This window comes from Selenomonas sp. oral taxon 149 str. 67H29BP (genome assembly GCF_000146365.1).
Taxonomy (GTDB): Bacteria; Bacillota; Negativicutes; order Selenomonadales; family Selenomonadaceae; genus Centipeda; species Centipeda felix.
The window spans coordinates 2,128,624-2,186,294 of record NZ_GL397087.1; the positions used below are offsets into that span (position 1 = coordinate 2,128,624).

The 57,671-nt window shown below is 59.8% G+C and carries 52 protein-coding genes, 2 tRNA genes and 1 other RNA gene (1 of these 55 running past the window's edge); 52 read left to right on the forward strand and 3 right to left on the reverse strand.

Annotation, left to right across the window (positions count from 1 at the left end; genetic code table 11):
• Window positions 1-191: 191 nt before the first annotated feature.
• The 10 genes from HMPREF9166_RS10020 (at window position 192) to HMPREF9166_RS10065 (ending at window position 10,948) form a co-directional block, all read left to right on the forward strand.
• On the forward strand, window positions 192-2,135 hold the full coding sequence (locus HMPREF9166_RS10020; RefSeq protein ID WP_039981359.1) for an outer membrane protein assembly factor: 1,944 nt from the start codon (window positions 192-194) through the stop codon (window positions 2,133-2,135).
• Window positions 2,135-3,454, forward strand: coding sequence for a hypothetical protein (locus tag HMPREF9166_RS10025; protein WP_009753900.1), 1,320 nt, complete (start codon window positions 2,135-2,137; stop codon window positions 3,452-3,454). Before HMPREF9166_RS10020 ends, HMPREF9166_RS10025 begins: the two co-directional genes overlap by 1 nt.
• A gap of 30 nt (window positions 3,455-3,484) precedes the next feature.
• The gene (locus HMPREF9166_RS10030; RefSeq protein ID WP_039981732.1) at window positions 3,485-4,438 is read left to right on the forward strand and encodes a glycosyltransferase family 2 protein; all 954 of its coding nucleotides are present in this window, start codon (window positions 3,485-3,487) and stop codon (window positions 4,436-4,438) included.
• A complete protein-coding gene (locus tag HMPREF9166_RS10035; RefSeq protein WP_009753902.1) occupies window positions 4,431-5,882 on the forward strand; it encodes a glycosyltransferase family 39 protein in 1,452 nt (483 codons plus the stop codon). The genes HMPREF9166_RS10030 and HMPREF9166_RS10035 overlap by 8 nt, the downstream gene beginning before the upstream one ends.
• A 183-nt stretch (window positions 5,883-6,065) precedes the next feature.
• Complete coding sequence (locus tag HMPREF9166_RS10040; RefSeq protein WP_009753903.1) at window positions 6,066-6,767, forward strand: hypothetical protein; 702 nt, start codon at window positions 6,066-6,068, stop codon at window positions 6,765-6,767.
• Between the two features lie 113 nt (window positions 6,768-6,880).
• Window positions 6,881-7,351: an OmpH family outer membrane protein gene (locus HMPREF9166_RS10045; RefSeq protein WP_009753904.1), complete on the forward strand. Its 471-nt coding sequence runs from the start codon at window positions 6,881-6,883 to the stop codon at window positions 7,349-7,351.
• A 184-nt stretch (window positions 7,352-7,535) separates the two neighbouring features.
• Entirely contained in the window at window positions 7,536-8,597 is a 1,062-nt protein-coding gene (locus tag HMPREF9166_RS10050; RefSeq protein WP_009753905.1) for a hypothetical protein, read from the forward strand.
• A 14-nt stretch (window positions 8,598-8,611) separates the two neighbouring features.
• Window positions 8,612-9,043, forward strand: a complete 432-nt coding sequence (locus tag HMPREF9166_RS10055; protein ID WP_039981361.1) for an OmpH family outer membrane protein — start codon at window positions 8,612-8,614, stop codon at window positions 9,041-9,043.
• Window positions 9,044-9,054: 11 nt separating this feature from the next.
• Window positions 9,055-10,077, forward strand: a complete 1,023-nt coding sequence (gene lpxD, locus HMPREF9166_RS10060) for a UDP-3-O-(3-hydroxymyristoyl)glucosamine N-acyltransferase (RefSeq protein WP_009753907.1) — start codon at window positions 9,055-9,057, stop codon at window positions 10,075-10,077.
• Window position 10,078: 1 nt separating this feature from the next.
• Entirely contained in the window at window positions 10,079-10,948 is an 870-nt protein-coding gene (locus HMPREF9166_RS10065; protein WP_009753908.1) for a lysophospholipid acyltransferase family protein, read from the forward strand.
• A 211-nt stretch (window positions 10,949-11,159) separates the two neighbouring features.
• Here the strand turns inward: HMPREF9166_RS10065 and HMPREF9166_RS10070 are convergent, their stop codons facing one another.
• Both HMPREF9166_RS10070 and ssrS read right to left on the reverse strand, forming a co-directional pair.
• Window positions 11,160-13,742, reverse strand: a complete 2,583-nt coding sequence (locus HMPREF9166_RS10070; protein WP_039981363.1) for a cell division FtsA domain-containing protein — start codon at window positions 13,740-13,742, stop codon at window positions 11,160-11,162.
• 149 nt (window positions 13,743-13,891) lie between these two features.
• A non-coding RNA gene (ssrS, locus tag HMPREF9166_RS12220) (6S RNA) lies at window positions 13,892-14,066 on the reverse strand.
• A 300-nt stretch (window positions 14,067-14,366) separates the two neighbouring features.
• Between ssrS and dhaL the strand changes: the two genes are divergently transcribed.
• From dhaL to HMPREF9166_RS10125, 11 genes are all read left to right on the forward strand, one after another.
• Window positions 14,367-14,990, forward strand: coding sequence for a dihydroxyacetone kinase subunit DhaL (gene dhaL, locus HMPREF9166_RS10075; protein WP_039981364.1), 624 nt, complete (start codon window positions 14,367-14,369; stop codon window positions 14,988-14,990).
• A 65-nt stretch (window positions 14,991-15,055) separates the two neighbouring features.
• Entirely contained in the window at window positions 15,056-16,534 is a 1,479-nt protein-coding gene (gene gltX, locus HMPREF9166_RS10080; protein WP_009753911.1) for a glutamate--tRNA ligase, read from the forward strand.
• A gap of 100 nt (window positions 16,535-16,634) precedes the next feature.
• Window positions 16,635-16,709, forward strand: a tRNA-Gly gene (locus HMPREF9166_RS10085).
• A 6-nt stretch (window positions 16,710-16,715) separates the two neighbouring features.
• Window positions 16,716-16,789 (forward strand) — tRNA-Cys (locus HMPREF9166_RS10090).
• Window positions 16,790-16,864: 75 nt separating this feature from the next.
• Complete coding sequence (gene miaB, locus HMPREF9166_RS10095) at window positions 16,865-18,178, forward strand: tRNA (N6-isopentenyl adenosine(37)-C2)-methylthiotransferase MiaB (protein ID WP_009753912.1); 1,314 nt, start codon at window positions 16,865-16,867, stop codon at window positions 18,176-18,178.
• A gap of 293 nt (window positions 18,179-18,471) precedes the next feature.
• Window positions 18,472-21,054 carry a DNA mismatch repair protein MutS gene (gene mutS / locus HMPREF9166_RS10100; protein WP_009753913.1) on the forward strand — a complete coding sequence of 861 codons (2,583 nt, stop codon included), beginning with the start codon at window positions 18,472-18,474 and terminating at the stop codon, window positions 21,052-21,054.
• A complete protein-coding gene (mutL, locus tag HMPREF9166_RS10105; protein WP_009753914.1) occupies window positions 21,051-22,919 on the forward strand; it encodes a DNA mismatch repair endonuclease MutL in 1,869 nt (622 codons plus the stop codon). The genes mutS and mutL overlap by 4 nt, the downstream gene beginning before the upstream one ends.
• The gene (locus tag HMPREF9166_RS10110; protein ID WP_009753915.1) at window positions 22,916-23,719 is read left to right on the forward strand and encodes a class I SAM-dependent methyltransferase; all 804 of its coding nucleotides are present in this window, start codon (window positions 22,916-22,918) and stop codon (window positions 23,717-23,719) included. Before mutL ends, HMPREF9166_RS10110 begins: the two co-directional genes overlap by 4 nt.
• A gap of 110 nt (window positions 23,720-23,829) precedes the next feature.
• Entirely contained in the window at window positions 23,830-24,207 is a 378-nt protein-coding gene (locus HMPREF9166_RS10115; RefSeq protein ID WP_039981366.1) for a TIGR02530 family flagellar biosynthesis protein, read from the forward strand.
• A gap of 160 nt (window positions 24,208-24,367) precedes the next feature.
• On the forward strand, window positions 24,368-26,404 hold the full coding sequence (locus tag HMPREF9166_RS10120) for a flagellar hook-basal body complex protein (protein ID WP_009753917.1): 2,037 nt from the start codon (window positions 24,368-24,370) through the stop codon (window positions 26,402-26,404).
• 275 nt (window positions 26,405-26,679) lie between these two features.
• Entirely contained in the window at window positions 26,680-28,023 is a 1,344-nt protein-coding gene (locus HMPREF9166_RS10125; protein WP_039981368.1) for an anaerobic C4-dicarboxylate transporter, read from the forward strand.
• Between the two features lie 161 nt (window positions 28,024-28,184).
• On the opposite strand, the gene HMPREF9166_RS10130 is transcribed toward HMPREF9166_RS10125, so the two are convergent.
• Window positions 28,185-29,084 (reverse strand): LysR family transcriptional regulator, encoded by a 900-nt coding sequence (locus HMPREF9166_RS10130; protein WP_009753919.1) that lies wholly within the window; start codon window positions 29,082-29,084, stop codon window positions 28,185-28,187.
• A gap of 227 nt (window positions 29,085-29,311) precedes the next feature.
• Here HMPREF9166_RS10130 and motA point away from each other — a divergent pair, with 227 nt between their 5' ends.
• From motA to HMPREF9166_RS10285, 31 genes are all read left to right on the forward strand, one after another.
• Entirely contained in the window at window positions 29,312-30,103 is a 792-nt protein-coding gene (gene motA / locus HMPREF9166_RS10135) for a flagellar motor stator protein MotA (RefSeq protein ID WP_009753920.1), read from the forward strand.
• 1 nt (window position 30,104) lies between these two features.
• Window positions 30,105-31,025, forward strand: a complete 921-nt coding sequence (locus HMPREF9166_RS10140; protein WP_009753921.1) for a flagellar motor protein MotB — start codon at window positions 30,105-30,107, stop codon at window positions 31,023-31,025.
• 87 nt (window positions 31,026-31,112) lie between these two features.
• Entirely contained in the window at window positions 31,113-31,487 is a 375-nt protein-coding gene (gene acpS / locus HMPREF9166_RS10145) for a holo-ACP synthase (RefSeq protein WP_009753922.1), read from the forward strand.
• A complete protein-coding gene (locus HMPREF9166_RS10150; protein WP_009753923.1) occupies window positions 31,487-33,043 on the forward strand; it encodes a bifunctional ADP-dependent NAD(P)H-hydrate dehydratase/NAD(P)H-hydrate epimerase in 1,557 nt (518 codons plus the stop codon). Before acpS ends, HMPREF9166_RS10150 begins: the two co-directional genes overlap by 1 nt.
• 69 nt (window positions 33,044-33,112) lie before the next feature.
• Window positions 33,113-34,138 carry a branched-chain amino acid aminotransferase gene (locus HMPREF9166_RS10155; protein WP_009753924.1) on the forward strand — a complete coding sequence of 342 codons (1,026 nt, stop codon included), beginning with the start codon at window positions 33,113-33,115 and terminating at the stop codon, window positions 34,136-34,138.
• 234 nt (window positions 34,139-34,372) lie between these two features.
• Window positions 34,373-35,215 (forward strand): diadenylate cyclase CdaA, encoded by an 843-nt coding sequence (gene cdaA, locus HMPREF9166_RS10160; protein WP_039981369.1) that lies wholly within the window; start codon window positions 34,373-34,375, stop codon window positions 35,213-35,215.
• The gene (locus HMPREF9166_RS10165) at window positions 35,212-36,141 is read left to right on the forward strand and encodes a YbbR-like domain-containing protein (protein WP_009753926.1); all 930 of its coding nucleotides are present in this window, start codon (window positions 35,212-35,214) and stop codon (window positions 36,139-36,141) included. Before cdaA ends, HMPREF9166_RS10165 begins: the two co-directional genes overlap by 4 nt.
• Window positions 36,138-37,739: an NAD(P)/FAD-dependent oxidoreductase gene (locus tag HMPREF9166_RS10170; RefSeq protein WP_009753927.1), complete on the forward strand. Its 1,602-nt coding sequence runs from the start codon at window positions 36,138-36,140 to the stop codon at window positions 37,737-37,739. Before HMPREF9166_RS10165 ends, HMPREF9166_RS10170 begins: the two co-directional genes overlap by 4 nt.
• Before the next feature lie 91 nt (window positions 37,740-37,830).
• Entirely contained in the window at window positions 37,831-39,186 is a 1,356-nt protein-coding gene (glmM, locus tag HMPREF9166_RS10175; protein WP_039981733.1) for a phosphoglucosamine mutase, read from the forward strand.
• A gap of 5 nt (window positions 39,187-39,191) precedes the next feature.
• Window positions 39,192-40,097 (forward strand): DMT family transporter, encoded by a 906-nt coding sequence (locus HMPREF9166_RS10180; protein ID WP_009753929.1) that lies wholly within the window; start codon window positions 39,192-39,194, stop codon window positions 40,095-40,097.
• A complete protein-coding gene (locus tag HMPREF9166_RS10185) occupies window positions 40,094-40,723 on the forward strand; it encodes a hypothetical protein (protein WP_009753930.1) in 630 nt (209 codons plus the stop codon). The genes HMPREF9166_RS10180 and HMPREF9166_RS10185 overlap by 4 nt, the downstream gene beginning before the upstream one ends.
• A gap of 12 nt (window positions 40,724-40,735) precedes the next feature.
• A complete protein-coding gene (locus HMPREF9166_RS10190; protein ID WP_009753931.1) occupies window positions 40,736-41,743 on the forward strand; it encodes a PhoH family protein in 1,008 nt (335 codons plus the stop codon).
• Window positions 41,706-42,167, forward strand: a complete 462-nt coding sequence (gene ybeY, locus HMPREF9166_RS10195; RefSeq protein WP_009753932.1) for an rRNA maturation RNase YbeY — start codon at window positions 41,706-41,708, stop codon at window positions 42,165-42,167. Before HMPREF9166_RS10190 ends, ybeY begins: the two co-directional genes overlap by 38 nt.
• Window positions 42,164-43,060 carry a GTPase Era gene (era, locus tag HMPREF9166_RS10200; protein ID WP_009753933.1) on the forward strand — a complete coding sequence of 299 codons (897 nt, stop codon included), beginning with the start codon at window positions 42,164-42,166 and terminating at the stop codon, window positions 43,058-43,060. Before ybeY ends, era begins: the two co-directional genes overlap by 4 nt.
• A 37-nt stretch (window positions 43,061-43,097) precedes the next feature.
• Entirely contained in the window at window positions 43,098-43,775 is a 678-nt protein-coding gene (locus HMPREF9166_RS10205; protein WP_009753934.1) for a DUF502 domain-containing protein, read from the forward strand.
• Window positions 43,776-44,507: a DNA repair protein RecO gene (gene recO / locus HMPREF9166_RS10210; protein WP_009753935.1), complete on the forward strand. Its 732-nt coding sequence runs from the start codon at window positions 43,776-43,778 to the stop codon at window positions 44,505-44,507.
• Between the two features lie 166 nt (window positions 44,508-44,673).
• Window positions 44,674-44,874, forward strand: coding sequence for a flagellar FlbD family protein (locus tag HMPREF9166_RS10215; RefSeq protein ID WP_039981373.1), 201 nt, complete (start codon window positions 44,674-44,676; stop codon window positions 44,872-44,874).
• A gap of 119 nt (window positions 44,875-44,993) precedes the next feature.
• The gene (gene fliL / locus HMPREF9166_RS10220; RefSeq protein ID WP_009753937.1) at window positions 44,994-45,515 is read left to right on the forward strand and encodes a flagellar basal body-associated protein FliL; all 522 of its coding nucleotides are present in this window, start codon (window positions 44,994-44,996) and stop codon (window positions 45,513-45,515) included.
• 39 nt (window positions 45,516-45,554) lie between these two features.
• Window positions 45,555-46,556 (forward strand): flagellar motor switch protein FliM, encoded by a 1,002-nt coding sequence (gene fliM / locus HMPREF9166_RS10225; RefSeq protein ID WP_009753938.1) that lies wholly within the window; start codon window positions 45,555-45,557, stop codon window positions 46,554-46,556.
• Complete coding sequence (fliY, locus tag HMPREF9166_RS10230; RefSeq protein ID WP_009753939.1) at window positions 46,549-47,742, forward strand: flagellar motor switch phosphatase FliY; 1,194 nt, start codon at window positions 46,549-46,551, stop codon at window positions 47,740-47,742. The genes fliM and fliY overlap by 8 nt, the downstream gene beginning before the upstream one ends.
• Window positions 47,743-47,963: 221 nt before the next feature.
• Entirely contained in the window at window positions 47,964-48,326 is a 363-nt protein-coding gene (locus HMPREF9166_RS10235; protein WP_009753940.1) for a response regulator, read from the forward strand.
• Window positions 48,326-48,838 carry a flagellar biosynthetic protein FliO gene (locus tag HMPREF9166_RS10240; RefSeq protein WP_009753941.1) on the forward strand — a complete coding sequence of 171 codons (513 nt, stop codon included), beginning with the start codon at window positions 48,326-48,328 and terminating at the stop codon, window positions 48,836-48,838. The genes HMPREF9166_RS10235 and HMPREF9166_RS10240 overlap by 1 nt, the downstream gene beginning before the upstream one ends.
• Window positions 48,839-48,866: 28 nt before the next feature.
• Entirely contained in the window at window positions 48,867-49,616 is a 750-nt protein-coding gene (gene fliP, locus HMPREF9166_RS10245; protein WP_009753942.1) for a flagellar type III secretion system pore protein FliP, read from the forward strand.
• 15 nt (window positions 49,617-49,631) lie between these two features.
• Window positions 49,632-49,901 carry a flagellar biosynthesis protein FliQ gene (gene fliQ, locus HMPREF9166_RS10250; protein ID WP_006307428.1) on the forward strand — a complete coding sequence of 90 codons (270 nt, stop codon included), beginning with the start codon at window positions 49,632-49,634 and terminating at the stop codon, window positions 49,899-49,901.
• A gap of 12 nt (window positions 49,902-49,913) precedes the next feature.
• Window positions 49,914-50,696 (forward strand): flagellar biosynthetic protein FliR, encoded by a 783-nt coding sequence (gene fliR / locus HMPREF9166_RS10255; protein WP_009753943.1) that lies wholly within the window; start codon window positions 49,914-49,916, stop codon window positions 50,694-50,696.
• Complete coding sequence (gene flhB, locus HMPREF9166_RS10260) at window positions 50,659-51,783, forward strand: flagellar biosynthesis protein FlhB (RefSeq protein WP_009753944.1); 1,125 nt, start codon at window positions 50,659-50,661, stop codon at window positions 51,781-51,783. Before fliR ends, flhB begins: the two co-directional genes overlap by 38 nt.
• Window positions 51,784-51,963: 180 nt before the next feature.
• Entirely contained in the window at window positions 51,964-54,048 is a 2,085-nt protein-coding gene (flhA, locus tag HMPREF9166_RS10265; protein ID WP_009753945.1) for a flagellar biosynthesis protein FlhA, read from the forward strand.
• Window positions 54,049-55,449: a flagellar biosynthesis protein FlhF gene (flhF, locus tag HMPREF9166_RS10270; RefSeq protein WP_009753946.1), complete on the forward strand. Its 1,401-nt coding sequence runs from the start codon at window positions 54,049-54,051 to the stop codon at window positions 55,447-55,449.
• Between the two features lies 1 nt (window position 55,450).
• Window positions 55,451-56,395 (forward strand): MinD/ParA family protein, encoded by a 945-nt coding sequence (locus HMPREF9166_RS10275; RefSeq protein ID WP_009753947.1) that lies wholly within the window; start codon window positions 55,451-55,453, stop codon window positions 56,393-56,395.
• Between the two features lie 18 nt (window positions 56,396-56,413).
• Window positions 56,414-57,106 (forward strand): flagellar brake protein, encoded by a 693-nt coding sequence (locus tag HMPREF9166_RS10280; RefSeq protein WP_009753948.1) that lies wholly within the window; start codon window positions 56,414-56,416, stop codon window positions 57,104-57,106.
• On the forward strand, window positions 57,099-57,671 hold the 5' portion of the coding sequence (locus HMPREF9166_RS10285) for a CheB methylesterase domain-containing protein (protein WP_009753949.1). 45 nt of this gene lie beyond the right edge of the window; the window shows 573 of its 618 coding nt (coding positions 1-573); the start codon lies at window positions 57,099-57,101; its stop codon lies off the right edge, out of view. The genes HMPREF9166_RS10280 and HMPREF9166_RS10285 overlap by 8 nt, the downstream gene beginning before the upstream one ends.

The window sequence follows — 57,671 nt, forward strand, 5'->3', positions numbered from 1 at the left end:
AAGCACTGATAAATTCAGCCGCGCCATCTTGACGCATCTTTTTTGCCCGCACTTCGGCGGAAAATCCTCCACAGAGCACCACTCTGCGTCCGGTTTTCCACCTCGTTCGGACGAAAAATCTACGCCAATCTGACGGACTTCATTTTATCAGCGATTCCTATCGCTTGCGTATGGTCTAGGAGGTTTCGCCTTTGAACAGCAAAAAGTACCGCAGACTTGCCCTTGCCGTCACACTTGGTATCGGTGTATCCGCATCCGCTCTGCCGCAGGGTCATGCCGCAGATGCGATGGATCATGAGAGTGCGGCGACCGCTGCGGAGATGGCGGGGACGAAGGCCCCCGTCCTGAGCAATACGCCGAAGGCCGCGCTGGAAGAAGCTCCGGTGCAGCAGGGTCCTGCCCTGACGGACAAGACGCCGCCGGCATCGACAGAGGCACGTGCGTCTGCGTGGGCAAGCACGCGTCCCAGTGAGGATGCTGTGGCACAGGGACTTGCGGCAGAGGTGGGCAAGACAGTCGTCGAGATCAACTTTGTGGGAGACTCTGAGGCGACGGAGAAGGCAGCGCATGAGGCGATTGCCATGCACGTCGGAGATGCTCTGGCGGAGGATGTGCTCGTCAAGGATCGCGACGCGATCTACGCGACGGGGTATTTTTACGATCTCTACCCTGTCTTTGAAGAGGTGCCCGAGGGCGTTGTACTGACCTATCACGTGCTGGAAAATCCGGTGCTGAAGGAAGTGCACATCGAGGGCAACACGGTCGAAAAGACGAAGGATCTCATGGATCTCGTGACCGTGCAGAAGGGGCAGCTGCTCAACGGGCGTACCCTGCAGGAGAATGTGCAGGCGATTCAGGAGAAGTACCGCGCGGACGGCTACATCCTCGCCAAGATCACAGATCTCAACATCGCGCAGGACGGGACGCTCACGATCCGCATCAGCGAGGGGACGCTGGAGGGCTATAAGGTCAAGGGCAACAAGAAGACCAAGGAGCGCGTCATCCTCCGCGAAATGCGCCAGAAGCCCGGCGAACCGTTCAACGCCAATCAGGCACGCCGCAGTATGCAGCGTGTCTACAACCTCGGTTTCTTCGAGGATGTCAACGTCAAGATGAATCCGGGCGTGGAGCCGAATGCGGTCGTCATGGAGATCGATGTCAAGGAGAAGCGCACGGGCTCGTTCGGCATCGGTGCGGGCTACTCGAGCTCCGACGGCATGGTCGGCATGGTGAGCATCAGCGACACGAATTTCCGCGGGATGGGCGACACCATCAGTCTCAGCTATGAGATGAGCGGTGACGATACGGATGCGCGCGGCTATACGTTTATGTATCGCCGCCCGTGGCTCGATAAGAAGGAAACGTCGGGGACGGTGCGTCTCTACAACCGCACCTACGAATACGACGACTACAACTCCAATGGCGACCATGTGGAGTCGTTCATGCGCAAATACTCGGGCGGCGAGCTCACCCTGAGCCGTCCGATGAGCGAGTACTCGACGAATTTCATCACGCTGAAGAACCGCAAGGATAAGTATGTCCGTCACACGGAGAACGGACTGGCAGGCGACCGCAGCCTCAACGCACCGTGGATCGGCAAGAATTTCGGCACGACGCGCAGCATTACGCTCGAGCACGTGACGGATACGCGCGACAATGTGTACGAGCCGACGACGGGTGCGCGCGCGTCGCTCTCGGCGGAGTTTGCAGGCTTTGGCGGAGACTTCAATTTCCAGAAATACACGATCAGCGATGCCCAGTACTTCAAGGTCGGACACGCACAGGTGCTCGTGGCGCGCGGGCAGTACGGGGTCGGCAACGGGTCGATCTCCGAGTACAATCAGTTCCGTCTCGGCGGACAGGATACGATCCGCGGCTACCGCGAGGATCAGTTCCGTGGCAACCGCATGGCGCTGCTCTCGCTTGAGTACCGCTTCCCAATCGTCTCCAAGGTGACGGGCGCGCTCTTCACGGACTACGGCGGGGCGTGGGATAGTGGCTTTGCGCCGGAGAATCTGCACGGCAGCGTCGGCGTCGGGCTCGGTCTCAACACGCCGATTGGTCCGCTGCGTCTGGACTACGGCCGTGGGTCGCAGGGCGGACGCGTCCACTTCCGCGTCGGCGGCACATTCTGATGCGGCAGGGCATCTCCCTGCTGTGCACTGTGCGTCTGTCGCTCGTGCTGCTTGGCATTCTTGCTGCATGCGCAATCGTTTCTCCTGTTTATGCCGCAGAGACCTCCCGCGTGGAGGAAACTGCGGCTATTGTCGTAGGAGATCAGCCGATCCCGCCCATTGTGCGTGCGCGCATGGAGCGCACGGTCGCTGCGATTGCGGCAGAGCGCATGGAGGGCCGGCGCACGGCGGACATCGCGGCCGGGGAGGAAGCGGAAATCATCGGGGCGGTGTTTGACCGTCTGCTCGTCGGCTACGCGGTGACACGCGTGACGGTGACGCCGGCGGTGCGGACGACGGTGGAGATTCACCTTGCTCCGTGGGCGGATACGATTCGGAGCGTTGCCGTTGTGTCCGAGGTGGAGGGCATGCCGCCCGCGATTGAGGCACTCGTGCGCACGGATCTCGCGGGGGCGGAGCGGGTGTTTTCCGATGCACTCGTCGGCCTGCCCGTCGCGGCAACGGACTGGGCATCGGGGGCACTGAAGCGTCAGCTTGCCGCCTATATGGAGGAGCATCTGCCCGAGTTCCGCGCGGACTACGATGTCGATGTGGCGCCGACGGCAACGGTGCGGCTGACGGTCTATCCGCGCCTGCCGGTCGTGCGGACGGTCGATCTCTCGATGCGCTCGGATACCGTTCCCAATGCCGCACTGCTTTCCCAGCGTACGGCAATGGAGACGGAGGTGAACCGCCTCGTCGGCGTGCCCGTCCCGTTCGTCGCGCGTCACCGTGCGGCGCTTGAGGAACGTCTCGGCACGCAGCTTGACGCCATGCCTGCCCTACGCAGTCTGCATCTCACGTCGCATGTGACGATCACGCCGGGCGAGCGGATGGCGGTCATGAGCCGCAGCGATACGACGCGCTACCGCCTGCGACTCACGGGCTGGCTCGATGTCGGGCGCAGTGCCAAGGACACCCATGGGGAGCGCCGCGATCTCCGTGCGCGGCTGCACGCAGGGCGGATGCTCAGTCCGCGCGATGAACTCTATGCGGAGATGGATGCCGCTCCAGAGGATGTGCGCTTTTCGTGGCGTGTCGGCTATGCCCGCACGCTGCTGTCGCGCCTCACGGGGGAACTGCGCTGGGATGTGACGGACGGCCGGTTCTCGGTGGCGGGCAGCTACGCTTTTCACCCGCGCTGGCTGCTCCGCTATGAGCATTGGACCGATGAGGGTACGGGCGAGTGGGAGCTGCGCTACAAGCTGCACGACTTCCTCAGCATCGCAGGGCTCATCGATCGGGACGATCGGTGGCTGCGTTTGATCGGGAATTTTTAGAAATTATCATAAGGGGACGTGGGAGACATCGTGAAACGCATTTCAATCGTCGTTCCGGTCTACAACGAGGAGGAGAACATCGCGCATTTTGCGGCGGCGGTGGAGGAGGTGATGGGGCGTCTGCCCTATGACTATGAGCTGCTCTTCATCGACGACGGTTCCTCCGACCGCAGCCGTGAGATCCTGCGCTCGTTGGGCGAGCAGGATGCCCGCATCGGCTCGATTTTTCTCGCACGCAACTATGGGCATCAGCTTGCTCTGACCTGCGGTATCGATCATGCGGACGGCGATGCGGTCATCACGATGGACGGGGATATGCAGCATCCGCCCGAGCTCCTGCCGCAGCTCCTCGAAAAGTGGGAGGAGGGCTTTGACATCGTGCAGACCGTGCGCCTGACGACGGAGGGGGTCTCCGTCTTTAAGCGCATGACCTCTACCTACTACTACCGTCTCCTGAACCTGCTGACGGATGTGGAGATTCAGGAGGGTGGATCGGATTTCCGCCTGATGGACCGCAAGGCGGTGCTCGCACTGCGCCGCTACCGCGAGCACGCGCGCTTTATCCGCGGCATCGTCTGCTCGCTCGGCTTTCGGCGGACGACGGTGGACTTCGTCGCGCAGGCGCGCTATGCGGGCAGCTCGAAGTTCTCGCTGCGGCGCATGATTTCGTTCGCCCTCGACGGCATCCTCGCCTACTCGGTGCAGCCGCTGCGCGCGGGGCTCTATGTGGGGCTGATGTCCGCGCTGCTGGCCGTGGTGCTCTTCCTCCACGTCCTCTTTGAGACGCTGCGCGGGGAGACTGTGCCGGGCTGGTCGACCATCGTCGTATGCAGCCTGTTCTTCGGCGGGATGCAGATGATGATGCTCGGCGTGTGCGGGGAGTATATCGCACGGATTTTGCAGGAGGTCAAGGATCGCCCGCTCTACTTGATTGCGTGTGACAACAGGCCACAGGCGGCGGAAAAGGAGGCGCACGATGGATGATCGGATGCGGCTGGGGGCGGTGCTGCTCTTTTTCACCGCCCTTTTTTTCTGGGGAAATGCAGCTCTTCCCGTGACGGCACCCGTCGAGGTGAACTACGCGCAGACGGCAAAGGAGATGCTCGCGGCGGGGAATTATCTCTCGCCGCAGATCTACGGAAATTACTGGTACGATAAACCCATCTTCTTCTACTGGGAACTGATCGCTGCGTTCTCCGTCTTCGGTGTGACGGACTTTGCCGCACGATTTTTCCCTGCGCTCTTTGCGTCGGCGGGACTGCTCCTCACCTACGCGCTCGCGCGGCGGCTCTATGATGCGCGGACGGCGTTCTGGTCGGTGGTCATTCTCGGCTCGTGCGTGCTCTATGGATTCCTTGCCAAACTCATCTTGACCGATCTGACGCTCTTCGTGTTCTTCGGCGGGACGCTCGGCGCGTTCTGCCTCGGCTATCGGGACGGGCGGCGCGGCTATTTCTATCTCGCCTATGCGTGTGCGGGGCTCGGCGTGCTGACGAAGGGGCCTGTCGGCTTTCTCCTGCCGGGGCTCGTGATCCTCGTCTATCTCGCTGTGCGTCGCGATCTGCGCGCGCTCGGACGGATCGCCCTGCCGACGGGGCTGCTCGTGCTCGCAGCAGTCTGTGCGCCGTGGTACATCTATATGTATTTGGCGCATGGGGCAGACTTTGTGAACACCTTCCTCGGGATTCACAATGTCCTGCGTGCAACGGTCTCAGAGCACGCGCAGTGGAATGTGTGGTACTTCTATCTCGGTATCTACTTCCTCGGGATGTTCCCGTGGAGTTTTGCCCTGCCGCTCGCGCTTCTGCGGGCGTGGCGCACACGTCCCGTTCTCGATGCGGGGACGCAGTTTCTCCTCGTCTGGGCGATCGTCGTGTCCGTGTTTTTTCAGCTCATGGCGACGAAGTACCCAACCTACAGTTTTCCCGCCTTCCTGCCGACGGCGATCCTGACGGCACATCTCCTTCGCGAGAATACGCGCGTGCTGCGTGCGGGGGCGCTCCTCGGCGGCGTGCTCTATCTCGCCGTCGTGTTCGGCGCTGTGCACTATGCGCCGCGCGACGGGCATTTCAGCGGCAAGGCGGCGGCGGAACTCCTCATGCAGACGATGCAGGAGGAGGATCTCCTCGTCTCCTGCGGCGACTATACGGCGACGGTTCCCTACTACACGGGACATCCGATGTACGCGCTCGCGACGCGTGAGGAGATCGCCGCGCGTGCGCCGAAGGCGATGAGCTGGAACAGCAAGAATGTCATGCCGTTCCTCCCCCTCGACGAACTGCCGCAGGACCGGACGGTGTACCTCGTCGTGGAGCGGCACGCCTTCGCCACGTTCGATGAGACGATGGCAGACGGACGATGGGAGCTGCTCGGCACGATGCCGACGGAGGGCCGTGAGAAACTGCGCGTCTATCGGCGCGTACCGTAATCCTCTCTTCCCCGTGCGGCACTGGAACGAAAGCCGCGGCATGGTGGTGGCACATGCGCGAGCACAGCTTTTGACAGAGAGCCTTCGTCGGGGACGCCTTGAATGTTGGCGTCGATTGGTGTATGATAGGATATAGTGATTTTGCCGCCGGGGGCGGCTTGGTGGAGAAAGAGGGAGAGTACTATGCTGAATAGGAAGAAAATCGGACTTGCCGTGGCGGCCGTCGCCGCATCGGCGGTTCTCGCCGCGGGCTGCGGCAGCCAGCAGACCGCAAACCGTGCATCGATTAACGGCGCACTGCAGGGGGAGCGCGACCATCAGGAGGTCATCACGGCGGATAACTTCGATTCGATCGCGCCGGGCTCCAGCGTCGCCGATGTCGCTGCACTCTACGGCAAGGAGGGCAAGCTCATCCATCAGAGCATCGTCAACGGTATCTATACCTATACCTATCGCTGGCAGAACGGTACGTACAAGGTGGTGGACTGCACCTTTACGGGAAACAACTGCCTGAACGATCCGCTCAGCGGACTCCGCCTGACGCGCAAGGAGCTGCGTGCCTCTGACGCCATTGCTGAGGGCTCGGTCAGCAGCCCTGTGACGAAGGATGCGTGCCGCGATCTCAGCTACGGCATGAGCCTTGCGGAGGCGCAGGCAGTGCTCGGTGGGGTCGGTGAGCAGATCGGCTGGGATGTTATGCCGGGACAGGAGACGGTGACCTACGGATGGCCGATTCGTGACGGCTATGTCGCACGTCTGCGCTTCCAGAACGATGTCCTGGTTGATGTCAACCTCGGTACCGGCATCACGCTCGTGGCGATGGATCCCGCTCTCTCGAACGTGCGTCTCGACCCCACGCTGGTTGGCTATCGCGTTGTCAAGTAACAGGATGCGTATTTTATCAGCAAATCTTCATTGAACTATTGTACGCTCTTTGCTATAATGGGGGCGTTCGGTCGAAGGATTGAACATCTTTAGGAGAAAAGGAGAATTCATTCATGATCAAACTCGAACAGAAGCAGGTTAAGATTATCAGCATCCTCATCGCGGTTGTCTTTGTCGGCTCGGTTGTCGCGCTTGCACTGACGCAGAGTGGCTCGGGCATCGCCTCGGCGGCGTCGTCCTCCGTTGGCGTTGTGGACTACCGTCAGGTCGGCAGCCAGCATCCGCAGCTCGCTGCAGCGAACGCCGAGATGCAGAAGGCGTCGCAGGAGGCACAGGCGGATTTTGAGACGAAGTCTGCATCGATGAACGATCAGGAGAAGTCGGATTACTATCAGCAGACGATGCAGCGCCTCCAGCAGAAGAATGAGGAGCTGATGGAGCCGATCGAGAACAGCATTCAGGATGCCGTTAAGAAGGTCGCCGAGAAGAAGGGGCTTTCCGTCGTCATCGAGAAGGGTGCTGTCGTCTATGGCGGACAGGACGTGACGCAGGACGTCATCAAGGAACTGGGCAGCAGCAAGTAAATCGCCGCGACCAGCTATATGTAGCGGACAGAACGATGCCCGGTACATTTTAGGAATCACTGATAAAAGGAAGTCCCTCGGACTGGCGTAAAAGAAGCGTCGGGATGCTGTGACGGATTTTATCAGTGATTCCTTTGTATGAAGTCGCTGTTTCATATGGCAATTTCGTCACGGAGGGAGATGCATGGAGCTCTGGAAGACGCGGCGCAGAGAGATTCTGGCAGGGGGCATCGTGCTCCTCGTGATTGCCGCCGTGTGCTATTTCCTGCCCGCGCAGGAGCAGCCCCGTGCGGCGGAGGATATTGCCGTCATGCGCATCTCCGAGGTGCTCGCTGCGCATCCCTCCTATGCGCGCCTAATGGAACTGCGCGCCGAGGAGGCGACCCTTGCTCTTGCGGTGAGGGATGTCCCGGAGGTGTTTTCTCTGACGCCGCCGGCAGCGGACGATGAACCGTTTCAGGACTCCATCTGGCAGAAGAATGCGCAGACCGTGATCGGCGCACGCGTAGAGCTTGAGCGTGAGCGCAAACGCCTGACCGAGGTCTACCGCAAACAGACAGAGGACGACTACGAGCGGCGGAAGAAGCAGATCGACGACGAGTATCAAAATGCGATCACAAACATCAACCTGAAGATCGATAATCAGCGCGCGATGCACGGGCCGCGCGTCTCTGAGGATGAACTGGCGCAGGAGCGTGCAGGGCTTGAGGCGCAGCGTGAGGCGTTGCGGCAGGAGCGCGGCGCACGTCAGGCGGAGCTCTACCGCACATGGCAGGAGGAGATCCGCGCCCGCGTCGCCGCGCGCATCGAGCCGCAGCAGGCGACGTGGACGGCAAAGGCAAAGGCAACCATCGACGCACAGAAGGCGGAGGCGGATCGCCAGAAGGCGGAGGCGGAGGAACGCAACGCCGCTGCGATGGAACGCGCTGCAAAGGCGCAGGACGCACATGCCGCCGCCGCGAGGCGCGCGGCGCGCCTGGCGCAGGTGCGCCGCGATGCAGATGCGCTCGAGGAAGCCATCTGGCGGGATGTGCGCAGCCGTGCGGCAAAGATCGCACTGATGCAGCACCTTTCCCTCATCCTCACCGCCCCGCAGGCGGACGATGCGGCGCATCTCGCTCCCGCACGCCCCTTCGTTCAGCGTCGCTATATGCCGCCCGTTACAGCGGATGCGGCACGGGATGTGACGGCAGATATGGTGCGTGAGATGCAGAGCATTACGACGGAACAGACAACGCGGGAATGAAAGGATATGGATCGATGAAGTATTTAAATAAAGCAGCGGCAGCGCTCCTCCTCGTGGGCAGTACGGTACTGGCGGGCTGCGGTCAGGTGCACGTCGGCACCGTTGACCGTGCGCGCGTCCAGGAGGAAGCTCCGCAGCTGAAGAGTGTGGTCGACGAGGCGAACACGAAGCTCATGGAGGCGCAGCAGGACGCACAGAGCAAGTTCACCGCGAATCCGAACATGACGGCGGAGGAGTCGCAGCAGCTCCAGATGGATACCCAGCGCAAGATGGCGGGGCTGCAGCAGATGTATAGCATCCAGCTCGAACAGAAGCTGAACGCCGCAATGCAGGATATTGTCAAGGAGAAGAAGCTGGACGTCGTCCTAGATAGCTCGAAGAAGTATCCGAGCGTCCTCTCGGGCGGCGTGGACGTCACGGATGAAGTCATCGGCAAACTCCAGTAAGAGGGTAGGGCATGGAAAAGACAGTCAATGAGATCGCACAGCTTGTCGGCGGAACGGTCGGCAGCGGCGGCAGCACGGTCGTTCATCGGCTCGCTTCGCTGGACGAGGCGGGGGCGGGGGATCTCGCCTTTGCCGTTCCACCCCACATCGACGCGGCGCGCGCCGTATCTGCGGCGGCGCTCCTTCTGCCGACGGGAACGGAGGGCTTTTCGTGCCCGCATATCTTCGTCGATGATCCGAAGGCGGCGTTTGCACGTCTCCTCATGATCTTTACCCCTGCCATCGAACACGCTGCCGGGGTCAGTGACGAGGCGTATATCGGTGCAGATGTGCGCATCGGCACGGGAGTGACGGTGCTGCCCTTTGCCTATGTGGACGATCATGCGGTGCTCGGCGACGGTGTGATGATCTATCCGCATGCCTATGTGGGGCAGTACAGTGTGATCGGCGATCATACGGTGCTCTATTCGAATGCAGTCGTGCGCGAGCACTGCCGCATCGGTGCGCGCTGCACGATCCACAGCTGCGCCGTAATCGGGGCGGACGGGTTCGGCTTTACGACCGAGGCGGGGGTGCATACCAAGGTGCCGCAGGTCGGCGGCGTCGTCGTGGAGGACGACGTGGAGATTGGCGCTCATGTCGGAATCGACCGCGCTACCCTCGGGGCAACGGTGATCGGCAAGGGGACGAAGATCGACAACCTCGTCCACATCGGGCATAACTGCCGCATCGGAGAGAACTGCCTCATCGTCGCGCAGACGGGGATCTCCGGCTCGACCAAGGTCGGACATAACGTCACCTTTGGCGGGCAGGTCGGAACGGTCGGACATATCTCCATCGGCGCGAACTCCGTCTATGCGGCGCGCTCCGGCATCATCGGCGATATGCCTGAGGGGGTGTTCTGTGCGGGCTTCCCCGTTCAGTCCCACGCTGAGTGGCTGCGCGTACAGGCGGCGATGCGCCGTCTGCCCGAGATGGTGAAGAAGGTCAAAGTCCTCGAAAAGACCATCGAAGAACTGCGCGGAAAGAGCTGAGATGCTGTCTTACTGGGCGGTCAAACTTCTCAGTCATTTCGTCTGCCTCCTGTCGCACCGCGCCGCCATGATGATCGGCGCGGGACTGGCGCGCCTCCTTTGGCCGTTTATCCCCGCGCGGCGCAAGCGGCTCGCGCAGACGCAGATCGAGCGCTGCCTTCACGTATCGACCGCAGAGGCAGAGCGCATCGCGCGGGAGAGTACGCTGCGCTTTGGACCGATGCTGATGGAGGTGCTGCGCTTTCCCGTCCTGCGCCGTCATATTGAGGACTACGTGACGATTACGGGGGCGCTGGATACGATGCGCGCGGCACTGGCGCAGGGCGAGGGAGCAATCATTGCAACCTCGCACAGCGGCAACTGGGAGCTTATGGGCGGTGCGCTTGCCTTGGCAGGACTGCCGATTGTCGGCGTGGCAAAACGGCAGAGTGCAGCGGGGATGGATCGCTTCATCAATGAGTACCGCATGCTTGTCGGGATGCACGTCACCTATCGTTCAAGCGTGCGTGAGATGTTCCGCATGATCGATCAGGGCTGGATCATCGGGCTGCTCAGCGATCAGGATCCGTCGCGCCGCGACGGCGTCGTCGTCGATTTCTTCGGACAGGAGACGAATGCCTTTACGGGGGCGGCGGCGATTGCGCGCCGCTGCAGTGTGCCAATTTTCCCCGTCTTTATGCACCGCCGCGCGGACGGACATCATGAGCTTACCATCGAGAAACCGCTCTATGTGGAAAAGACAGATGACCGCGCTGCCGACGTCCTGCGTGTGACGCAGGAGGTGAGTGCGCACATCGAGGCGTGGATTCGCCGCTATCCCGACGAGTGGTTCTGGCTGCATGATCGCTGGAAGTCCATGCGGGAGAAATAAAAAAGGGCTCTGCATATCCCCCCATTGGCTTCCTGCGCTCGCCACTCCCCCGTCAAAGGGAAAGCGAATATACCGTTATCCTAAGCCTTCCCCGTGGTCACGGGGAAGGGGGACCGCGCAAGCGGTGGAAGGGGCACAAAGAAGTGGCTGTTGCACGAAGTTCGCGACTTCGTGCAACAGCCACTTTTCTATATGTTCAATCCATCATCGATCAATCGTAGCGCATCAGCGACTCTACGGTGATCGCTGTGCCTGTGTGCGGTGCCTCTTGAGCGCTTGGTGTTGTCGTATTCTGTGGGGATGGCGGAACGCTTTGATCCCCAGTATTGGCGGCCGGCACAGTGCCGCTCTCCGTCGTTTCGGTCGATGCGTCGAAGAGCGCCGACCCATCCGCGGCCTGTGCCGCACGCGCTGCGATCCCCGAGAGGATCGTGCTCGCTGCGGGAGCAGCGGGATCATCGGCGGGTTTTCCCGTCGTCGCAGAGGCGGATGCAGACGATGTGGGCGGTGCATCAATCGGCGTGAGTACGACCTCCAGCGTGTCCCCTGTGTGGATGGGGCTCGTGAAGTCCGCACGTACCCCGTTGACGAGAATTGCGAAGGTGACGCGGCTGGTCGCGGGCGGCGGGGTAAAGCCAACGGCGAGCAGCGCCTCGCTGACGTTCGCCGTCCCCCGTCCTTTCTGATAGGCGATGATAGCACCGTCCTCGACGATGGTGCCAGGCGATGCCTCACGCCCGTTGATGGTGAGTACCTGCCCCGCCGCGGGAATGCTATGCTCCTTCCCTTCGTAGGTGATGGTCGCATACGAGGCCAGCGAGGAGAGATCGAGCACGGTCTCGAGCGTCGGGATGGCAGTCTCCTCGTAGTCGATGACATCGCCCTCACGCAGGATGGTGGAGAGCGCGGCGGGCGCATCGTTCAGCGTGATTTTCGGGAGGGCGGAGAAGCGGCGTGCCTCCCCGTTCAGCGTGTAGGAGATGCGTCGTCCCGTCGGCGGGAGATGCGCTGCGCGCAGCACCTCACCGAGGGTGCGGTCGCGGCGCGAGACGACGGTGTCGCCGTCTCGCAGAATCGGGTCGCCCTCAGGCACGGCGTCGTTGATGAGAATGCTCGCGGGGACGGAGGTCTCCTCTCCGTTGAGCACGACATTGTAGCCACTCGTGCTGCCGATCACGTCGCTGAGACGCACGGTCGGCTGGGTTCCGTTCTCCCCTGCGACGAGCTTGATGCGGCAGTCGTCGTGAATGGGGGAGTCGAGGCTCGCGCTCTTGCCGTCGATGGTGATCTGGGCGAGCGTTCCCATCGTCCCCGGAAAGCTCCGCCGCTCGCTGTTCACGGTCAGCATCAGCCCCATGCCGGGACGTCCGTTGTACTTGCGCAGGCTGATGCCCGCCGCGAGGAGGGCGTCGGAGACGTTGAGCTCGCGGAAGTTGAAGAGACTGTACTCGATGTCGTTGATCCAGACCGCGAGGAAATGTAGTGTGTTGATCGAAGCGATCTTCAGGATGCCGAGCGGCGTGACTGCGTCGGGGGCGCGCAGCTCCTCGGGCAGATCGGCGACGCCGTCCACCGTGTCGGGATGACGCACGGCGACGCGGCCGGCGGGGATGCCGAGAGCCTCTGCTACGAGCTCCGTCATCATCGGCGTGCGTGCACCGCCGCCGACCAGCATGACCGCCTGCGGCGGTTCGCCGTTCAGTTCGAGGATCTGCTTGCCGATCGCGTTCGCGAGATGTTCGACCCCGGGTTTTATGGCGGCGAGCACCTGATCGGCGGTGAGCGAGAGCTTCATGCCGAGAATGTCGGTAAAGGAGACGTCCTGCCCATCTGCCGCCTTGCGCTTGATGTCCTCGGCGATGTTGAAGTCGAGGAGGTACTCACGCGAGATGGACTCGGTGATCTCGTCGCCTGCCATCGGAACCATGCCGTAGGCGATGACTGAGCCGTTGCGCGTGATGGCGACGTCCGATGTGCCCGCGCCGATATCGACGAGCACGAGATTCAGATGGCGCATCGTCGGTGGGATGAGGACGTTGATGCCCGCAATCGGCTCGAGCGTGAGGGCGCGCATCTCGAGGTGCGTCTCGCGCAGTGCCGACTGCATGGAGTCCACGACTTGCCGCGGCAGAAAGGTTGCAATGACGGTCGCCGTCGCCTTGCGCCCGCGCTGCCCGATGAGCGTCTTGAGCTCGTTGCCGTCGAGCGTATAGCGGATCGTGCTGTAGCCGACGCAGTAGTAACGCGTTGGATCATCGACCGTGTGGGAGTGAGCCAGTTTTTTCTGTGCCTCCTGCACGCCTGCAAAGTCGAGGTCGCGCTGCTGTGCAGGTGTAATCGTGCCCGTGAAGTCCTGCTCGGCATCCGCTGTCATCGTGTAGAGGGCACGTCCTGCCGCTGCCACGGCGGCACTGGTCAACGGCCCTGTACGCTCCATGAGGCGGTGCTTGACCTCGCGGATGATGGCAGCGACCTGCGGCACATCGTGAATCTGCCCGTCAAGCATGGCACGCGTGCGGTGCTCGAGGCGGTCGGTCGCTAGGATGTGCAGCAGTCCGTCACGCTGTTCAGCGACAATGCCGATCACGCTGCGCGTCCCGATATCGAGCGCGAAGACCAGCTCCTTCGGACGCTCGCGGCGTGTCGGTGCGGTCTGTTCGGTTTTCTTCGGACGACCGCGCTTCTTCGCCGCCGTTTCCGTTCCCTCCTGCACGCGCTTTTTTGGGCGGCCGCGCCGCTTTGCGGGTGCAGATGCGGCGGCGGAATCTTCGTTCGTTGTATCCAGATCCGACATTTCGATCTCCCTTGTCAAACACATAGTATATTATCTATATTTTTATTCGTGTTATTTTGGAAAATTCCTGCCGTTCCTCACGGGGGAAATATACGACAAAAAAGGTCAGAACAAAGCTGCCGTATGGCAGTTCCGCTCTGACCGGAAGAGAGGGGTCTGAAATGCCGTACGCCCTATATGTCTATACCTGCGTAAAGCAGGTGGGTACCCTAAGTTCGGCTTCCGCGTTCACCGAAGTGTTTCACTTTGACCGAAATCAAATCGGATTCCCTAGAAAATCTGTAGGTTAGACATTAATAAGACATACGCACACCTAAGGCGCACCTTCTTGGTCTTTATGATAGCATAAAAAAAAATACGTCGCAAGACTTGACAAATCGGGGAATATAATAAATATATTGCAGGACGCATGGATGCACTCAGTAATATAATTTTTTCGATCATTGCCGAGAAAACGATGTGCTAAGATGGCGGTGCTGAATTTATCCGTGCTTCCCTAAAATGTGTCTCTCCTCTTTTCCTATGGAGAATACCGTGCTATAATGCTTATGAGAGTATGGGAGTAATGTATGGAATGTACTGATAGGCTTGGTACTTTTACAACAGGGAAAGACGGTGCAGACAATGGCAAACATACGTGATGCCGTAGATGCAGTGATTGCTGCCATCATGGCACAGAAGGACTATCTGACGGCAGTGGACGCCAAGACGGGAGACGGCGACCACGGTCTTAACATGGCGCGCGGCTTTACGGCGGCGGAGGAACGCCTCGCAGAGCTGCCGGTGGACGCGCCGCTCGCAGAGGTGCTTCACGAGATCGGGCGTGCGTTCATTGAGAATGTCGGCGGAGCGGCAGGACCGCTCTACGGGATTGCCTTTGTACGCGCGGGCGAGGCGGTCGGCGCAAAGACGCGGCTCGATGTGGCGAGCTTTGAAAAGCTGTTCTCTGCCGGCATTGACGCGATCCAGCGGCGCGGAAAGGCCGTGCGCGGGGATAAGACGATGCTCGATACACTGATCCCGATTCGCGACGCATTCCTGCCGGAGAACGCGGAGGGCAAGAGCCTGCGCGAGTGTCTGGAGGATGCGCTCGAGGCGGGACGTGCGGGTGCGGAGTATACGAAGACCATCGCCGCACGGCGCGGACGTGCGGCACTCATCGGTACGCGCAGCATCGGCATCGAGGATCCGGGCGCGATGAGTTCGCTCATCATGTTCCGTGCGCTCTGCGGCTATCTGCGCGGCTGAGCGAAATAACGCAGTCGATTCGTGCCGCCCTGTGACGGCACGATTGTTTTTTGGAGGAAAGTATTTTGGCACAGACGGAAATTCGCACGCGTTTTGCACCCAGCCCGACGGGCTATATGCACATCGGCAATCTGCGCACCGCGCTCTACGGCTATCTGTTCGCGCGCGCGAATGACGGCACATTCATCCTGCGCATCGAGGATACCGACCGCAGCCGCTACGTCGCGGATGCGGTGGACTTCATCCGCCGCACGCTCGACGCGGCGGGCATCATCCCCGACGAGGGACCCGATGAGATCGGCGGAGACTTCGGTCCATACGTGCAGAGCGAGCGCATGGCGATCTACAAGCAGTACGCCGAGCAGCTCGTGGCGGAGGGGCATGCCTATCGCTGCTTCTGCCATCAGACGGAGGAGGCAGAACCGGCAGAGGATGGGAAATCCTACGGCGGCTACCCGCGTACCTGCCGCGACCTCACGCCCGAGGAGGTGCAGGCGCATCTCGACCGGGGCGACGCGTACGTCATTCGGCAGAAGATGCCGCTCGTCGGTGAGACGACGTTCTACGACGTGCTGCACGGGAGCGTAACGATCCCGAACACGGAGCTCGAGGATCAGGTGCTCCTCAAGCGCGACGGGATGCCGACATATAACTTTGCCAATGTCATCGACGATCATCTGATGAAGGTGTCGCATATCATTCGCGGGGCGGAGTTCATCACCTCCACGCCGAAGCACGTCCTCCTCTATGAGGCGTTCGGCTGGGAGCCGCCCGTATTTGTCCATCTCGCACCCGTCATGGGGCGGGACGACGCGACGGGCAAGACGAGCAAACTCTCCAAGCGGCATGGGGCGACAAGCTTTGATGATCTCGTGAAGATGGGCTATCCCGCCGCCGCGATCGTCAACTACGTTGCGCTTCTCGGCTGGAGTCCGAAGACGACGAATCAGGAAATTTTCTCGATGGACGAGCTGATCGAGGCGTTCTCACTGGAGGGGCTGTCGAAGTCTCCCGCCGTGTTCGACTACGATAAGCTCGGCTGGATGAGCGGCGAGTACTTCAAGGCGATGACGGATGCGGCGTTTGCCGAAGCGGCGCGCCCTTATGCGGGCGAGCTTCCCGCGTCGGTCGAGGCGCAGTGGAATGCGATGGCGCGTCTCCTGCGTACGCGTGTCACGCGGCTCAGCGATGTGCGTGCGGAGATTGAGTTCTTCGTGACACTACCGCCCTTTGACGCATCGCTCTATGAGAACAAGCGCAACAAGGTCACACCGGCGGCGGCAGCGGAGCTCCTGCCCGAGCTGATCGGCATCCTCGACGCCCTCGACGGGGATCACTGGGAGAACGATCTCCTCTATGCGCTCCTTGAGGAGTGTATCGAGCGTGAGGGCTGGAAGAAAGGCACAGTCATGTGGGTGCTGCGCATCGCTGCGGCGGGGCAGAAGGTCACGCCGGGCGGCGCGACGGAGATCCTCGCCATCCTCGGCAAGGAGGAGAGCCTGCGCCGCCTGCGTGAGGCACAGCGGCAGCTGGCGGAGTGCTGAGGGGATGGATTTCTGCCTTGCAAATTTTGGACTTGACAGCGGCACGGTTTATCGCTATACTGTCTAAGTGTCGCGTCACTGCGGCGCGGGAAGATCATCTGCGGAAGTAGCTCAGTGGTAGAGCACCACCTTGCCAAGGTGGGGGTCGCGAGTTCGAGCCTCGTTTTCCGCTCCATCTTTCGGCGACATAGCCAAGTGGTAAGGCCGAGGTCTGCAAAACCTTTATCCCCAGTTCGATTCTGGGTGTCGCCTCCAATATGAAATGCGGTCTGGAAGGATTCCTTCCAGACTTTTTATGTTATTATGTTATATGCTGCGAAAGGGAAATGAATGCGGGGACGGTATAAAATCCTAGTCTATGGCTGTCAGATGAATGTCGCCGATGCAGAGCGTATGGAGGGACAGCTGCAGGCGGCGGGCTATGTGCGGACGGAGAAGACGGCGGATGCCGATGTCATCCTCATCAATACGTGCTGTGTGCGCGAGACGGCAGAGGACAAGGTCTACGGGAAGATCGGCGAGATCAAGAAGGTCAAGGAACATCATCCACAGCTGATCTTTGGGATTACGGGCTGCATGGCGCAGAAGGAGGGGGAGAACCTCATGCGCCGCGCACCGCACATCGACTTTGTGCTCGGCACGGGCAAGGTGCAGGAGCTGGGACGCATTGTCGCCGAGATCGCGGCGGAGCGCGCGCCCGTGGTGGATGTTGCGCTCGATGCGCACGCGGTGGAGGAGGATCTGCCTATTGCGCGCGGCGGGACGCTCTCAGCGTGGGTGCCGATCATGTATGGGTGCAACAATTACTGTACGTACTGCATCGTCCCCTACGTGCGCGGACGTGAGCGCAGCCGCACGCCCGAGGAGGTCGTGGCGGAGGTGCGCCGTGCAGCGGCGGACGGCTATCGCGAGGTGACCCTCCTCGGGCAGAATGTCAACTCCTACGGGAAAGATCATGGACAGGCGGATTTTGCCGATCTCCTGCGCATGGTGGATGCGGTGGAGGGGATTCGCCGCGTGCGCTTTATGACGTCGCATCCGAAGGACATCAGCGACAAGCTGATCGACACGATCAAAAACGGCACGCATATCTGCGAGCACATTCATCTGCCTGTGCAGTACGGGAGCAACCGCATCCTGAAGGCGATGAACCGTGTCTATACAGTGGAGCAGTACCGTGAGCGCGCACGGCGCGTGCGCGAGGCCCTGCCGGGGGCGAGCCTCACGACGGATCTCATCGTGGGCTTCCCGGGGGAGACGGAGGAGGACTTCGCAGAGACACTGGATTTCCTGCGCGAGATGCGCTATGACGCGGCGTATACGTTCCTTTACTCGAAGCGCTCGGGCACGCCTGCCGCAGCAATGGCGGCGCAGGTGCCGGATGAGGTGAAGCACGCACGTCTGGAGCGCTTGATGGCAGTGCAGAACGAGATCAGCCGAGCGATCAATGAGGGGCTGCGCAGTGCGCAGGCCGAGGTGATGGTCGAGGGCGCGAGCAAGAACGATCCCGCCGTGTGGAGCGGGCGCACGCGCACGAATAAGATTGTCCTCTTTCCGCATGGGGCGGAGCGCGTGGGCGATTTTGTGCAGGTGAAGATCACGCAGCCGCAGACTTGGGTGCTGAAGGGCGAGGTTGTTCGGTAGATTTCGGTATAGGGGGCGAGTTCCACGCGAACACTTTTCCTCATGGGGCGGAGCGCGTAGGCAAGGTTGTTCGGTAGATTTGCTTATATGGTGTAGCGCTCCATGGCGAACCCTAGTGGAGCAAGTGAGTAAAGTGTGCGTTTCGCCCCCTGCGGATTTTATTCGTTCAAGCGAAGCGCGTTTGGAATCCGCAGGTATTTAGGCGAATAAGCACACGATCACTTGCGCAACTAAGGGTTCGCGAGGAGCGTTATATCGTTAACTGTTATGTTGTTAGCTTTAGGAGGTTTGTGATGGACGCGCAGAATGTGACGCCGATGATGCAGCAGTATCTCGCCGCGAAAGAGGCGCATCCGGGCGAGCTTCTTTTCTTTCGTCTGGGCGATTTCTACGAGATGTTCTTCGACGACGCGAAGGTGGCGGCGAAGGAGCTCGGGCTGACGCTGACGAGCCGCAGCGGCGATCTCGAGAAGAATCCCATGTGCGGCGTTCCCTATCATGCGGCGGACAGCTATATCGCGCGTCTCGTCGCAAAGGGATTTAAGGTAGCGATTGCCGAGCAGATCGGCGACCCGAAGGCAAAGGGGTTGACGCACCGCGAAGTAGTGAAGGTGGTCACGCCGGGCACGGCGCTCTCCGATGAGGCACTGCGTGATGCGTCCAACATCTATATCGTGCTCCTGCACGAGCCTGCGCCGGGACAGTTCGTCCTCGCGGGCGCAGACATCACGACGGGCGAAGCGTTCTATGCCGTCTACGCGGGCGAGCATGCGGCGCAGCAGATCATGGATGAGCTCTATCGCCGTATGGCGGCAGAGCTGCTCCTGACGGAGGGCTTTTCCCTTGCGGATGAGGTTCGGGCTTTTCTTGCGCACCGTCTGCCGCACTGCGCCGTCTCCGTTGTCAGCAGGGAGGCGGATGCGGCACTTCCCGCGCAGCATTTCCCTGCGGAGGAGATTCCGTGCGATGCGGGGGCGCGGGCGGCACTCGCAGCGCTCCTCACCTATCTGCATGAGACGGTGATGGCGGATCTCTCGCAGATCAATCGCCTCGCCTTCCTCGATGCGGCGGAGACGATGCAGCTCGACACCTATACGCTGCGCAATCTTGAGATCACACGCAGTCTGCGCGACGGCGGGAAAAAGAATACTCTCTTTGACGTGCTCGACTTCACGCGCACGCCGATGGGAACGCGCCTTCTCAAGGCGTGGCTGGAACATCCTCTGCTCACGCCGCACCGCATTGATGCACGGCTGGATGCGGTGGCAGAGCTGGTGGAAAAGAGTACGCTGCGCGATGCCCTGCGCGATGCCCTGCATACGGTCTATGACTTCGAGCGGCTCCTGACGCGCATTGAGACGCAGACGGCGAACGCACGCGATCTCGTCGCTCTGCGCATCTCACTCGCCGCCCTGCCCGCCGTGCGCGCGTGTCTCACAGCGGCAGCGAGCCGCCTCCTCGTGCGTGCAGCAGGGGAGATCGAGACCTTTGATGCGCTGCGTGACGAGCTCACGCGCGCGCTCGTGGATGAGCCGGGGCTCTCGGTGCGCGAGGGCGGCATGATCCGTGCGGGCTATGATGCCGATCTCGACGAGCTCCGCCGTTTTTCCCATGACAGCAAGTCCCTCCTGCAGGAGATGGAGGAACGTGAGCGCACGCGGACGGGCATCAAGACGCTCAAGATCGGCTACAACAAGGTGTTCGGCTACTACATCGAGGTGCGCCACAGCGGGCGTGATCAGGTGCCTGAGGGCTATATTCGCAAGCAGACGCTCGCGAATACGGAGCGCTTTATCACGGAGGAGCTGAAGGACTTCGAGGCGAAGATTCTCGGCGCAGAGGAGAAGATCACCGCCCTTGAGTATCATCTCTTTACAGAGCTGCGCGAACGCGTACGCGAGCAGCTCGTGCCGATTCAAGGCGTCGCCCGTGCGATTGCGCGCGTTGATGTCCTGCAGAGCCTTGCGGCGGCGGCGGCATCGTACCGCTATGTCCGCCCGACCGTGGGCGCAGACGGCGGCATCCGCATCCGCGACGGGCGGCATCCGCTTGTCGAGCGCATTCTGCAGCGCGATGTGTTCGTCCCAAACGATACGGAACTCAGCCACGGCGGAACAGAGACGATGCTCATCACGGGACCGAATATGGCGGGGAAATCCACCTATATGCGGCAGGTTGCCCTCCTCACGCTCATGGCGCAGGTCGGCAGCTTCGTCCCTGCGCGTACGGCGGAGATCGCACCCGTCGACCGCATCTTTACGCGCATCGGCGCGAGCGACGACCTCGTGAGCGGGCAGAGCACTTTCATGGTGGAGATGAACGAGGTCGCACAGATCCTGCGCGAGGCGACGAGGGACAGCCTCGTGATTCTCGACGAGATCGGGCGAGGCACGAGCACCTTTGACGGCATGAGCATCGCGCGCGCGGTGGTGGAGCATATTGACGGACGCATCCACGCCAAGACGCTGTTTGCGACGCATTACCATGAGCTGACGGAGATGGAGAACGAGCGCATCCGCAACTACTGTATTGCCGTGCGCGAAAAGGGGAAAAATGTCGTATTCCTGCGGCGCATCGTCGCAGGGGCGGCGGATAAGTCCTACGGCATCCACGTTGCACGCCTCGCGGGTCTGCCGCAGCGCGTGACGGAGCGTGCGGAGGAGATCCTGCACGCATTGGAGGCGGCTGCGCCACAGAGCGCACCGCAGGAGACGTCGGTACAGAAGACATCCGATGCGGGGATGGTGTCGCTCTTTGCGGGCGGGACGCTCGACGAGCTGCGTGCGCTCGATGTGATGACGATGACGCCGCTTGAGGCACTGAATACACTCTATCGTCTGCAGGAACAGGCGAGAAAGGAGGAGGGTGAGGGATGACACGGATTCACGTATTGGACGATGCAACCATCAACAAGATCGCGGCAGGCGAGGTGGTTGAGCGGCCTGCCTCTGTCGTAAAGGAGCTGGTCGAGAACGCGATGGATGCGGGCGCGACAGCGGTCGAGGTCGAGATCATGGGCGGCGGCACGAGCTTTATCCGTGTGACGGACAACGGACGCGGCATGACCGGAGAGGATGCGCGCGCGGCGATTCTGCGCCATGCGACGAGTAAGATTGCCGCCGCCTCCGATCTCGAGACGATTGCGACCCTCGGCTTTCGCGGCGAGGCGCTGCCGACGATCGCGTCCGTGTCACATTTTTCTCTTCTGACGCGGCAGGCGGCGGATGATCTCGGCACGCGCGTCGACATCAGCGGCGGCGGTACGCCCATGATTGAGGACGCGGGCTGTGCGGTCGGGACGAGTGTGCGCGTCGAGGATCTTTTCTTCAACACACCCGCGCGCAAGAAATTTCTCAAGACGAATGCGACCGAGGCGGGGAAGATCAGCGATTACGTGATCCGCCTCGCACTCTCACGCCCCGACATTGCGTTCCGCTTCATCAACAACAACCGCATGACCATCATGACGGCAGGAGACGGAGACCTCGCCCGTACGATTGGGAGCATCTACGGCGGCGATGCGGCGAGCGCACTGATTCCGCTGGATTTTTACGACGATGCGGCGGATATCCGCATCACGGGCTATATTTCGAAGCCATCCCTGATTCGCAGCAGCCGCGCGTGGCAGACCTACATCGTCAACGGGCGGACGATCCAGAACCGCGCGATTGCGAAGGCGATCGACAATGTGTACCGCTCCCTCGTGCCGAAGATGGGCTTCCCGCTCGCCGTCATCGTCATCACCGTGCCGCAGCGCACGATTGATGTGAATGTGCATCCGCAGAAAACGGAGATGAAGTTTGAGGATGAGGGGCGTATTTTTAAGGCAGTCTACAAGGCGGTGCTCGACGCCATTCGCGGCGCGGCAGGAGAGACGACGGGGATTGCCGCCGCAGTGGAAAAGCCGAGGTTCCACTACGAAGCAGTGCCGCTCGATGTGAGCACGCCGTCCGCATCGCCTGTCTCTGCCCCGGCACGCGGCTATGCCGCTCCGACGCCGCACCCGCAGACCGTCCACGAGGCCGTGCAGTGGGCAGGAGCACGTGTCGATCTGCGTACGGCACAGGATGCTGTGCAGGAGGCCCGCGCACAGGAGCGTGCGGCGTTCTCGGACGTGCCGTCTGCACCGCGGGCGGCGCAGGGGGACGATATCTCCATGGAGGAGCGAATGCTTCCCATCGGGCAGGTCGACCTTACCTACATTATCGCTCAGAGCACTGCGACGCTCTACATCATCGATCAGCATGCGGCGCATGAGCGCATCCTCTTTGACCGCTTTTCGGCGCAGACGGATGGGATTCCCTCCCAGCAGATGCTCGTGCATGCCATCCTTTCGTTCGATGCACACGAGGCACAATATATTGAAGAAAATGCGGAGCTCTTTGACCGCCTCGGCTTTCATCTGGAGGCGGCGGGGGAGCGCACCTACCGCCTGACGGAGACGCCCGCCGATGTCCCGACGAAGGAGGCGGAGGGCATCATCCGCGAGATCCTCGCATCCCTCGGCGACCTGCACACTGCAACCCCCGCGAATCTGCGCGAGGCGGGGATTGCGACGATGGCGTGCCGTGCGGCGATCAAGGCGGGCGAGGAACTGAGCATCCGCCAGATGGAGATCCTCTTGGAGGAGCTGCGGGCGACGCCGTTTCCCTTTACCTGTCCGCATGGGCGTCCGACGATCCTGAAGTTCGGTACGCATGACCTTGCGAAGATGTTCAAGCGCACGGGGTTTGGTCTGTGACGCGCGGGACGGTCAGTGCCGTCGTGACGACCGTGCGGCGCGGGCAGAAATACGCCGCAGCAAATCGTGCACTTGCGGCGCGGACGGCGGCTCAGCTCGGCATACCGAACGTCCCACGCGGCAGTGACTCGCTCGATGAGATGCGAACAGCGTACGGTGTGGATGCCGTGCTCGTCGCGCGGCGCGGTCTCTTGACGGCGGTGACGGCAGAGGGGCAACTGTTCTTTCATCCCGGCATGGCGCATCTGCGCATCAAGAATCTGCGAAGCGGACAGGGAGACCATCTCGTCCATGCGCTTGGCCTCACGGAGGGGATGCGCGTCCTCGACTGCACGCTCGGCACGGGGGCGGATGCCATCATCGAGAGCTTTGCCGTCGGGGCGGCGGGCAGCGTGACGGCACTGGAGGCGAATCCCATCATCGCGGCGGTGATCGGCGACGGGCTTGCACATGCGACGGGGGATAACTACGAGATGCACGCGGCGATGCGGCGCATCAGCGTCCATGCGGCCGATGCGCTGGACTATCTGCGCGCACAGGCGGACGGGAGCTATGACGCCGTCTACTTTGACCCGATGTTCCGCCGCCCCGTTCATGAGAGCGAGGGGATGAATGCCCTGCGCACCCTCGCCGATGCGCGTGCCCTCACCGCGGAAGTGATCGCCGAGGCGCGGCGCGTCGCACGCCGCCGCGTCGTCATGAAGGAGCGGCAGGGGAGCAGGGAGTTCGCCCGTCTCGGATTTACTGACCTCGAGGGCGGCAAGTACAGCCGCGTCGCCTACGGCGTGATGGAGGTATGATTCCTTAAACTCCGCCAAATAATTTCATAAGTTGTACTTAAGTTTCTTTTATGTTCTGCCGATATACAAAGTGGAACATTTTATTTTTGTGCAAAAAAGGAGGTGAGATGATGAGAATTGCAGACGATTCGATGGCGCTGGTCGGGCAGGGAAGCAGGGGGACCGACCATGGACGAAGAGCGATGGGCAGCAGCGGCGCATCGTTTGCACAGGTACTAAAAGGGGCGAAAGAGCGCGTTCGCTTTTCGCAGCATGCGGAGGAGCGGCTGCAGCGGCGCGGCGTGACGCTCACGAATACGGAGCTCGAGAAACTGGGCAGTACGATTGACCGCATGAGAGAGAAGGGGGCAAGGGAGGCTCTAATCTACATGAAGGACAGTACGGCGATGGTCGTCTCCGTGACCAACCGCACCGTCATCACGGCACTTGACGACTTGACGGCGGCAGACAGTATTTTCACGAACATTGACAGTGCAGCCATCATCTGACGAAGCCGGACCTACGGGAGGCTTTTGACCGCGCGCGACTGGTGCGGTCAGCGGGATGCGGGGGCATCCCCATCTGTGCATTTCCTCAGGGAGGAGTGTACGCATATCACAGAGGTGGCTCTTCCTTTGCGCTGTCAGACTGGCAAAGGAGAGATTCATTATGATCCGTTCCATGTTTTCGGCTGTTTCCGGCCTCAAAGGCCATCAGACACGCATGGATGTCGTCGGCAACAACATCGCGAACGTCAACACGACGGGCTTCAAAGCGAGCCGCGTTACGTTCGCGGATATGATCTCGCAGAACCTCTCGGGTGCATCCTCGCCGACCGGCACGATCGGCGGCGTGAACCCGAAGCAGATCGGTCTTGGTATGTCCGTCGCATCGACCGACCTCCTCTATACCAACGGCTCCGTCCAGCAGACGGGCAAGAACACGGACGTTGCGATTTCGCGCGGCGACGGCCTCTTCGTCGTTTCGAAGGGGCAGCAGAAGTTTTATACGCGCAACGGTGCGTTCTCGTTTGACGCAGAGGGAAACCTCACGATCCCCAGCACGGGACTCTACGTGCAGGGCTATATGGCGAACAACGGCGTCCTCAATGTCGCGGGGGACAATACGACGAAGATCCAGATCCCCGCAGGCAAGTCCATGGAGGCAGCGACAACTGCAACGGCATCCTATACAAAAAACCTCAATGCGTCAACGCCTGGGTATGAGGTGGCAAACACTCTTGTGAAATATGCGGACGGCACCTCAGAGACGGTTGCGAACTATACCCCGACGGAAACGGGGCGCATCTCGCTGACGCTCTCGACGGGTGAGACCGTCACACTGGACGGCACAGCAACCTATCCGTTCGATACGGCAACTCCTGTGAACGGCAAGACACTCTACACGTCTAAGATTTCCAACATCACGGCATCGGCTACGGGCAAGGTGGATCTCAAGCTGGGGATTGATCCCACAAACGCTTCCAGCCCCAAAAAGATTGCAGGCGCCACGGCGGATATCTCTCTCACAGGGCTTGAAAGTGGTACCTATGCCTATGGCGGGACGTATAATATCAGCGGAACGATTAGGAAAGTAACGACGGTCGGTACGAATGAAATTGAGCTGGAACTGGCTGCGGACAACAACTTTACCAATCCGAAGGCTGTGACCACGGTCACCGTTCCAAGCCCGACAACCTTTACCTACAAGGTCGGTGACACCTACAACGGACAGCTCAAGATCAAAGAGGTAAAGGGGCAGCCTGGATCAATTCTGGCGACGGCGGACGGCAATAAGGCGAAACTCGCCGCCGCTGAGACCGTGACGAGTGCGACGCAGACCTTCGCGCGCGTGGCCACGGCTGCAGACGGCAACGTTGCATCGACTTCGCGTGTCTCTGTCTATGAGTACAACAACAAGACGGTCTCAGGGGTAGTGCTCAATACAAAAAGCGGCACATCCATCGACGGACTTGTGGCAAAGAGCTATGGGACAGGAGATACGTTCTATCCTTCTGTGGCAACGACGATCACCGTGTATGATTCGCTCGGTGCAAAGCATTCGGTTCCTGTTGTTTATACGAAGGCAGAGAACAATAAATGGACCATCTCCCTTGGCAGCGGCGGAGACTCCTATACCATCAAGGAGGCGGATGGCACAACGACGACTGTTGCGCTGACGAAGACCGACCTCAACTTTGATACGGCGGGTGGGTATGTCAGCGGATCGGCATCGTTGAACCTCACCTATACGAACGGTGCGGCGCCGCAGCAGGTCTCTATGAACCTCGCGGCAATCACTCAGTACTCAGGCACGTCGACGATCTCGGCGACTTCGGACGGCAATGCGGCAGGTACGCTCTCGAGTGTTGACATCGACAGCACGGGCGTCATCACGGGCACGTACACGAACGGCGTGCGCCAGAAAGAGGCGCAGATCGCAATGGCGCAGTTCAACAACCCGTCCGGTCTCACGAAGATGGGCGGGAACCTCTATCAGGAGTCGAACAACTCCGGTACGCGTACGATCAGCGGCGCGTCGGATATCGGCACGGAGCTGACGACTTCGGCACTCGAGATGTCGAACGTGGATCTTGCCGATCAGTTCTCCGACATGATCATCACCCAGCGCGGCTTCCAGTCGAACTCGAAGATGATTACGGTCTCGGATGAGATGCTTGAGACGCTGATCAATATGAAGCGGTAAAGCCATATAGCTAGGCGGAGAGTCATCTGTACAGATGACTCTTTTCTATTTCGCTGTGTTTCCGCTGCGGCCCGTTTTCCGCTTCGTTTGGACGAAAAATCTACGCTAATCTGACGAATTTCGTTTTATCAGTAATTCCTTAACAAAGAAAGATAGTTTTCCCCTATAAAACTTAGACTTTACTAATGATGTATACATGATGTATAATAAGACACGTTGTTATTATACCTATGCAGAGTTGGGGCTCTGCGCAGCAGAATGGGGGAGTTGTTTTCATGGAAATGATGCTGGGATTCATCGTCCTGCTCGTCTGCCTGATCGTCGGCGTGCGGCATGGTGGATTGGGACTGGCGGTGATCAGCGGCTTCGGTCTCGTAATCTACACGTTTATCTTCGGCTATCAGCCGGGGAAGCCGCCGATCGATGTGATGCTGATCATCCTCGCGGTGGTCACCTGCGCAGGCTTCCTGCAGACCTCGGGCGGACTGACGGTCATGCTGAAGTACGCGGAGAAGTTCCTGCGCAATAACCCAAAGCACGTCACGATTCTCGCGCCGTTGACGACGTGGTTTCTGACGGTGCTCTGCGGTACGGGGCACGTCGTCTATACGATGTTCCCGATCATCTATGATATTGCCATCAAGCAGGGCATCCGCCCTGAGCGTCCGATGGCCGTCTCGTCCGTCGCGTCGCAGATGGGGATCTGCGCATCGCCGGTTTCGGTTGCCGTCGTCTCGATGGTGGCATTTCTCTCCGTGTCGGGACACGACTTTACCGTGTTCCAGGTGCTCTCGGTGTCCATCCCTGCCACGGGGCTTGGTGTGTTCTTTGCGGCGCTTTGGAGCTATCGCCGCGGCAAGGATCTTGACCAGGATGAGCGCTTCCAGGAGTTCATCCGTGATCCGGAGAACAAGCAGTATGTCTACGGTGACTCGGAGAGCCTCCTCGATAAGGAGCTGCCAAAGGAATACTACCGTGCGATGATTATCTTCTTCATCGGCATCATTGCGATTGCTGTGCTCGGCAACTTCCCGGAGCTTCTGCCGAAATTCCCGCCGAAACCGGATGCCGCGCCGAAGGCAATCTCGATGGTTGTCGTCATTCAGATGGTCATGCTGCTCGTCGGTGCAGTCATCCTCGTTTCCTGCAAGGTCAAGGCAAAGGATGTCGGCAACTCACAGGTCTTCCGTTCGGGTGTCGTTGCTCTCGTCTCGGTTTACGGTGTCGCATGGATGGCAGATACCTATTTCATGAATCACATTGCCTTCCTCAAGCAGTTCCTCGGCGCTGCGGTGCAGTCCTATCCGTGGGCGTACGCCGTACTGGCGTTCCTCACGTCGAAGCTCGTGAACTCGCAGGGCGCGGCGATTGCGATTGTCGTACCGATGGCGATCAACGTGGGTGTCGATCCGATCCTCATCCTTTCGTTCATCTCGGCATGTTACGGCTATTTCTTTCTGCCAACCTATCCATCCGATCTCGCGTGCATTGGGTTTGACCGCTCGGGCACGACGCGCATCGGCAAGTACATCCTGAACCATTCGTTCATGATCCCCGGACTGATCGGGGTCTCCTCGGGATGCTGCGTTGGCTACGTGATCGCACATCTGCTCTTTTAACAGGAGCTGCTGCATATCCTCGAAGCTGCTATGCCGGTATTCCCCAAGCCTTCCCCGTTATCACGGGGAAGGGGGACCGCGTAAGCGGTGGAAGGGGCACAAAGAGGGCGTTGTACGAAGCTAAAAGCTTCGTACAACGCCCCTTTTCTTTGAATATGATGTTACTCCGTATGTGATGCGTCGTCCCTGTGGCGGAGGATGTCCTTACTGAAGTCGATGAAGGACTGCGCGGCGTTTGAGATGTAGCGGTCGCGCTTCCACGCAAGTCCCACGTCGACGTAGACGGGATTGGCGAGCGGGAGGGCGCGGATGCCGTGCGCGCTGCTGGCAATCATGTCGAGCAGGAAGGCGTTGCCGACACCGCTCGCGACGAGCCCCATAATGGTGACCACCTGATTCGACTCGAGCACGATATTCGGTGTGATGCCTGCCGCAGCCATCTTTTGCAGCATGGTCTGCCGCAGGAAGGAGCCCTCCTTCAGCATGATGAGGTTGTGGTCCGCGACGTCCTGCAGGGTGATCGCCTTACGTGCAGCAAGGTCGCCGTGCTCGGGCACGCAGCAGACGATCTGACGGCGTGCCATCGGCAGGAGCTGCAGATTGGGTGCGGCCTCGGGGATGATGATGATGCCGAAGTCCAGCTCGTCGCGCTCCAGCTGTTCGCGGATGGCGACCGAACCCTCCTCGTGGAGGTAGACGTCGAGATGCGGGTAGCGCCGCTGAAAGCTGGAGAAGATCTCGGGAAACAGATATGCGCCCATCATCGGCGGGATGCCGATTTTGATCGTTCCCTTCAGCAGCTGCTTGTAGTCGTTGATCTCGAGGACGGCATCCTGTATGTTGCGCAGCGCCACTTCGACGCGCTCTAAAAAGACTGCGCCCTCGGGGGTCAGCGAGAGCTGCTTCTGGCTGCGGTCAAAGAGCTGGATGCCAAGTTCGCTTTCGAGCTTTTTTATCGCGACAGTGATGTTCGGCTGGGAGACGCGCAGGCGTTCGGCGGCACGCGTGATGTTTTTCAGACGGCTCGCCATTTGGAAGTACTCGAGCTGTCGCAGTTCCATGAGATCACCCTCCAATAAACTTTTTTTATACGTACTACATTATATCATACTTTCAACCAATATATGATAGGATAAGAAAAATTTATCGAAAAATTTTTCTTTGTTTTTTTTAAGATTTTTTAAAAAGGAGGTAGGATTTTTCCTTGCGTTATGGAATAATATAGGAAGATGTTGACGTGTGTCTGACGGATCAGACGGGTATGCGTTCGGCGACGGCGAGAAATGGAATGGGGGCCTTTGTTTTGGAAAAATCAACAGTCATCGGGCTTGTCATGGGCGTAATCTCGATCTTTGTTGGTATGATTTTGAAGGGAGCACCGCTGACGGCACTCAACAACCCTGCGGCGTTCCTGATCATCATCGGCGGTACGTTTTCGTGTTTGTTCATCGGATTTCGGATGGAACAGCTGGGGAACTTTACCAAACTGATCAAGAAAACCTGCCAAGTCCCGCAGCTCCAGGAGAAGGGGCAGCTCGTACAGCAGTTCATCGAGCTGTCACAGATTGCGCGCCGTGAAGGTATCCTCGCCCTCGAGAGCAAGGCGCAGGAGATCCAGGATCCGTTCTTCCGCACGGGGCTCGGCATGGTCATCGACGGCATGGATCCGGACTTCGTCGGCGATGTTCTCGACGCGGAGCTGGCGATCATGCAGGAGCGTCATGCAGAGGGGCGCTCGATGTTCACGCAGGCCGGTACGTACGCACCGACGCTGGGCGTTCTGGGCGCGGTTGTCGGTCTGATTGCGGCACTCGGCAACCTGAATGATATCGATAAGCTCGGACACTCGATTGCAGCGGCGTTCGTTGCAACGATTCTGGGTATCTTTACGGGATACGTTCTCTGGATGCCGTTCGCGAACAAGCTGAAGATCATGTCGGAGCAAGAAGTCAGCCAGAAGCGCATGATCATCGAAGGGATTCTCTCACTCCAGGCAGGCGACTCGCCGACGGCCATCGAGGCGAAGCTCATGGTGTTCATCCCGCAGACGGAGCGTGAGGCACTGAAGGGAGAGGGCTGATATGGCACGTAAAAAGCATGCAAAGCCCCATGAAGAAGAAGCGGGCGAGGCTTGGCTCCTGCCGTATTCCGACCTCATGACACTCCTTCTGGCTCTCTTCATCGCTCTCTTTGCGATGTCGCAGACGGATGCATCGAAGATGCAGGCACTCGCGCAGGCGTTCACGGCAGCGTTCAATATGGGCGGGCCGTCGTTCTTCAGCGGGATGGGACCGTCGACCTCGATGAGCTCGGCGACCGTGACCACGGGGGCGGACACGGCGGACGCCGCCTATATGAAGGAGAACAATGACCTCTCGGAGGCAAAGGCGAAGCTCGATCAGTACATTCAGGAGAACAATCTCCAGGATCAGGTGAGTACGGAGCTGAACGAGGAGGGGCTGATGATCCGCCTGAAGGAGCGCGCCCTCTTCGCCTCCGGCTCTGCCGCCCTGCAGGGAGATGCGGAGCGCATCGTGCCCGTGATCGCTGGAGTGCTCTCCTCGCTTCCGGAGCGCGTAACGATCTCCGGTCACACGGACAATGTGCCGATTGCAACGGCACAGTATCCGTCGAACTGGGAGCTGAGCTCGGCGCGTGCCGTCAGCCTGATGCGCGGCGTGATGGCAGTGCAGCCCTCGCTGAACCCGGCGCGGTTCAGTGCGCTCGGCTACAGCGAGTATCGTCCGATTGCGTCGAACGATACGGAGGAGGGGCGTGCGCAGAACCGCCGCGTTGAGGTGTTCATCGCGCGCAGTATGCGCTTCTCCGGTGCATCGACCGATGGCAGCGACAATGAGCCAAAGACGGGGACGACGGCACCGACAACGGCTGCGCCTGCAGCGGGCAGCGCGGGAGCGTCCGGCGACGCGTACAAGCTGTCGACGGATATGCGCCCGGCACCGCAGTCGCCCGGCGTCGTGCCCGAGCCGCTGCGTCACTGACAGGCACGGCAGGGATGTATCCATGAATTTTGAAGGGATTATTGCGTGGCGCAATAATCCCTTTTCTGTTATGATAGAGGAGATGTCATGATTCTGGGGGTCGGCTGTGATATTATCCGCGTGGCACGCGTGGCGCGTGCGGCAGAGAAGGAGCATTTCCTCACGCGCGTCTATACGCCCGCTGAACGTGCCTACGCCATGCAGCGCGGCGCAGGGTGCGCTGCAAGTCTCGCCGCGCGATTTGCGGGCAAGGAGGCGGTGCTGAAGGCGTTTGGCACGGGGCTGCGCGGTGGTACGCTCCACGATGTGGAGATTCTGCCCGATGCGCTCGGTGCGCCCAAGGTGCATCTTCACGGATTCTTCGCGGCGCGTGCGGCGGAGATGGGCGTGACGCGCGTCTGGGTTACGCTCAGTCACGAGAAGGAATATGCGACGGCTTACTGTATATTGGAGGGTCAGTGATGAACGTATCGTTTGCAGAGGATATGCGTCGGATCGACGGCGCAGTGGAGGAGAGCTACGGGCTGCCTGCTGCTGCCCTGATGGAGAATGCGGGGCGGCGCTCGGCCGAGGAGGCAGCGCAGTTGATCGGCGGCGCGGCAGGCAAGGTGTTCGCTGTCTTTGCGGGCGGCGGCAATAACGGCGGTGACGCCTTTGCTGCGGCGCGACATCTCATCAATATGGGCGCGCGCGTGAAGATGTTCTTCATTGGGGCAGAGGAGCGTCTCAGTCCTGCGGCTCACGCGATGCACAGCGCGCTGCGGGCGATGGGCATAGAGATTCGTCCTCTTGCGGGTGACCGCGATTGGGATCGTCTGCGCGTTTCGCTGCGCTTTGCCGATGCGGTGGTGGATGGTATCCTCGGCACGGGCGTCAAGGGAGAGCTCCGCAAGACGGCACTGCGCCTGATCGAGGAGATCAATGCAGCGGGCAAGCCAACGCTTGCCATCGATATTCCGAGTGGAGTGGAGGCGGATACGGGTCGGATCGCCTCCATCGCCGTCCGCGCCGATCGGACGCTCGCCCTCGGCCTGCCGAAGGTGGGGCACTTCCTCGGTCAGGGAGCGAATGCGGCGGGCGAGCTGCTCGTCGATGACATCGGCATCCCCCATGCCCTTCTTGCCGGTGAGGGGATGCGGCAGTCGCTCATCACACAGGATGCAGCGGCAAAGCTGCTGCCGCCGCGTGCGCGTGACGCGTACAAGGGGACGTGCGGACGTATTCTCGTGCTCGCCGGTTCGCTCGGCATGACGGGGGCGGCGGCACTCGCAGCAGAGGCGGCACTGCGCGTCGGCGCGGGGCTCGTGACGCTCGCCGTGCCCGAGCGCATCTATCCTGTTCTGGCTGCGAAGCTGACCGAGGTGATGGTCGTTCCGCTGCCCGATGAGGGCATGGGCTATTTCGGTGGAGAGGATGCGCGGCAGAAGGCGCTCTCGCTCGCGGCGCGTGCGGATGCCGTGCTCATCGGTCCCGGCATTGGGCGTGCGGCGGAGACGGGTGAGTTTGTGCGGCTCTTTGCCGCGGAGGTCAAGGCTCCGCTTGTGATGGATGCGGATGCGATCGCAGCGTTCACGGGGCATCTCGATGCACTGCGCGATCTGCCGCAGGTGCCGATTCTGACGCCGCATCTCGGCGAGTTTTCCGCGCTCCTCGGCGTGGAGACGGAGGAGGCGTCAGAGGATCTGCTCCGCATGGCACGGGACGCGGCACGTGATCATCAGGCGGTGTTTGTGGTCAAGGGGGCGTGCACCATTGTGGTCTATCCCGATGGCGATGCGTTCTTTACGACCTGCGGCAATGCGGGCATGGCGACGGCGGGCGCAGGTGATGTGCTCGCGGGCGCGATTGTCGGGCTGATGCGCCAGATGGAGAGCGGGATGACGCCGATTGTGGGCGTGTGGCTGCACGGATATGCGGGAGATCGCGCCTACGAGAAGCGCGGAAACGGTCTGATCGCGGGCGATATTCTAAAGCGTCTGCCGCGTGCACGCAGGGAGCTGGATGCGGCGGCGCGGTAAATCCATTTGACAAGGACGGATGATGGTACTATGATAGGACGTACATTTTGAAAGAAGGGGGCACTTTTTATGGCAAAGGCGGATTTGGACTGGGAGAATTTGGGATTTGCCTATCGTTCTCTGCCGCAGCGTTATGTGTCGAACTATGCGAATGGGACGTGGGGCGAGGGAGGCCTGACCTCCGACGCAACGGTCGCGATCAGCGAGTGTGCGGGGATTCTGCAGTACTGCCAGGAGGTCTTTGAGGGGCTGAAGGCCTATGAGACGGTGGACGGGCATATTGTGACGTTCCGTCCTGATCTCAATGCAGCGCGCATGTATGACTCGGCAGCGTATCTGGAGATGCCGTCCTTTCCGAAGGAGCGCTTCCTAGAGGCGGTCGATGCGGTGGTCAAGGCGAACCGTGACTACGTTCCGCCCTACGGTACGGACGCGTCGCTCTACCTGCGCCCCTTTATCTTCGCGTCGGGCGAGGTCATCGGTGTAAAGCCCGCCGATGAATATCAGTTTCGCCTTTTCGCGACGCCCGTGGGCTCGTACTTCAAGGGCGGCATCAAGCCGATCCGCCTCTGCGTGAGTGCGTTTGACCGTGCGGCTCCCCATGGCACGGGCCATATCAAGGCGGGGCTGAACTATGCGATGAGCCTGCACGCCTATATGGCCGCACATGCGGCAGGGTTCGACGAGAATATGTTCCTCGATGCGGCGACACGCACGCATGTCGAGGAGACGGGCGGAGCAAACTTCCTCTTCATCAAGAAGGACGGCACAGTGGTGACGCCGAAGTCACCGTCGATCCTGCCGTCTGTAACGCGCCGCTCGCTCGTCTACATCGCAGAGCACGTGCTCGGGCTGAAGGTGGAGCATCGCCCCGTGGCGTTCGAGGAGCTGAATGACTTTGCAGAGTGCGGGCTCTGCGGTACGGCGGCAGTGATCTCTCCCGTCGGCTCGGTGACGCACGGCGACCAGGTGATCGCATTCCCGAGCGGCATGGAGCACATGGGGCCCGTGCTGCAGAAGCTCTACGATACGCTGCGCGGCATTCAGCTCGGTACGGTGGAGGCACCGGAGGGGTGGATCCGCAAGATCTGCTAATTTTAGGAAGCACGGATAAATTCAGCACCAATCTGACGGATTTCATTTTATCAGCATTTCCTTGAATATGTTTCGGGACGGATGTATGTGGAGGCAATTCTACACGCACCGTCCCGAAATTTTTTTTTGAGGGCCCCTCAGGTCACAAGGATTTTTCCCATTCGGCTAGAAGTGTTAATATATACAGAAATGGGATGCAAATGGAATGGGATGCTTGGAACGTGGGGGGTTGCTATGCCACTTGATTTTACGATGCCGACGCAGTTTCGCGGCATCCTTTCGACCATCACGCTGCTGGATGTACTGGACATCCTGATCGTGGCGGTCATTCTCTATCGTGTCTATGTGATGCTGAAGGATACGCGCGCCATTACGCTCGGCAAGGGCATTCTCGTCCTGCTCGGTGTAACGGTTGTGGCGAATTATCTGAATCTGCACGTGATCTCGTGGCTGCTGCAAAAGGCGGTGACGCTGCTCTTTGTCGCGCTCCCGATTGTCTTTCAGCCGGAGCTGCGCCGCGCGCTGGAGCATCTCGGTCAGGGCAAGTTTTTCCGCCCCGGTACGCTCCTCGACGATGAGGAGGCGCAGAGCACGATCCGCGAGATTCGCAGCGCGGTAAAGATTCTCTCGGCGAATAAGATCGGCGCACTGCTCGTCATCGAGCGCGACATGGGGCTGAATGATATCAGTGCGACGGGCATCCAGATCGACGGTCTCATCACGTCGGATTTTCTGATGAATGTGTTCATTCCGAATACGCCGCTGCATGACGGTGCGGCGGTCATTCGCGGCAAGCGGCTGATCGCGGCGGGCTGCCTCCTGCCGCTGACAGAGAATCGCTCGCTCTCGACGGAGCTCGGCACGCGCCATCGTGCGGCCATCGGACTCTCGGAGCAGTGCGATGCCCTTATCGTCGTGGTGAGTGAGGAGACGGGGACGATCTCGATCGCGGAGAACGGGCATCTCCACCGCCATCTGGACGGTGAACAGCTGACACATATCCTGACACCTGCGTTTGCCTACAGTTCGCGTTCGTCGATTCTGGATACGATTCGGAGCTGGAGGGAGAAATCATGAGCAGACTTCGCAGCCTTGTGCAGCATAATTTGCTCGCCAGGATCGCGGCACTTATTGTGGCCGTTATTCTCTGGCTCTATGTGATGAACGATCAGAATCCATCCATGGAGGCGTCCTATACCGTCCCCGTGGTGATGGAGCATGTGCCGGATGGCTATCAGATGCATGCCGCAGCCGATACGGTGACGCTGCGTGTGCGTGGGGCACGTTCAGCTTTTGTGACAGCGGATAACAGTGATTTCCGTGCGCGTGTGAATTTGTCCGACTTTGCGGAGGGCGATCGGCTCTACGCAGTGGAGACGTCGATCCCGTACGGATTTGAGCTGATCAGTGTGTCTCCTGACCGGATCGACGTGACGCTAGACCGCATCATTCAGCGCGTGTTCTCGGTGCTGTTGACGGTCAACGGCACGCCGGCGGAGGGCTTCACGGTGGATCGCGTCCGCCAGTCCGTCGAAAAGGCGACGATCGAAGGACCGCGCTCCCTCGTCGATCAGGTCGCCTCCGTCGCCGCCTATTTCAATATGAATGGGCGCAAGGAGGACGTGACGATGGGGATTCCATTGGTCGCGTTGAATACGGACGGAAAAGAAGTGCAGGGGCTGACGATGCATCCGGACACGATGGAGATCTCGGTCAAGCTGACGCGCGGTCTCCAGCATAAGGTGGTGGAGGTGCAGGCAAAGCCGCGCAGTGATCTGCCGCCGCAGCTGAAGCTCGAGAGCGTGACGGTGCAGCCGGCGCGCATCGAGATCACGGGAACGAAGGAGGCGCTCGATAAGGTGACGGGAATCGAAACGGAGGAGTTCTCCCTCGCGGATGTGAAGGAGAGCGGTACGCAGCAGGTAAAGCTGCATCTGCCCGCCGGCGTGACGGCGACGAATCCGACGGTGACGGTGGAGATCAAGGTTGGGCCGATGCAATGATACGCATTAAGAATCTCTCTGTGCCGTATGATGAGACACGCATCCTCACAGAGCTTGCCGCAGAGCGACTCGGTGTATCACCCTGTGCAGTGCACGGGGTGATTGTCGTTCATAAGGCGCTGGATGCACGGCGCAGGAATGGGGCGCCGATTCGGTGGAACTATACGCTCGATGTGACGGCAGACGGCGCGCGCGGCATCCTCACGCGTCTGCGTCGCGACGCGCAGGTCGGGCGAGCAGAGGAGCACGGTCCACTCCGTGTTCCACCCTATACGCCGCAAGAAGGACGTGAGCGCCCCGTCGTCGTGGGGTTCGGCCCCGCGGGGATCTTTGCCGCGTGGCTGCTTGCGCGTGCGGGGGCGGCACCGCTCGTCCTCGAGCGTGGGCAGGATGTGGATCGGCGTACGCGTGATGTGGCGCAGTTTTGGCGGACGGGGCGGCTCGATCCCACGTCAAATGTCCAGTTCGGCGAGGGCGGTGCGGGAACGTTCTCCGACGGGAAGCTGACGGCGCGCAATCGCGATCCACGGATGAACGAGATCATCGAGACGTTCGTCGCGGCAGGTGCGCCCGAGGAGATACGGTATCTGCAAAAGCCGCATATCGGGACGGATGTGCTGCGCACGGTGGTGAAGCGCCTGCGCGAGAAGATCATCGCGATGGGCGGCGAGGTACGCTTTGGCACACAGGTGACGGACATCACGATGACTGCGGGGCGGATCGCCACGCTCACGGTGAATGGGGCAGAGCAGATCCCCGCACGCGCGGTGTTTCTCGGTATCGGGCACTCGGCGCGTGACACGTATGCGATGCTCCATGGAGCGGGTGTGCGCATGGAGGCGAAGGCGTTTGCCGTCGGAGTGCGCATCGAGCATCCACAGGACTTCGTGGATCGGATGCAGTACGGCGCAGCGGCGGGGAGCCCGTTCCTGCCGACGGCGGACTATGCGTTGACCTATCGGGATGAGGAGGGCGGCCGCGGGGTCTACTCCTTCTGCATGTGTCCCGGCGGTCTGGTGGTCGCAGCGGCGTCGGAGGAGGGGCATCTCGTGACGAATGGGATGAGCAACTACCGTCGCGACGCAGGGACGGCGAACAGTGCCCTCCTGGTGCAGGTCACCCCCGCCGATTTCGGCGGGGCGGTGCTCGGCGGGATCGCTTTTCAGCGAGAGCTGGAGCGGCGCGCTTTCTCTGCGGGCGGCGGAGACTACCGTGCGCCCGTGCAGGCGGTGGGCGATTTCCTGAGCGGGCGGACGGGGACGATGGATTTTGCGGTTGCTCCGACGTACATGCCGGGGGTGCGCCCTGCTGCCTTGGGTACGATCCTGCCCGATGCGTGCAGCGCATCCCTGTCACGTGCCCTGCGCCACTGGGAGCAGCGCGTGCCGGGCTTTGGTGCGGCGGATGTGCCGCTGACGGGCGTGGAGGCACGCTCCTCTGCGCCCTGCCGCATTCTACGCGACGCAGTGACGATGCAGTCGATCAGCGCAGCGGGGCTCTACCCAATCGGCGAGGGCGCAGGCTATGCGGGCGGCATCATGAGTGCCGCACTTGACGGCATGAAAGCCGCACTTGCTTTTTTGGAGCGAATACAGTAGATTATGGTGAGGATAAAGGGAATGTGACTGTGTGGGGATCCGCACATTCCGATGCACAGCAGATGATGCTGAAGATACACAGGAGGCTGTTATTGTGAGACTTTTTGGGACGGATGGTGTGCGAGGCGTCGCAAATACAGAGCTTACACCGGAGCTGGCATATCAGCTCGGACGCGCGGCGACACTTTATTTCGGTGCACATTCCAAGGCGCGTCCGCGCATTCTGATCGGGCGCGATACGCGTGTCTCGGGTGAGATGTTCGAGGCGGCACTGACGGCAGGCATCTGCTCGGCAGGAGGAGTCGCTCTTCTTGCGGGGGTTATGCCAACTCCTGCGATTGCCTACCTTGCGCGGGAACACAAGACCAGTGCAGGCATTGTCATCTCGGCATCGCATAACCCGTTTCACGATAACGGAATCAAGTTCTTTGGCGGGGATGGTTACAAACTGCCCGATGCAGTGGAAGATGAACTGGAATCACTCGTTCGCGGTCTTCAGAGCGGCGACCATGAGGCACGTCCGACGGGGAAGGATGTCGGCGTGGTGGAGTACCGTGACGATCTGCTGAATCAGTACATCGACTATGTTGTGAGTACGTGCACAGAGCGTTTTGATGGGATGAAAATCGTCCTCGACTGTGCGAACGGTGCGGCGTATGAGGCAATGCCGAAGGTCCTGCGCCGCCTCGGTGCCGACGTCAAAGTGATCCACGCGCTCCCCAATGGTGTGAACATCAATGACGGATGCGGATCAACGCATCTGGACTCGCTGTGCCGCACGGTACTCGAATGCGGTGCAGATATCGGCATTGCCCATGACGGCGACGCTGACCGCTGCCTCTGTATTGATGAGACAGGCACGCTGATCGATGGAGACCACATTCTTGTCGCCTGTGCAGCAGAGATGATGCGCAGGGGGCATCTGCCGCACAAGACAGTGGTGACGACAGTGATGGCAAACATCGGCTTCCACAAGGCGATTGCGGCACTCGGCGGACGCGTTGAGGTGACGGCGGTCGGAGACCGCTACGTGCTTGAGGCAATGCGCCGCAGCGGCTATGCGATCGGCGGTGAGCAGTCGGGGCATATCATCTTTGCGGAACATGCGACAACGGGCGACGGCCTCGTCACGGCACTGCAGGTGCTCTCAGCACTGCACCGCAGCGGGAAAAAGGCGTCCGAACTGAACGCCATGATGACAACCTATCCGCAGCTCCTCGTTAATGTGCACGTTAAGAGCAAGGAGGGATGGGAGAAAAATCCTGCCATCTGTGATGCAATTGCCGAAGGGAAACGCATTCTCGGCAGTGAGGGTCGCGTTCTCGTGCGCCCCTCGGGCACAGAGCCGCTCATCCGCGTGATGGCGGAGGGCAGTGACCAGAAGCAGTTGGAGGAAGTCTGTACGGCGATTGCCGATGTGGTGAAGCGGGAGCAGGGGGAGGCCTGAGCGCGATGTCGCACGTCTCGGCGGTACTTCTCGTCCTGCTTGCCGGGACGATGTGGGCGGCGAGCGGGACGGCGGCACAGGATTTTTATGCCCAGTCACATCATCTCCCTGTGGAGCTGACGCAGGTGCGACTCTTCCTTTCGAGCGGGCTGTTCTTCCTGCTCGCGTGGTGGAGCGGCGGACTGCAGCGCGGCGTACGTACCCTGCGCCACAGCCCGCGTCTGCTCCTGCGCATGGCGGTGCACGGCATCCTGGGCATCATGATCGTGCAGTTCTCGTATTTCAAGGGGATTGCGGCGGGGGATGCGGCGGCGACGACGGTGATTTGCTCGACGAGCCCCGCACTGATGATCCTCTATCTCGCCGCGCGCCATCGGCGGCTGCCGCGTATGGCAGAGATGCTGACCGTGGCCGCCGCCGTGGCGGGGGTGTTCCTCCTCGTGACGGGCGGCGATCTCACGCGGCTCTCTGTCCCCTCGGACTGCGTCGTTTGGAGTCTCATCTCAGGGGCGACGTTTGTCTTTGCGATGATCTATCCCGTACATCTTCTGCGGCGCTTTGACCGCTTCTTCCTGCTTGCTGTCTGCATGCTTTTCGGGGGGATTGCCCTGCTGCCCGCGACGCAGGCGATCGCAGATGTCGGCGCGTTCTTTACGGCGCAGACATGGTTTGATCTCTTTGTGATCATCGGACTTGGAACGGTGGTCGCCTTCTTTGCGTTCGCCTTGGGGCTGCGCTGGCTCAGCCCAGCGGAGACGGCGATCACGGCGACAATCGAGCCGGTTGCGAGCGTTTTCTTTGCATGGCTGATCTTTGGCACGCATTTTTCCCCCGTGCAGGCGGGCGGGATTGTGCTCGTCATCCTCGCAATCCTGACGCCGAATCTCCTGCGGAAAGGGGGGTATACATGAAGATTCCTCTGCGCTATCAAATGTCGGAGTATGACTGCGGCCCGACAGCGCTGCTCGACGCGATGAGCTATCTCTTTCCGCGTGCTGAGATCCCGCCCGAGGTCATCCGCAGCGTCATGCTCTACTCCCTCGATTGCTACGGGATGGATGGCACGGCATGCAAGGAGGGGACCTCGCGCATGGCGATGATGTACCTCGCGAACTGGCTTGAAGGGTTCTCGCGTGCTACGCAGTTCCCCCTGACCTGCCAGTATATTGCGGGGCACAGCGTGCGCATCGACGCGCACGGCCACGTCAACGATGCGCTCGTGCGCGGTGGCGTCGCGGTCGTGCGCCTCTTTTACGAGGTCGAGCACTATGCGCTTCTCACGGGCGTGACGGGGGATCGCATCCGTCTTTTTGACCCGTACTATGTGAAGGAGACAGAGCCTGCCTTTGCGCGCGAGGGCATCGAGGTGACGTGTGAACATCCGCATGAGTACAACCGCGTCGTGCCCTTTTCCTGCTTCAACCGCGAGACGAAGGAGCTGTACGCGCTCGGTCCCGTGGCATCGCGTGAGGCGGTGCTGCTCTTTGACCTGCGGACAAGACGTACGGCGGACACGACCATCGAGTATTTTATATAGGAGAGACTGCCTTTGGCGGAGACGACAGATATCATCGAATTTAAGGATCAGCAGGAGGCGTATGCGATTCTCGGCGATCGCGACGCCTTCCTGCAAATCATGCAGGAGGACTTCTCCTGCCGCATGGTGAGCCGCGGCAACAGCATTGCGGTGACGGGCGCAGAAGTGGATGTCGCCGCGGTGCGGACGCTCATCGGCGAGCTGCTCTTCTGCCATCGGCAGGGGATGCGCCTGACGACGCATGAGGTGCACTACGGGGCACGCATGGTGCGGACAGGACGCACGGAGGAGCTGCATGACCTCCACTTCGAGGTGCTGCTCGTGACGGCAAAGGGGCGGGAGGTGCGCGCGAAGACCGTCGGCCAGCGCGACTATCTTGCGGCGATCCGTCGGAATGCCGTGACGCTCGGCGTGGGGCCTGCGGGAACGGGAAAAACCTATCTCGCCGTCGTCATGGCAGTGGCGGCACTCCGCAACCGTGAGGTCAGCCGCATCATCCTCACGCGCCCTGCGGTGGAGGCGGGGGAACATCTCGGCTTCCTGCCGGGGGATCTGACGGAGAAGATCAACCCCTACCTGCGCCCGCTCTACGATGCCCTGCAGGACATCCTCGGGACGGAGGGCTATCAGAAGATGATGAGCCGTCAGCTGATCGAGGTGGCGCCGCTCGCCTACATGCGCGGGCGTACACTTGAGGACGCATTCGTCATCCTCGACGAGGCGCAGAATACGACGGGTGCGCAGATGAAGATGTTCCTCACGCGCCTCGGCTTCGGATCGCGCATGGTCGTGACGGGGGACCTCGAGCAGGTCGATTTGCCGCGTGGTACGGTCTCCGGGCTGCGGCAGGCGTGTCAGATCCTGCGGGGTGTGAAGGGCGTCAGTGTCGTGCGCCTTGAGCCAGTCGACATCATCCGCCACGAGGTCGTCACGCGGATCGTTGAGGCGTACGGTGTATGGGAAAAGAGACGGGAGAAGCACGATGGAGATCACGATCGGAAAAGAGCCGGAAAATCTTGACGTACCACAGGAAGCTCTGGACGCTGTGCGCCGTGCCGTGCTGACGGTCGGAGAGCTGTACGGCGTAATGGATGCAGAGGTCAGTGTGACGCTGACGGATGATGCGCACATCCACGTGCTCAACCGTGACTATCGCAGTGTAGATCGTCCGACGGATGTCCTCTCCTTTGCCCTTACGGAGAGCGAGGAACCCGCGATTCTCGACGCGCCGTACGGCGTGGTGCTCGGCGATCTCGTGATCTCACTTGAGCGTGTGGCGGCACAGGCGGAGGAGTATGGACACAGCGTTCTGCGGGAGCTTTCCTTTCTCACGGTGCACGGGATGCTGCACCTCCTCGGCTATGACCATATCGAGGAGGAAGATCGGGTGGAAATGGAAGAGGAGCAGAGGCATGTGATGGATGTACTGGGGATTGCACGATGAGCACACATAAATCGGGATTTGTCGCCGTCGTCGGACGGCCGAATGTCGGGAAGTCCACGCTGATCAACGCACTGATCGGGCAGAAGATCGCGATCATGAGCGATAAGCCACAGACGACGCGCAGCCGCATCCTCTGCATCCTGACGGAGAAGGACGCACAGATCATCTTCCTCGATACGCCCGGCATCCACAAGCCGCAGGATGCGCTTGGCAGCTATATGGCGAAGGCGACGGAGGGAGCTCTGCGCGGCGTGGATGTCGTCGTCTTCGTCGTGGATGTGACGGAGAAGATGGGGGCAGGCGAGCGCTATATCCTCGTACAGCTTGCACAGGTACACGCGCCCGTTCTTCTCGCCGTAAACAAGATCGACCGCATCCCACGTGAGGAGAGCTTGCCCGTGATCGCCTCCTATGCGAAGGCGTATGATTTTGCAGCGATTGTCCCGATCTCGGCGCGCGAGGAGGAGAATCTCACAGGGCTGGTCGATGAGATCAAGGAAAAACTTCCCGAGGGGCCGCAGTACTACCCCGAGGACATGGTGACCGATCAGCCCGAGCGGCTGATTATTGCGGAACTCGTGCGTGAAAAGGTGCTTGAACTGACGCGGGACGAGGTGCCCCATGCCGTCGCCGTGGACATCGAGGAGATGACGACGCGCCCTAAGGGGGATGTCTACATCCGTGCCGTGATCTACGTCGAGCGCAGATCACAGAAGGGGATTATCATCGGGACACGCGGCGCACTGCTGCGGACGATCGGGCAGCGGGCACGTGCGGATGTCGAGACGCTGCTCGGTGCGAAGGCCTATCTCGATCTCTGGGTCAAGGTGCGCAAGGACTGGCGCAGCAAGACGGGAGCGCTGCGCGACTTCGGCTTTGCCGAGGAGGACTGACCGCCGCGCCGCATGAGAAGGAAAGGGGGCGGAAGCGATGAGAGGCCAGCTGGGGCATATCTATCGGCACGCGATGCGGCGTATCTCGCGCCGCTTTGTCAACGGGCTGCTCGTGCTCGTCCCTGTTGTCATCACGGCGTTCGTCATCGAGTGGACGCTGCGATTCACCGAGGGGGTACTTGGGCAGTATTTGCCGTTCTACTTTCCGGGCATGGGGATCATCACGCTCATGGCGGTGATCTATCTCGTCGGTTGGGGCTCGACGAACTGGGCGCTCGCGAAGCTGATCTCTCTCGGCGAGACGATGATCGGGACGATCCCGTTCGTCAAATTTATCTATACGAGTGTCAAGCGGCTCTCCGAGGCGGTGCTCGACTCGAGCAGTAATTTCACGCATGTCGTTCATGTGCCGTACATGGGCGGGCGCGCCCTCGGCTTCGTTATGGCGGATCTGCCGCCGCGCTTTCAGGAGGCACTGGGCGGCGGCTATCTCTGCGTCTTTATCCCGTGGAGCCTCAATATGACCTCGGGGACGACGCTCCTCGTGCGTGAGGAGGATGCCGTGACGATCAACATATCGAAGGAGGAGGCGCTCCAGTATATGCTGACGGCGGGAGCGGTGATGCCGATGGCGGAGCGAAAAAAGGACATCACACAGAAGAATGTCCGCAAGACGCCTGCTGCGATGGACGACGGACCGGAGAGGCACGCGTAGATGGCAATCTACGGAGCGGAGGGGATCGTCCTCGGTACACGCAGCTGGGGCGAGGCGGACAAGGTCGTGACGCTATATACGAAGGAACATGGGCTCGTGCGCGCGGCGGCATTCGGCTGCCGCCGCCCGCGCAGCCCACTGGCCGGGGCAATGCAGCTGTTCGTCCATGCGGATCTGCAGCTCGCGGAGGGGACGCGGCTTGAGACAGTCAAGACGGCATCCGTACGCGCTTCTCACCATCGGATCGCGGATGATCTCGCGGCGCTCGCCTATGCGACCTTTACAGCGGAGGTCGTCTGTGCGTTCATGCCCGAGGGCGTAGAAGATGAGACGTTTTTCGATGCACTCGCGCAGATCATGACGGCGTTTGAGACGCGGCAGCCGCGTGTTACCGCGCTTGCTGCCGTGCTGCGCACGCTGGATGCGGCAGGGCTGCAGCAGACCTATGATCACTGCCTTCACTGCGGCACTAAAATCTCAGGCGATGCGGTCTTTCACGCAGCGGAGGGCGGCGCGCTCTGCGCGGACTGTGCGGGGGAGGGAGCCATGCCGTTTTCCGCAGAGCTGCGCACGCTGCTCACGGAACTACGGCAGATTGACTGGAAGCATCCCGCGCCGCTGCGTGTGCGCGGGGGCACACTGATGGCGGCGGAGAGTCTGGTGCTCGCCCATGTGCAGGAACTCGTCGGCCGACCGCTTCGCTCATTGGCATTTCTCGCGCAGCTCGGATGATTTTTTGGCGATATATTTTTTTGTTAAAAATTTAAGCTGTGATGAAAAAAACGTCGTAAAAAAAAGGAAAAGTGAAGACGACGGCGAAAGTATATCAGGTAGAGTTTTCAATGCTTTTTCTGTACGTAGGGAAGACTGAAAAAAGGGAATGGAGGGGAAGCCTGTCATGATCATGCTGACGAAGTTCAACTCCAAGACGAACAAGAAGGGCGAGTTTGTCCTCAATGCAGAGATCATCGAAAGCATCGAGGAGACACCGGACACGGTCATCACACTCACCAACGGAAAAAAGCTGATCGTCGAGGAGCCGATGGAGGAAATCGTGCGCCGCACGGTAAAGTATCGGCGTGCGCTCTATCAAAATTAGTTGGCGAATTTCTATTCCTTTGCTATAATGAAAGAACAGTGTTCTTCTATGCGGCAAGGGAGTGCCCCGGTGTGGAGCCGCTGCGGCTTCGTAGTCATTTTTAGGGAGGGAATTTACTCATGGCGGAGGAAAAGGAAGAGCAGGTAGCAGAACAGCCGAAGCAGAAATCACCGATGTTGATGATGATCGTCGTGGTGGTTGTGGCGGTTCTCGTTGCAGTGGCAGCAGCCGGAGGGATCTCATACTACATCTTCTCACAGGCGGAGTCCCCGTCTCATGCAGAGGATGGAGGCAGCAGCAAGGCGAGCCATGATCCGGGCGTGTTCTACAAGCTCGGCGATCCGAAGGAAGGCATCTTGGTCAATGTCGGCGGCGGTCGTGCCGGCAAGTATCTCAAGGCGGGCATTGTCATGGAGCTCAATCCCGGCAAGTCCGATGTGGTGAAGGACGGCAAGGTCAACCCCGTCGCGGAGACGAAGATTCTCGATACGACGATGCAGTTCCTGCGTGCTGCGCCGCTTGAGGAGTTCGACGCAACCAAGCAGGACGCGCTGAAGAAGCAGCTGAAAGATGCCCTGAATGACCGCCTTGGACAGGGATCTGTCTACGATGTTTACATCACGAGCTTCCTGCTGCAGTAAGTTCGATGAAGTGCTGCACAAAGGGAAGGGGGAAGAGTCTTGGCTGAGGACGTACTGTCTCAATCCGAAATAGACAAGCTTCTTTCGGCACTTTCGGATGGCTCGGTTTCCGCCGAGGAAGTCAAGGCGGAGGAAGAGGAACGCAAGGTCAAGGTCTACGACTTCAAACGGCCGGACAGGTTCTCCAAGGATCAGATGCGGACACTGTTCATGCTGCATGAGAGCTTTTCGCGTCTCCTGAATACCTATTTGTCGGCGAGCCTGCGCACGATGATCGACATCGAGGTGCTGTCCGTCGAGCAGATGACGTATCAGGAATTCGTTCAATCCATGGCTAACCCGTCCGTGATCGGCATCCTTGCACTGCCGCCGCTGAAAGGAAACATCATCATCGAGCTCAGTACGGACATTTCGCTTGCCTACATCGACCGCATCTTCGGTGGTGAGGGCAGGCCGGGCGTGAAGCCCCGTGTACTGACGGATATTGAGGCGGCGGTGATGCGCCGGTTCATCGATACGGTGACGAACTATTTTCGAGAGGCGTGGAGCAACGTCGTAGAGTTCCGTCCGAACTTCGAGACGATGGAGACGAACCCACAGTTTGCCCAGATTGTTCCGCCGAGCGATATGGTCGTGCTCATCACGATCCATATCAAGATGGGCGAGGTCGAGGGCATGATGAACATCTGTATCCCATATCTGGTGCTCGAACCGGTGATGTCGAAGCTGACGACATCGTTCTGGGTGGCATCCTCCATGGATCGTGAGAGCTCGCCGGAACAGGTTGCGGAACTGCAGCGCAAGATTGAGCGCACCTCTGTGCCGTTCACAGTGCAGCTCGGTGAGATCCACGTGACAATCAACGAGTTCCTGACTCTTGGGTTTGGTGATGTTCTCCAGCTCGATACCCTGACAAAGGATGAGCTGGTCTGCTACGTCGGGTCGAATCCAAAGTTCCTCGCGCGTCCGGGTACGGCCGGAAAGCGCATGGCCGTACAGATTTCCGGGATTATAGAAGGGGAGGACGACGCGAATGAGTGACGATATGATCTCACAGGAGGAGATAGACGCCCTCCTGAGCGGTGGAGGCGGCGATGATGCGCCTGCGGATGACGCGGCAGCCTCGGACGACGCATCTGCTGCAGGTGCGTCTCCCACCGGAGATACGATAACGGATATGGAGCGGGATGCCCTCGGTGAGATCGGCAATATCTCCATGGGTGGTGCGGCGACGACACTCTCCGTCCTCCTTGGACGCAAGGTGTCGATCACGACGCCGACGGTCTCCATCTCCAACATGCGCCAGCTGAAGGAGAAGTACCCCATCCCATTCCTCGTGGTCGAGGTCGGCTACAGCATCGGCATCGAGGGCAACAATGTTCTCTGCATCCAGGCAAAGGACGCGGCGATCATTGCCGATCTGATGATGGGCAACGACGGGACAAACCCCGACGAGGAACTTAGCGAGATCCACATGAGTGCGGTCAGCGAGTCCATGAATCAGATGATGGGCAGCGTTGCGACCGCGCTCTCCTCGATGTTCAACAAGAAGGTGGATATCACTCCGCCCGTTGTGACGCTCGTCGATCTCGGGACGGAGGAAGTCGTCTCAAAGCTGCTCGACAAGGCGGACCCCATCGTGCAGGCATCGTTTCGCATGGAGGTGGATGGCCTCATCGACAGCGAGATCATGCAGCTTCTGCCGCTCGATGTCGCGCGTGAGATGGTCGATGCACTGATGAACCAGCAGCCCGATGTTGACGATGAGGAAGAAGCCATCGCAGCCGCTGCGGCACCGCCGCCGGCGGCACCTGCCGCAGCACCCGCTTCGGCACCGGCAGCAGCTGCTGCGGCGCCGGCAAGTAATGGATATGGAGCACAGCCTATGCAGCCACATGTCGCATCGAATGTCCCCGTACAGTCTGCGCAGTTTACGCCGCTCAGCACGGTACCGGTGCAGGTCAATGATGCCAATATCGGCCTAATTCTCGACGTACCTCTGCAGGTCAATGTTGAGCTCGGCCGTACAAAGAAGTCCATCAAGGAGATCCTCGATCTGACGAAAGGGTCGATCGTGGAGCTTGATAAACTTGCCGGAGAGACCGTGGACATCATGGTCAACGGAAAGTATCTGGCAAAGGGGGAAGTTGTTGTCATCGACGAGAACTTCGGCGTCCGCATCACGGAGATTGTCAGCCCGCTTGAGCGTGCGGCACGTCTCCAGTGACGGAAAGAATGTCTTGAAGAAGTACGGGACAGTCGTGCTGATCCGTATTCCCCGGGGAGTTGCGGCATAGTTATGCAATTTGCCGGAAAGAGAAGTGTAGAAAATCCTTGTCACCGAAGGCATATTTCGCTATAATGAGAGCGATTCAGTAAGCACCGCTGTGTGCAGGTAATGCCCTTGGGAATAGGGGATGTTCTGTCGGATTAAGGAGAGATGAGAAAATGGCAACTCGCGTTCTGGTCGTTGATGATGCAGCTTTTATGCGAATGATGGTGAAGGACATCCTGTCGAAGAACGGTTATGAGATCGTTGGTGAGGCAGAGAACGGCATGAAGGCACTGGAGAAGTACCAGGAACTCAAGCCGGATCTCGTGACAATGGATATTACGATGCCGGAGATGGATGGCATCACAGCAGTCAAGGAGATCAAGAAGGTCGATCCGGGCGCCAAGGTTGTTATGTGCAGCGCGATGGGACAGCAGGCCATGGTTATTGAGGCCATCCAGGCGGGGGCACGCGACTTCATCGTGAAGCCGTTCCAGGCAGACCGCGTTCTGGAGGCAATCCGCAAAGCCGTCGGCTGATGCGTGCGTGGATATTGACTCTGTCCTTGCTGCTCGGATGCGTGCTCTTTGCTCTGTGTATAGGGGATGTGTCTGCCGCAGGTGAGACGGGCGGTGGATATTTAGCCGGATATCAAGAGGCTGACCCGCGCCCGTCGGCCGTATCATGGTGGTCGACGGTCGCCTATGTGGTCAGCCTTTTTGCTGTCTTTGCATTCGTGGTCATCCTCGCCTACCTCGTTGCACGCGCCTTTGGCAAGAGCTCCATGCGCACGCTTGCGGCGCGTGGCGGACAGGTCTACTTACAGCTGCCACTTGGTCCGAATCGGTCGGTCTGCGTGGTGGAGCTTTTCGGGCGTGTCTTCGTGCTCGGTGTGACGGATGCCAACATTCGTCTGATCACGGAGATCGACGACCCCGAGACACTTGAGGAGATCCGCAGTGCCGCTCCGATGGAGGGCGGCGTATTCAGCGAGCAGTTCGGATCTCTTTCGGATTTCGTGCAGAAAATCCCGCCGCTTTTCCGAAAGTAGGCGGACGGAGAGGAATGGGGGAAGGGAATTGGGGCGCATTTTTCCGATCTTGGGTGCTGCGGCGTTCCTGCTCCTCGGTGTGGGGCAGGCGTCTGCTGCCCCGCTGATCCCGACGGTCAACGTCGGGGTCGGAACGTCCAACAATCCGCAGGATGTTGCGACCAGCATGCAGGTGCTTGCCGTGCTCACGGTCATGTCGCTTGCGCCCGCAATCTTTGTCATGACGACGTCCTTCGTCCGCATCGTTGTGGTCATCGGCTTCCTGCGCAACGCACTCTCGACACAGAATGTGCCGCCGAATCAGGTGGTTATTGCGCTGTCGCTGTTTCTGACGTTCTACATCATGGCACCCTACTGGGGGCAGGCAAACGAGAACGGCATACAGCCCTATCTTGAGGGACAGATTACACAGGAGCAGGCGCTGGAGAACATCGTAGACCCAATGCGTGAATTCATGCTGCGTCAGACGCGGGAGTCTGATCTCGCACTCTTTGTCAACCTGTCGGATGCGCCGCGTCCTGATGGTCCGGAGGATGTGTCGACGTTTACGCTCATCCCCGCGTTCATCATCAGTGAGCTTAAGACAGCATTCCAGATCGGCTTTATGATCTATATTCCGTTTATCGTCATCGATATGATCGTCGCGAGTACCCTCATGTCCATGGGTATGATGATGCTGCCGCCGGTCATGATCTCCCTGCCGTTTAAGATTCTGCTGTTCGTTATGGTCGATGGGTGGCATCTCTTGATTCAGTCGCTCATCATGAGTTTCCGCTGATGGGGAGGCGCTGATATGTCCGGAGATTTGGTCATTCAGCTCGCACAGGAAGCTCTCATGATCGTCCTTCTGGTCTCCGCTCCGATGCTCGGGCTTGGTCTGATCGTCGGCCTCTTGGTCGCGGTGTTCCAGGCGACGACGTCGATTCAGGAGCAGACGCTGGCGTTCATTCCGAAGATTATTGCAGTGTTTGTCGCCATTCTGATCTTCGGCCCTTGGATGCTGCGCATCATGGTGGAGTACGTATCGAACGTCTTTATCAACCTCCCCATGTACCTGCGATGAGGAGGGCAGCACATGGATCTGTATGAGCTGCTTCAGGGACATATTGCCGTATTCCTGCTGATGCTTGTGCGGGTCAGCGGAATTTTCCTCATCTCGCCGTTCTTTGGCAGTATGAACATCTCCATCTATTTTCGCGTAGGTACGGCACTCGCCATCACGATCCTGCTCTTTCCGGTGGTGGATGGGCTGGGAACGCCCTATGTCCCGGAGAATGTCATCATGTTCGGCGTGACTGCCCTCGGTGAACTCTTTATCGGTTGGCTGATCGGCTTCGTGGCGTATATCTCCTTTGCCGCCATCACGATGGCGGGGAAGGTCATGGATATGCAGGTGGGGTTTGCCATCGTCAATGTTGTCGACCCGACTTCCGGTCAGCAGATACCGCTTATCGGAAGTTTTCTTTATAATTTGGCGGTGATCGTTCTCCTTGCGACGAACGGACATCACATGATTCTGGCGGCACTCGTTGAGAGCTTTCGCGTCGTTCCCATTGCAGGGATGGAGGGGAATCTGTCGCTGGCGATGCTCATAGCAAACTTCACGGGCACGATCTTTCTCACGGGCATGAAGATCGCCATGCCGATCACCTTCGCCATTCTTCTCACGAATGTGGGGCTTGGTATCCTCTCGCGTACGATGCCGCAGATGAACATCTTTGTTGTCGGCATTCCAATGCAGCTGATGATCGGCATCACCGTGCTCTCAATGATCATTCCGTTCTATGTCTTATTCCTGGATGTGCTGTTCAATGAAATGTATGGAAATATATCACTTGCGATACGCGCCCTCCAATAGGGCGACGTTCGTCTTTGACCTCCAGCGTTTCGCAGGCGGGGAAAAGACGGAAGAGCCGACGGCGAAGAAACGCGCCGACGCGCGAAAGAAGGGGCAGGTCGGACGCAGCCAGGAGCTGAACACGGCATTCGTACTGCTCGTGGGGTTCTTTACACTGAAGCTCCTGTGGGACTCGATCTATCTTTCGATTGCATCCTATACCACGTATGTGTTCACAAATCTGAACCAGAGCGTCGACACTGAGAACATTATTCACATCTTTATCGGCATCATTGTTGTGCTCGCCAAGACCGCCTTTCCCGTCATGTTTGCGATCATGCTGATCGGCTTGGCGATCAATTTCTTTCAGGTCGGGCTCACGTTCAACACCGAGTCCATTGAGTTCAAACTGGACAAGTTGAATCCAATCAACGGCTTCGGGCGCATCTTCTCCAAGCGTTCGCTCGTCGAGCTGGCGAAGTCATTCTTCAAGATTCTCGTCATTGGTTTTTTTCTCTACCGATTCATCCATGAACAGATTCTCGCGATGCCGCAGTTCATGTTCTTCGACCTGACAACGAGCCTTGCACTTGTGGCGGAGATCATCTTCCAGATGGCGTTCATCGTTATCGGTGTCATCATGATTATGGCGCTCATGGACTATGGCTACCAGAAGTGGCAGACGACGCAGGATCTCAAGATGACCAAACAGGAAGTCAAGGATGAGATGAAGCAGTCTGAAGGCGACCCGCAGATCAAGGGAAAGATTCGCCAGAAACAGCGGCAGATGGCGATGGCGCGTATGATGAAGGAAGTGCCGAAGGCGGATGTCATCGTCACAAACCCGACCCACTATGCGATTGCACTCTCCTATCAGCAGGGGATGTCGGCGCCGCTGGTCGTTGCGAAGGGACAGGATCTCGTTGCGCAGCGCATCAAGGAGATCGCACGTGAGGCGCGTGTCCCGATCATCGAGAACAAACCGCTCGCGCGTGCCATCTATGCGGCCGTGCAGATCGGTGATGCGATTCCGCAGGAGCTCTACCAAGCGGTCGCTGAAGTGCTGGCATACGTCTACCGCCTGAAGCATGCACGACGCGGAGCGTAAGGAAAACAGTGGAAGCAGAACGAACTTCTATGCCACTCGGACAGACTTTGATACACCTGTACAATCGGTACTCTAAGAACACATTTATCATTTGACGAGATTTCAATATTTGATATAATGTTATATGGTGGATCATATATCCACGTAAGAGAAACGGGAACAAGGGGAGTGAGTAAGAGCATGGCAGCACCGCAGACCGGCAGTGTAAATCCTCTTTCGTCCGGCAGTTTCATACAGCGATACAGCGATGTTCTGATCGCCGTCGCCATCGTGACGATCGTCATTATGATGATCATTCCACTGCCGACGGTCTTATTGGATGTCCTGATCTGTCTCAATATCACCATTGCATTGCTCGTCGTCATGTCGGCGATCTACAATGTGGAGGCACTGGATCTATCCGTCTTTCCATCGCTCCTCCTCATTACGACGCTCTTTCGGCTGGCGCTGAATATCTCGTCAACGCGTCTGATTCTGCTCAATGCGAACGCCGGCGAGGTCATTACGGCATTCGGAAATTTTGTTGTCGGCGGCAATGCGGTCGTCGGCTTTATCGTGTTCGTTATTCTCGTCATTGTGAACTTCATCGTTATCACGAAGGGCTCGGAACGCGTTGCTGAGGTGTCGGCGCGCTTCACCCTCGATGCGATGCCAGGCAAACAGATGGCGATCGACGCGGATCTCAATCAAGGGGCAATTACAGATGCGGAGGCGAAGCGCCGCCGCGAGAAGGTGCAGCGCGAGTCGGACTTCTTCGGCGCAATGGACGGTGCATCGAAGTTTGTCAAGGGCGATGCCATCGCCGCCATTGTCATCATGATGATTAACATCGGCGGCGGTTTTGTCATTGGGATGCTCCAGCGCGATATGGATGCGGCGCAGGCACTCCAGACCTATACGCTGCTGACTGTTGGTGAGGGGCTCGTCGCACAGATCCCTGCGCTCCTCATATCGACGGCAACCGGTATCATCGTCACGCGCTCGGCGGCAGAGGGGAACCTCGGCGGCGATCTCGTCAAGCAGCTCTTCCGCAACGCGCGCATCTTTATGATTCTCACGGGTGTGCTCCTTTTCCTCGCCATCATGCCGGGACTGCCGGGCATTCCGTTCTTTACCCTCGCGGCACTCTGCGGCTTCATCGCATGGAATCTCCATCGTGGTCAGGCGGTGGAGCAGGAAGTCCAGCAGGTCGAGCAGAAAGCCAAGGCAAAGAAGGAAGCAACGACGCCCGAAAATATCGTCTCGCTCCTGCAGGTTGATCCGATGGAGCTCGAGATCGGCTACAGCCTTATCCCGCTCGTCGATACGGGGCAGGGCGGCGATCTCCTCGACCGCATCGTCATGATTCGCCGCCAATGTGCACTGGAGCTCGGACTCGTCGTGCCGACCATCCGCATCCGCGACAATATCCAGATCAAACCCAATGCCTACATCATCAAGCTGAAGGGCGTGGAGATTGCGCGCGGCGAGCTGATGCTCGACCACTATCTCGCGATGAACTCGGGAACCGTCTTTGAGGAGGTGCCGGGCATCGAGACGACGGAGCCGGCGTTCGGTCTCCCCGCACTCTGGATCTCGGAGAACGAACGCGAGCAGGCGGAGCTGAACGGCTACACGGTCGTGGATGCGGTCTCCGTGCTCGCCACCCACCTGACGGAGATCATCAAGGAGCATGCGGCGGAGATCCTCGGGCGTCAGGAGACGCAGAACCTGCTCGACAATCTCCAGAAGACCAACGCGGCTCTCGTCGAGGAGGTCGTTCCGAATCTGCTCACCGTGGGCGAAGTGGAGAAGGTGCTCGCCAATCTCCTGAGCGAGCGCATCTCGATCCGCGATATGAGCACGATTCTGGAGGTGCTTGCCGACTACGCGCCAGCAACGAAGGATACGGACGTCCTGACGGAGTATGTCCGTCACGCCATGGCGCGGCAGATCACGCAGCAGAACGTCCAGAACGGGGTGCTCCCCTGCATTACGCTTGATCCTGCCATCGAGAACAAGATCGCGGGCAGCGTACAGCGGACCGAGCATGGCTCCTATGTCAGCCTCGACCCTGATACGATGCAGAAACTCCTTACGGCGCTGCAGGAACAGCTCCGTAAGCTGACTGATCAGGGCTATCAGCCGATTGTGCTCACGAGTCCGACGGTGCGTCCGTATTTCCGTAATTTAGTTGAGCGCTCGATCGCGGGCCTCATTGTTCTCTCGCACGCGGAAATCGAACAGAATGTTGAAATTCAAATCCTTGGGGTGGTGAAGATCTAAGTGCAGGTTAAAACGGTACGCGCATCCTCGGTCAAGGAGGCCATGGAGCAGATCAAGGACGAACTCGGCAGTAATGCCGTGCTCCTCCACACGAAGAAATATCGTGAGGGGGGTGTTCTTGGCGGCGCGGAGATGATCGAGGTGACTGCTGCGGTGGATGAATCACAGCAGCGGGCGCCGCAGCCGTCTCCGGCCTATGTTCCCCCGGCATCGCCGATCCTGCCGACCAATGTGGTGAACCGATATCGGATGAATGAAACGGCAGGTTCAGAGGGAGGAGCCGCCCCTCAGGCGGGGCCCGTGTACGATGTCTACGCCCCCGACGTGGTGCAGCTGCCCTATGCAGCGCCGCCTGCTACACCGGTGGAACCACCGGTACCCCCGGCACCCGCCTATCCGCAGGATGGCTATGTTCCGCCGGCACAGCCCCCTGTCGCTGCTCCGGCGCAGGCACCCGCCTATGAGACGGTGCCTCAGCCCACGCCTGTGGCAGAGCTGCCAGCAGCCCAGCCATCTGCCCCTGTGGCAGATGAGGACCGCTCGGCAGAGCGCATCCGCATGCTCGAGGATGAGCTTGCGCAGATGAAGACGATGCTCGCCTCCATGATGGCGGCAAACAAACCCAAAGAGGTGGTCTCCATCCGTGATGCGCTCGTCAAGCAGGATGTCCGTGAGGAACTGTGCGAGGATATGGCGGGGAAGATTCCCATCGCCGATGCGAATCTCGACAGCCTTGACCCCCGCGCTGCAGGTGTTTTGGCGGGCTACCTGTCACAGGTGATGCAGTTCACCGATGGACTGAAACCCGGGACGCACGGCGCGCGTGTCTATGCCTTCATCGGCACGACGGGCGTCGGTAAGACAACGACACTCGCAAAAATCGCCGCGCATTTTGTGCTGGAGCAGAATCTCAAGGGAGCGCTTATCACGGCAGATACCTATCGCATCTCGGCGGTGGAGCAGCTCAAAAAATATGCGGAGATTCTGGGGCTTCCCGTCGAGGTCGTCTACTCGGCAACAGATCTCAAAAAGGCGATTGCGCGTCACCGCAGCAAGGATTTTGTCCTCGTGGATACGGCGGGGCGCAGCCAGTACAACGAATTCCAGATGGAGGAGCTGACCTCGCTGCTTGCCGCGTATGCGCGGATGGAGAAGCACCTCGTCGTCAGCGCGACGACGAAGGAGCAGGATGCCGTGCAGATCATTGAACGCTTTGCTCCGTGCAAACCCGACTGCATCATCTTTACGAAAATGGATGAGACGCAGACGTTCGGGATGGTGCTCAATCTTCTTGCCAACCGCGGACTGCCTCTTTCGTTTCTCTCCAACGGACAGAGCGTGCCGGACGACATCATTCCGGCGACAGCGGAGCGGCTGGCGGAACTGCTTTTGAGGGAATGATATGACAGATCAGGCAACGCGGCTGCGACAGATGGTCGGTGCCGAGGGAGAGCCTGCCCCCACGGAGGCGCAGCCGCCTCCCCCTGCGCAGCAGACAGTGCCGGAACGGCCGATGCTCTCGTCTGCTCAGGCGAAGGCATGGGCAGATGTACGCGTCGTTGCGATCACCAGCGGGAAGGGCGGTGTCGGAAAGACCAACATCGCCGTCAATCTGGCGATTGCAATGCGCGATAAGGGGTATCGCGTGCTCGTCATCGACGCCGATCTCGGTATGGCGAATGTCGACGTGATGCTCGGCACCTCGTCGCGGCGCCATCTGCTCGATCTCCTGCGGCCGGAGATCAAACTGGACGATGTGATCGTTGAGTCGCCGCATGGTGTTCAGTACATCTCGGGCGGCTCGGGCATTGAGAAGGCTCTGGAATATGATCGTGCGGAGAAGCTGCTCCTGCAGCAGAAGCTCGCCGACTGTGCCGCGCGTGCCGATGTGATCCTCGTTGACACAGGCGCGGGACTGGGGCGCAACGTGATGGACTTTATCCTCGCGGCGGACGAGGTGCTCCTCGTGACGACGCCGGAGCCGACCTCCCTGACGGATGCGTACGCTGTTATGAAAGCATACAGCATCTACGCCGCACAGAAGAATCTCCGCCTTGTCATCAACCGCGTCTACGAGCCGAAGGAGAGCCGTGAGGTTGCACTGAAACTCCAACGGGCCGCAGAGAAGTTCTTGCACATGCCCGTAGACTGCCTCGGCTATGTCTTTGAGGACGCCTCCGTGACGAGGGCAGTACGGCGCCAGCAGCCGCTCATCAAGGCGGCACCCGCATCTGCGGCCGCGCGCTGCATTGATGCGCTGGCAGAGGCGATTATCACCGGGGAAGAAATGAAAGTAAAAAGAGGCTGGAAAGGTTTTTTGCAACAAATTTTTAACTTTTCAGCTTAGCCAAGGAGGAAATTTTAGATGGCGGGCGAATTGGTAGAGGCAAGGAGTATTTTATCCATCGGACAGCGATTGGAAATATTCTTTGAAAATACCGAGGAGGGGACTTCCGGTTATGCCAGCCGCGTGGAGGACATTGTCGGGGATGATCTCGTCGTCGCGATGCCCGTGGATGAGCGGCTCGTTCCGATCATCCCCCGTGTCGGCGAGAATTTGTATGTACTTGCAGGGGGCGATGGCTGTCACTATCGCTTCTTTAGCGTACATCGCGGGCATGGGCGTCATGACGGGCGCATTCCGACGCTGCGCATTTCCATCCCTGAGTTTGTCGAGCGCTTCCAGAAGCGTGGGCTGTTCCGTACCAAGGTAAATCTTACGGCGACGATCCGCCACATCGACGCCGAGGGGACGATTGATGCGCCGACGAACGTGCCGATTGTCGATCTCAGCGGCAGCGGACTCTCGTTTGTTTGGCCGCGGCGTCTGCCCGTCGATACCGGCGTAGCACTCGATATCAACGATATTCCTGGCATTGGGACGATCGAGATGATGTCGAAGGTGATGCGCGTAACGCGCGTGGAGCGTGAGGACGATACGCCGATCTATCACATCGGCATCCAGTTTCTGGCAGTGTCACGCAGCATGAGGGATAAGATTGTCCGCTATCTCTTCCAAGTGCAGCGTGCTCAAGTGGAGCGCGTGAGGAATGACTGATTTACATCATTATGAAACCCATGTCCGCGGAGCCCCACAGAACCGTCGAATTGTCGCCATCGGCTCATCGACAGGCGGGCCACAGGCACTGCAGACGGTCATTACGGGGCTGCCGGAACATTTCCCCTGTCCTGTTGTCGTCGTTCAGCACATGCCGGCCGGATTCACGGGAGCGCTGGCGGAGCGCCTGAACGGAGTTGCCCGTGTTGAGGTTCGGGAGGCATGTGACGGCGATGTGTTGCGGCCCGGCTGCGTCTATATCGCGCCGGGGAACCGGCAGCTGCGCGTTCGGCAGGAGGCGGGGGGGCGGCGTATCGCACTCAGCGATGAGCCGCCCGTTGGAAATCACCGTCCTGCGGTGAATGTCATGTACGACTCTGTGGCGCATCTAGGAAACGATGTCATCGCCGTCATCCTTACGGGGATGGGCTGCGACGGCAGGGAAGGGATGCGCCGGATCAAGCAAAATGGCGGCTACTGCATTGCGCAGGATGAAGCGACCTGTGTCGTCTACGGAATGCCAAAATCTGTGGTCGATGCGGGGCTGGCCGATGAGATATGCCCA

Excerpts from the sequence above, each read along its gene's own strand:
- HMPREF9166_RS10025 (WP_009753900.1), top strand. The coding sequence starts at position 2,135 with ATGCGGCAGGGCATCTCCCTGCTGTGCACTGTGCGTCTGTCGCTCGTG.
- HMPREF9166_RS10035 (WP_009753902.1), top strand. The coding sequence starts at position 4,431 with ATGGATGATCGGATGCGGCTGGGGGCGGTGCTGCTCTTTTTCACCGCC.
- HMPREF9166_RS10040 (WP_009753903.1), top strand. The coding sequence starts at position 6,066 with ATGCTGAATAGGAAGAAAATCGGACTTGCCGTGGCGGCCGTCGCCGCA.
- HMPREF9166_RS10045 (WP_009753904.1), top strand. The coding sequence starts at position 6,881 with ATGATCAAACTCGAACAGAAGCAGGTTAAGATTATCAGCATCCTCATC.
- HMPREF9166_RS10050 (WP_009753905.1), top strand. The coding sequence starts at position 7,536 with ATGGAGCTCTGGAAGACGCGGCGCAGAGAGATTCTGGCAGGGGGCATC.
- HMPREF9166_RS10055 (WP_039981361.1), top strand. The coding sequence starts at position 8,612 with ATGAAGTATTTAAATAAAGCAGCGGCAGCGCTCCTCCTCGTGGGCAGT.
- lpxD (WP_009753907.1), top strand. The coding sequence starts at position 9,055 with ATGGAAAAGACAGTCAATGAGATCGCACAGCTTGTCGGCGGAACGGTC.
- HMPREF9166_RS10065 (WP_009753908.1), top strand. The coding sequence starts at position 10,079 with ATGCTGTCTTACTGGGCGGTCAAACTTCTCAGTCATTTCGTCTGCCTC.
- HMPREF9166_RS10070 (WP_039981363.1), bottom strand. The coding sequence starts at position 13,742 with ATGTCGGATCTGGATACAACGAACGAAGATTCCGCCGCCGCATCTGCA.
- dhaL (WP_039981364.1), top strand. The coding sequence starts at position 14,367 with ATGGCAAACATACGTGATGCCGTAGATGCAGTGATTGCTGCCATCATG.
- miaB (WP_009753912.1), top strand. The coding sequence starts at position 16,865 with ATGCGGGGACGGTATAAAATCCTAGTCTATGGCTGTCAGATGAATGTC.
- mutS (WP_009753913.1), top strand. The coding sequence starts at position 18,472 with ATGGACGCGCAGAATGTGACGCCGATGATGCAGCAGTATCTCGCCGCG.
- mutL (WP_009753914.1), top strand. The coding sequence starts at position 21,051 with ATGACACGGATTCACGTATTGGACGATGCAACCATCAACAAGATCGCG.
- HMPREF9166_RS10115 (WP_039981366.1), top strand. The coding sequence starts at position 23,830 with ATGAGAATTGCAGACGATTCGATGGCGCTGGTCGGGCAGGGAAGCAGG.
- HMPREF9166_RS10120 (WP_009753917.1), top strand. The coding sequence starts at position 24,368 with ATGATCCGTTCCATGTTTTCGGCTGTTTCCGGCCTCAAAGGCCATCAG.
- HMPREF9166_RS10125 (WP_039981368.1), top strand. The coding sequence starts at position 26,680 with ATGGAAATGATGCTGGGATTCATCGTCCTGCTCGTCTGCCTGATCGTC.
- HMPREF9166_RS10130 (WP_009753919.1), bottom strand. The coding sequence starts at position 29,084 with ATGGAACTGCGACAGCTCGAGTACTTCCAAATGGCGAGCCGTCTGAAA.
- motA (WP_009753920.1), top strand. The coding sequence starts at position 29,312 with ATGGGGGCCTTTGTTTTGGAAAAATCAACAGTCATCGGGCTTGTCATG.
- HMPREF9166_RS10140 (WP_009753921.1), top strand. The coding sequence starts at position 30,105 with ATGGCACGTAAAAAGCATGCAAAGCCCCATGAAGAAGAAGCGGGCGAG.
- acpS (WP_009753922.1), top strand. The coding sequence starts at position 31,113 with ATGATTCTGGGGGTCGGCTGTGATATTATCCGCGTGGCACGCGTGGCG.
- HMPREF9166_RS10150 (WP_009753923.1), top strand. The coding sequence starts at position 31,487 with ATGAACGTATCGTTTGCAGAGGATATGCGTCGGATCGACGGCGCAGTG.
- HMPREF9166_RS10155 (WP_009753924.1), top strand. The coding sequence starts at position 33,113 with ATGGCAAAGGCGGATTTGGACTGGGAGAATTTGGGATTTGCCTATCGT.
- cdaA (WP_039981369.1), top strand. The coding sequence starts at position 34,373 with ATGCCACTTGATTTTACGATGCCGACGCAGTTTCGCGGCATCCTTTCG.
- HMPREF9166_RS10165 (WP_009753926.1), top strand. The coding sequence starts at position 35,212 with ATGAGCAGACTTCGCAGCCTTGTGCAGCATAATTTGCTCGCCAGGATC.
- HMPREF9166_RS10170 (WP_009753927.1), top strand. The coding sequence starts at position 36,138 with ATGATACGCATTAAGAATCTCTCTGTGCCGTATGATGAGACACGCATC.
- HMPREF9166_RS10180 (WP_009753929.1), top strand. The coding sequence starts at position 39,192 with ATGTCGCACGTCTCGGCGGTACTTCTCGTCCTGCTTGCCGGGACGATG.
- HMPREF9166_RS10185 (WP_009753930.1), top strand. The coding sequence starts at position 40,094 with ATGAAGATTCCTCTGCGCTATCAAATGTCGGAGTATGACTGCGGCCCG.
- ybeY (WP_009753932.1), top strand. The coding sequence starts at position 41,706 with ATGGAGATCACGATCGGAAAAGAGCCGGAAAATCTTGACGTACCACAG.
- era (WP_009753933.1), top strand. The coding sequence starts at position 42,164 with ATGAGCACACATAAATCGGGATTTGTCGCCGTCGTCGGACGGCCGAAT.
- HMPREF9166_RS10205 (WP_009753934.1), top strand. The coding sequence starts at position 43,098 with ATGAGAGGCCAGCTGGGGCATATCTATCGGCACGCGATGCGGCGTATC.
- recO (WP_009753935.1), top strand. The coding sequence starts at position 43,776 with ATGGCAATCTACGGAGCGGAGGGGATCGTCCTCGGTACACGCAGCTGG.
- HMPREF9166_RS10215 (WP_039981373.1), top strand. The coding sequence starts at position 44,674 with ATGATCATGCTGACGAAGTTCAACTCCAAGACGAACAAGAAGGGCGAG.
- fliL (WP_009753937.1), top strand. The coding sequence starts at position 44,994 with ATGGCGGAGGAAAAGGAAGAGCAGGTAGCAGAACAGCCGAAGCAGAAA.
- fliY (WP_009753939.1), top strand. The coding sequence starts at position 46,549 with ATGAGTGACGATATGATCTCACAGGAGGAGATAGACGCCCTCCTGAGC.
- HMPREF9166_RS10235 (WP_009753940.1), top strand. The coding sequence starts at position 47,964 with ATGGCAACTCGCGTTCTGGTCGTTGATGATGCAGCTTTTATGCGAATG.
- HMPREF9166_RS10240 (WP_009753941.1), top strand. The coding sequence starts at position 48,326 with ATGCGTGCGTGGATATTGACTCTGTCCTTGCTGCTCGGATGCGTGCTC.
- fliQ (WP_006307428.1), top strand. The coding sequence starts at position 49,632 with ATGTCCGGAGATTTGGTCATTCAGCTCGCACAGGAAGCTCTCATGATC.
- fliR (WP_009753943.1), top strand. The coding sequence starts at position 49,914 with ATGGATCTGTATGAGCTGCTTCAGGGACATATTGCCGTATTCCTGCTG.
- flhB (WP_009753944.1), top strand. The coding sequence starts at position 50,659 with ATGGAAATATATCACTTGCGATACGCGCCCTCCAATAGGGCGACGTTC.
- flhA (WP_009753945.1), top strand. The coding sequence starts at position 51,964 with ATGGCAGCACCGCAGACCGGCAGTGTAAATCCTCTTTCGTCCGGCAGT.
- HMPREF9166_RS10275 (WP_009753947.1), top strand. The coding sequence starts at position 55,451 with ATGACAGATCAGGCAACGCGGCTGCGACAGATGGTCGGTGCCGAGGGA.
- HMPREF9166_RS10280 (WP_009753948.1), top strand. The coding sequence starts at position 56,414 with ATGGCGGGCGAATTGGTAGAGGCAAGGAGTATTTTATCCATCGGACAG.